The 49,402-nt window shown below is 42.8% G+C and carries 43 protein-coding genes; 12 read left to right on the top strand and 31 right to left on the bottom strand.

Annotated elements, in window-relative coordinates; translation table 11 throughout:
- Window positions 1-30: 30 nt before the first annotated feature.
- The 18 genes from AAEY93_RS15305 to rpsB form a co-directional block, all read right to left on the bottom strand.
- Window positions 31-864: a helix-turn-helix transcriptional regulator gene (locus AAEY93_RS15305; RefSeq protein WP_351078074.1), complete on the bottom strand. Its 834-nt coding sequence runs from the start codon at window positions 862-864 to the stop codon at window positions 31-33.
- Window positions 865-1,079: 215 nt separating this feature from the next.
- On the bottom strand, window positions 1,080-2,549 hold the full coding sequence (gene tilS / locus AAEY93_RS15310) for a tRNA lysidine(34) synthetase TilS (protein WP_351078077.1): 1,470 nt from the start codon (window positions 2,547-2,549) through the stop codon (window positions 1,080-1,082).
- A gap of 9 nt (window positions 2,550-2,558) precedes the next feature.
- Window positions 2,559-6,035: a DNA polymerase III subunit alpha gene (gene dnaE, locus AAEY93_RS15315; protein WP_351078080.1), complete on the bottom strand. Its 3,477-nt coding sequence runs from the start codon at window positions 6,033-6,035 to the stop codon at window positions 2,559-2,561.
- A 109-nt stretch (window positions 6,036-6,144) separates the two neighbouring features.
- Window positions 6,145-6,783 (bottom strand): ribonuclease HII, encoded by a 639-nt coding sequence (gene rnhB, locus AAEY93_RS15320; RefSeq protein WP_164839506.1) that lies wholly within the window; start codon window positions 6,781-6,783, stop codon window positions 6,145-6,147.
- A gap of 20 nt (window positions 6,784-6,803) precedes the next feature.
- The gene (gene lpxB / locus AAEY93_RS15325) at window positions 6,804-7,952 is read right to left on the bottom strand and encodes a lipid-A-disaccharide synthase (protein ID WP_124011889.1); all 1,149 of its coding nucleotides are present in this window, start codon (window positions 7,950-7,952) and stop codon (window positions 6,804-6,806) included.
- A gap of 9 nt (window positions 7,953-7,961) precedes the next feature.
- Window positions 7,962-8,732 carry an acyl-ACP--UDP-N-acetylglucosamine O-acyltransferase gene (lpxA, locus tag AAEY93_RS15330; RefSeq protein WP_101032269.1) on the bottom strand — a complete coding sequence of 257 codons (771 nt, stop codon included), beginning with the start codon at window positions 8,730-8,732 and terminating at the stop codon, window positions 7,962-7,964.
- The gene (fabZ, locus tag AAEY93_RS15335) at window positions 8,729-9,190 is read right to left on the bottom strand and encodes a 3-hydroxyacyl-ACP dehydratase FabZ (RefSeq protein WP_101032270.1); all 462 of its coding nucleotides are present in this window, start codon (window positions 9,188-9,190) and stop codon (window positions 8,729-8,731) included. Before fabZ ends, lpxA begins: the two co-directional genes overlap by 4 nt.
- A 31-nt stretch (window positions 9,191-9,221) precedes the next feature.
- Entirely contained in the window at window positions 9,222-10,247 is a 1,026-nt protein-coding gene (gene lpxD / locus AAEY93_RS15340; protein ID WP_124011890.1) for a UDP-3-O-(3-hydroxymyristoyl)glucosamine N-acyltransferase, read from the bottom strand.
- A gap of 5 nt (window positions 10,248-10,252) precedes the next feature.
- The gene (locus AAEY93_RS15345) at window positions 10,253-10,750 is read right to left on the bottom strand and encodes an OmpH/Skp family outer membrane protein (protein ID WP_124012135.1); all 498 of its coding nucleotides are present in this window, start codon (window positions 10,748-10,750) and stop codon (window positions 10,253-10,255) included.
- A gap of 65 nt (window positions 10,751-10,815) precedes the next feature.
- Window positions 10,816-13,299, bottom strand: a complete 2,484-nt coding sequence (bamA, locus tag AAEY93_RS15350) for an outer membrane protein assembly factor BamA (protein ID WP_351078087.1) — start codon at window positions 13,297-13,299, stop codon at window positions 10,816-10,818.
- Between the two features lie 31 nt (window positions 13,300-13,330).
- On the bottom strand, window positions 13,331-14,701 hold the full coding sequence (rseP, locus tag AAEY93_RS15355; RefSeq protein ID WP_351078090.1) for a sigma E protease regulator RseP: 1,371 nt from the start codon (window positions 14,699-14,701) through the stop codon (window positions 13,331-13,333).
- A gap of 12 nt (window positions 14,702-14,713) precedes the next feature.
- A complete protein-coding gene (gene ispC / locus AAEY93_RS15360) occupies window positions 14,714-15,904 on the bottom strand; it encodes a 1-deoxy-D-xylulose-5-phosphate reductoisomerase (protein ID WP_124011893.1) in 1,191 nt (396 codons plus the stop codon).
- Between the two features lie 5 nt (window positions 15,905-15,909).
- Window positions 15,910-16,767: a phosphatidate cytidylyltransferase gene (locus AAEY93_RS15365; protein ID WP_101032276.1), complete on the bottom strand. Its 858-nt coding sequence runs from the start codon at window positions 16,765-16,767 to the stop codon at window positions 15,910-15,912.
- 20 nt (window positions 16,768-16,787) lie between these two features.
- Window positions 16,788-17,612: a polyprenyl diphosphate synthase gene (gene uppS / locus AAEY93_RS15370; RefSeq protein WP_101032277.1), complete on the bottom strand. Its 825-nt coding sequence runs from the start codon at window positions 17,610-17,612 to the stop codon at window positions 16,788-16,790.
- A gap of 81 nt (window positions 17,613-17,693) precedes the next feature.
- Window positions 17,694-18,236: a ribosome recycling factor gene (gene frr, locus AAEY93_RS15375; RefSeq protein ID WP_283107434.1), complete on the bottom strand. Its 543-nt coding sequence runs from the start codon at window positions 18,234-18,236 to the stop codon at window positions 17,694-17,696.
- A 133-nt stretch (window positions 18,237-18,369) separates the two neighbouring features.
- A complete protein-coding gene (pyrH, locus tag AAEY93_RS15380; RefSeq protein WP_101032279.1) occupies window positions 18,370-19,107 on the bottom strand; it encodes a UMP kinase in 738 nt (245 codons plus the stop codon).
- A 68-nt stretch (window positions 19,108-19,175) separates the two neighbouring features.
- The gene (gene tsf / locus AAEY93_RS15385) at window positions 19,176-20,027 is read right to left on the bottom strand and encodes a translation elongation factor Ts (protein ID WP_101032280.1); all 852 of its coding nucleotides are present in this window, start codon (window positions 20,025-20,027) and stop codon (window positions 19,176-19,178) included.
- Between the two features lie 117 nt (window positions 20,028-20,144).
- Entirely contained in the window at window positions 20,145-20,873 is a 729-nt protein-coding gene (rpsB, locus tag AAEY93_RS15390) for a 30S ribosomal protein S2 (RefSeq protein ID WP_101032281.1), read from the bottom strand.
- Window positions 20,874-21,222: 349 nt separating this feature from the next.
- Here rpsB and map point away from each other — a divergent pair, with 349 nt between their 5' ends.
- The 4 genes from map to AAEY93_RS15410 all read left to right on the top strand — a co-directional run bounded on the left by map (window position 21,223) and on the right by AAEY93_RS15410 (window position 26,105).
- A complete protein-coding gene (gene map, locus AAEY93_RS15395) occupies window positions 21,223-22,020 on the top strand; it encodes a type I methionyl aminopeptidase (protein ID WP_124011894.1) in 798 nt (265 codons plus the stop codon).
- Between the two features lie 24 nt (window positions 22,021-22,044).
- Window positions 22,045-24,618 carry a bifunctional uridylyltransferase/uridylyl-removing protein GlnD gene (gene glnD / locus AAEY93_RS15400; RefSeq protein ID WP_351078098.1) on the top strand — a complete coding sequence of 858 codons (2,574 nt, stop codon included), beginning with the start codon at window positions 22,045-22,047 and terminating at the stop codon, window positions 24,616-24,618.
- 50 nt (window positions 24,619-24,668) lie between these two features.
- Entirely contained in the window at window positions 24,669-25,493 is an 825-nt protein-coding gene (gene dapD, locus AAEY93_RS15405; RefSeq protein WP_101032284.1) for a 2,3,4,5-tetrahydropyridine-2,6-dicarboxylate N-succinyltransferase, read from the top strand.
- Window positions 25,494-25,760: 267 nt separating this feature from the next.
- Window positions 25,761-26,105 (top strand): DUF3718 domain-containing protein, encoded by a 345-nt coding sequence (locus AAEY93_RS15410; RefSeq protein WP_124011896.1) that lies wholly within the window; start codon window positions 25,761-25,763, stop codon window positions 26,103-26,105.
- A 393-nt stretch (window positions 26,106-26,498) separates the two neighbouring features.
- On the opposite strand, the gene purU is transcribed toward AAEY93_RS15410, so the two are convergent.
- From purU to AAEY93_RS15435, 5 genes are all read right to left on the bottom strand, one after another.
- Window positions 26,499-27,350 (bottom strand): formyltetrahydrofolate deformylase, encoded by an 852-nt coding sequence (gene purU, locus AAEY93_RS15415; RefSeq protein ID WP_351078136.1) that lies wholly within the window; start codon window positions 27,348-27,350, stop codon window positions 26,499-26,501.
- Window positions 27,351-27,536: 186 nt separating this feature from the next.
- Window positions 27,537-29,015 carry a PTS transporter subunit EIIC gene (locus tag AAEY93_RS15420; RefSeq protein ID WP_351078102.1) on the bottom strand — a complete coding sequence of 493 codons (1,479 nt, stop codon included), beginning with the start codon at window positions 29,013-29,015 and terminating at the stop codon, window positions 27,537-27,539.
- Window positions 28,967-29,431 carry a flavodoxin gene (locus AAEY93_RS15425; RefSeq protein ID WP_124011899.1) on the bottom strand — a complete coding sequence of 155 codons (465 nt, stop codon included), beginning with the start codon at window positions 29,429-29,431 and terminating at the stop codon, window positions 28,967-28,969. Before AAEY93_RS15425 ends, AAEY93_RS15420 begins: the two co-directional genes overlap by 49 nt.
- A 329-nt stretch (window positions 29,432-29,760) precedes the next feature.
- On the bottom strand, window positions 29,761-30,642 hold the full coding sequence (gene truC / locus AAEY93_RS15430; RefSeq protein ID WP_124011900.1) for a tRNA pseudouridine(65) synthase TruC: 882 nt from the start codon (window positions 30,640-30,642) through the stop codon (window positions 29,761-29,763).
- Window positions 30,643-30,700: 58 nt separating this feature from the next.
- Entirely contained in the window at window positions 30,701-31,063 is a 363-nt protein-coding gene (locus AAEY93_RS15435; RefSeq protein ID WP_124011901.1) for a YqcC family protein, read from the bottom strand.
- Between the two features lie 48 nt (window positions 31,064-31,111).
- Here AAEY93_RS15435 and AAEY93_RS15440 point away from each other — a divergent pair, with 48 nt between their 5' ends.
- Entirely contained in the window at window positions 31,112-32,125 is a 1,014-nt protein-coding gene (locus tag AAEY93_RS15440) for a DUF3549 family protein (protein ID WP_101032290.1), read from the top strand.
- A complete protein-coding gene (locus tag AAEY93_RS15445) occupies window positions 32,122-32,508 on the top strand; it encodes a DUF3301 domain-containing protein (RefSeq protein WP_101032291.1) in 387 nt (128 codons plus the stop codon). Before AAEY93_RS15440 ends, AAEY93_RS15445 begins: the two co-directional genes overlap by 4 nt.
- A gap of 182 nt (window positions 32,509-32,690) precedes the next feature.
- On the opposite strand, the gene AAEY93_RS15450 is transcribed toward AAEY93_RS15445, so the two are convergent.
- From AAEY93_RS15450 to AAEY93_RS15470, 5 genes are all read right to left on the bottom strand, one after another.
- Window positions 32,691-33,398 (bottom strand): hypothetical protein, encoded by a 708-nt coding sequence (locus tag AAEY93_RS15450; protein WP_124011902.1) that lies wholly within the window; start codon window positions 33,396-33,398, stop codon window positions 32,691-32,693.
- A 1,296-nt stretch (window positions 33,399-34,694) separates the two neighbouring features.
- Entirely contained in the window at window positions 34,695-35,276 is a 582-nt protein-coding gene (locus AAEY93_RS15455) for a beta-class carbonic anhydrase (RefSeq protein WP_124011903.1), read from the bottom strand.
- A 185-nt stretch (window positions 35,277-35,461) separates the two neighbouring features.
- Complete coding sequence (msrA, locus tag AAEY93_RS15460; protein ID WP_124011904.1) at window positions 35,462-36,055, bottom strand: peptide-methionine (S)-S-oxide reductase MsrA; 594 nt, start codon at window positions 36,053-36,055, stop codon at window positions 35,462-35,464.
- A 1,126-nt stretch (window positions 36,056-37,181) separates the two neighbouring features.
- The gene (locus tag AAEY93_RS15465) at window positions 37,182-37,490 is read right to left on the bottom strand and encodes an Mpo1-like protein (RefSeq protein WP_351078110.1); all 309 of its coding nucleotides are present in this window, start codon (window positions 37,488-37,490) and stop codon (window positions 37,182-37,184) included.
- Window positions 37,491-37,556: 66 nt separating this feature from the next.
- Window positions 37,557-38,186, bottom strand: coding sequence for a GNAT family N-acetyltransferase (locus AAEY93_RS15470; protein ID WP_351078113.1), 630 nt, complete (start codon window positions 38,184-38,186; stop codon window positions 37,557-37,559).
- Between the two features lie 174 nt (window positions 38,187-38,360).
- Here AAEY93_RS15470 and AAEY93_RS15475 point away from each other — a divergent pair, with 174 nt between their 5' ends.
- Window positions 38,361-38,597 (top strand): DUF2789 domain-containing protein, encoded by a 237-nt coding sequence (locus AAEY93_RS15475; RefSeq protein ID WP_101032297.1) that lies wholly within the window; start codon window positions 38,361-38,363, stop codon window positions 38,595-38,597.
- Window positions 38,598-38,631: 34 nt separating this feature from the next.
- On the opposite strand, the gene AAEY93_RS15480 is transcribed toward AAEY93_RS15475, so the two are convergent.
- Window positions 38,632-39,015 carry a DUF3192 domain-containing protein gene (locus AAEY93_RS15480; RefSeq protein ID WP_101032298.1) on the bottom strand — a complete coding sequence of 128 codons (384 nt, stop codon included), beginning with the start codon at window positions 39,013-39,015 and terminating at the stop codon, window positions 38,632-38,634.
- A 157-nt stretch (window positions 39,016-39,172) separates the two neighbouring features.
- Between AAEY93_RS15480 and AAEY93_RS15485 the strand changes: the two genes are divergently transcribed.
- The gene (locus AAEY93_RS15485; protein WP_351078117.1) at window positions 39,173-39,541 is read left to right on the top strand and encodes a hypothetical protein; all 369 of its coding nucleotides are present in this window, start codon (window positions 39,173-39,175) and stop codon (window positions 39,539-39,541) included.
- Window positions 39,542-40,315, top strand: a complete 774-nt coding sequence (locus tag AAEY93_RS15490; protein ID WP_351078120.1) for a Zn-ribbon-containing protein — start codon at window positions 39,542-39,544, stop codon at window positions 40,313-40,315.
- A gap of 76 nt (window positions 40,316-40,391) precedes the next feature.
- On the opposite strand, the gene syd is transcribed toward AAEY93_RS15490, so the two are convergent.
- Entirely contained in the window at window positions 40,392-41,042 is a 651-nt protein-coding gene (syd, locus tag AAEY93_RS15495; RefSeq protein WP_351078123.1) for a SecY-interacting protein, read from the bottom strand.
- A 54-nt stretch (window positions 41,043-41,096) separates the two neighbouring features.
- On the opposite strand from syd, the gene queF reads away from it, so the two are divergent.
- The gene (gene queF, locus AAEY93_RS15500) at window positions 41,097-41,954 is read left to right on the top strand and encodes an NADPH-dependent 7-cyano-7-deazaguanine reductase QueF (RefSeq protein WP_351078126.1); all 858 of its coding nucleotides are present in this window, start codon (window positions 41,097-41,099) and stop codon (window positions 41,952-41,954) included.
- 101 nt (window positions 41,955-42,055) lie between these two features.
- Here the strand turns inward: queF and AAEY93_RS15505 are convergent, their stop codons facing one another.
- Complete coding sequence (locus tag AAEY93_RS15505; RefSeq protein WP_351078129.1) at window positions 42,056-42,964, bottom strand: 4'-phosphopantetheinyl transferase family protein; 909 nt, start codon at window positions 42,962-42,964, stop codon at window positions 42,056-42,058.
- A 753-nt stretch (window positions 42,965-43,717) separates the two neighbouring features.
- Between AAEY93_RS15505 and AAEY93_RS15510 the strand changes: the two genes are divergently transcribed.
- Both AAEY93_RS15510 and AAEY93_RS15515 read left to right on the top strand, forming a co-directional pair.
- Window positions 43,718-44,599 (top strand): COG3415 family protein, encoded by an 882-nt coding sequence (locus tag AAEY93_RS15510; RefSeq protein WP_351078132.1) that lies wholly within the window; start codon window positions 43,718-43,720, stop codon window positions 44,597-44,599.
- Window positions 44,583-49,402: beta-ketoacyl synthase N-terminal-like domain-containing protein (locus AAEY93_RS15515; RefSeq protein ID WP_351078134.1), on the top strand; the 4,820-nt coding region annotated here is incomplete at its 3' end. The genes AAEY93_RS15510 and AAEY93_RS15515, both read left to right, overlap by 17 nt.

The following is a 49,402-nucleotide window of genomic DNA, read 5'->3' on the forward strand; positions in this document are numbered from 1 at the left end:
TTAAGTGATTTATTACCTTGGCATGCCGATCTAAAAGCTTGATGATATCGGGCTCCACCGCTTAATTGACCGCTTACCGAGTACCAGTTGTTGTGCTTCTGGGGTGCCATCGAGCATTTTGGTATTGACTTGTAATTCATGCAGCAAGTATTGAGCTAAAGCAGCTCGAGTAGACATGACTAATTGGCCACCTTCCATTTGGTAGTCATTAGCCAGGACGGCTTGTTTTGCTGGGCTTAATCGGGGATCGGGTTGAAGGATCAAATTGACCTGTGTATGCCAGGCAAGATCTTGTTGTGGATCTATGGTTGAAGCATCTATTAACTCTGCTTCACCTCTAAAGCGACTTAATACTAGGTCTCTAAAGTTTTGTGATTTTTCGCAATAACCTCTTATGTGCCAACGAGAACCGGTATTCACGAAAGTATGAGGGTGAAATATTCTGCCGTCATTTTCAGGATTTGCAAGTGAAACATAATCAACTTCTATGCGTTGTTTATGTCGTATAGCAGATATCAATACTCGGATTATGTTATGTGAGACTTTTCTTGGCGGCAGGACTAAGCAAGATACATTATCGGCAAATGAGCTGTGAGTTGTAATATCTTTGGTGGCAAACCAATGTAAATAAATATTGATGTTAGGGGTGATGTAATAAGCAATAAAGGTATCGGCAGAGTAATAGGTGCCACTGATCTTGGTGGTGTTATTTGGGTAATGGCTTGTGTAAGTTTTTAAGTCAGTATTGGCTTGTTGTCGAGTAATTGAAAACTGCTGCTCAAGCGTTTTACAATTAATACAACCTTCCCACCATAAGATGAGTTCTATAAAATATTGCCTAACGTGTGACAAGTCCTTTGCCATGATCGATCCTATATAATTTACAGTACAACATGCAATTGTTAATTCATTGCACTTATAAGATCAACTTAAATTTTGCAAATATATGATCTAAGTAGATAATATTTAAGTTTCTACCGTCACCCCAGCATTCACTTTTATAGCGTACTCGCTCTTAGGCCTTGCCGTGAGCGAAGCGTTCGCTTTCACCTCTTGTTATCGCTTGTTATCGTTCTTTATCATTTTTTAGCGCTTTTTATCAAAAAACTAATCCCTTGTTCACCGGTTTGCGCTACATAACGTTTATCTATCCATAAGCCGATGGCGACGACTAACACTTCATCATAAAAAATCAGTGGGATTTGTTGGCGTCGCCAAGGTGGAATATTGCATTCTTGCCATAGCTTTTTTAACTCACGCGGCTTTTGACGTTGTGACGAGGCAAATTGCGGCTGGCACTTAATAGAGCCGACGCCGCCGTAGCGAAGGGTCACTTTGCTATTAGTTGGCGGCAAAACTAATAAAGGCTTATCAACCCTTGTTTGTTGGGTTAAATGATATTGATGCTGGCAGACATCCATCAGCATATCGGCCACATCGCCATTTAATAGGCTATTAAAATCAGCGCTGAGTTGGGTGGACGCTAATGGTTCAAGCTCACTATTGTTAAGCGCGTATGCCACGCCTGCAAACCGTTTAACTTGATAGTCGCCCCATTGGATCGACATATTGGCATCATCTTTTGCCGCTAGCAGTTGTGACAGTATCTGTTGTAATTGCGCTTGCGAAGGTAAACTGACGCCACAATGGATGAGATAACCGCGAAACAGTAATGCTTGCCATGCGCCACTTAATTGACCAAACCCAGTGAGCTTAAACCCAGTTGATTCGGTCATTAGTGCATTTGTATCGCTTGGCACTATTAGCCAGTCGGGTAAGCGATGACTCACTTCATCATCTATAACATCTTGCTGCTCAGCACATAATGCCGCACTTCTGGCTGCAGTAGCTGCAATACTGGGCCAGCGCTGCTTTAAGCGTGGAATAATATCGAGTCGTAAAAAGTTACGATCATAGCTGTCGTCTTGATTACTTTCATCTTCGATATGGATTAAACGGTATTGAAGTGCAAATTGCTCTATTTGATCACGGCTGATCTCTAATAACGGTCTGACTAACCAAGCTTGTTGGTATGCTTGTATCGCGCCCATTGCCGCCAACCCTTTTGGCCCTTGGCCGCGTTTTAACGCCAATAATAGGGTTTCGAGTTGATCGTCTTGGTGATGGGCGGTCAGTAAAATATCACCCGGATTGAGGTAGCGGTCAAAAGCGTGGTAACGGGCCTCGCGTGCTTGTGCTTCTAAGCTTTGTCTTGGGCCTTTATCAACCTTGACTCGCTCAATTTGCAGCGGTAATTGGTAATGCCCTGCTCGCGTTATACAGTGTTGTACCCAAGTGTCTGCATTGGCGCTGAGTCCATGATGCACATGAATAAGTAAGCAGGCTATGTGCGGGTATTTTTGCGCAAACGCACTGAGTCCATACGCTAATACTTCAGAATCAACCCCACCACTGTAAGCCAACACGACCTTAGGCGTATGTTCATGTTGCGATGCTGTCACGTGAACAAGCGGCATTAACGCTTGTTCAAGTAAATGGAGCAATTGTTCTACCGTCATTGGTTCTGAGGCCGAGAGTTTTACGGTCATGGTATGCGCCTAGTTAAATACGATTTTAACATTAGTCGAGCCGAGTAGACTTTCAAGCGCTAATATCAACTCGTCACTGGGATTGACTCGCCATTCATCACCTAAGGTAATTTTACCGCTGGCTTGGGGTTGCGCATAATCAATAGTCACAGGCACCACGCCATTTCGCCAAGGGGTTAAGGTTTGCTCAAAGGTTTCTAGCCATTCAGATGTCACTTGCGATGCGTCAACCTTGATTTCAACAGCTTTAGCAAAATGACTGCGTGCTTCGCCGATTTCGATAATGTTACGGGCATTCATGCGATTGCCACCAGAGAAGTCATCGAAACTGACATCGCCTTCACAAATTAAAATACGATCTTTTTCAATCAGCTGGCCAAATTTTTCAAACGGCTCGGTAAATAACATCACTTCTAAGCGGGCACTTTTATCATCTAAGGTGACCAGACCCATTTTAGACCCCCGCTTAGTGAGCAACACCCGCGTAGCGACCACTAACCCTGCCACTTTAACGGTTTTACCGCGCTCTGTTGGGTGAATATCTTTTAAGCGGCCGCTGGTGTATTGCTTAAGCTCTTTTAAATATTGATTTATCGGATGACCCGTTAGGTATAAGCCTAATGTTTCGCGCTCACCATCAAGCCAAATTTTATCAGGCCAAGGCGTGCACTCAACAAAGTTTTGTTTGCTGTCTTCAGGTTCGCTATTCAATAAACCGAACATGTCATTCTGGCCAATGGCTTCGGCTTTGGCATGTTGCGCCGCGGCGCTGATGGCTTGTGGCAAGGTCGCCATCATTGATGCGCGATGTGGGCCAAGGTGGTCTAATGCCCCCGCAAAGATCAGTTTTTCAATCACTCGCTTATTGAGTTTTTTCAAATCAATTCGAGCACAAAAATCAAAAAGATCGATGAACGGTCCACTTTTACGGGCTTCTAAAATAGAGTCTACGGGGCCTTCACCAACCCCTTTAATCGCGCCAATACCGTAAACAATATTCAGATCATCATCAACGGTAAACTTAAATAAGCCTTTGTTCACATCGGGTGGAATTAACGGCAAGCCCATTCGCTCACATTCATCCACTAAGGTCACAATTTTGTCGGTATTGTCCATGTCGGCAGACATTACCGCTGCCATAAATTGAGCGGGATAATGGGTTTTAAGCCACAAGGTTTGATAAGAGACTAACGCATAAGCAGCAGAGTGAGATTTGTTAAAACCGTAGCCAGCAAATTTTTCTACCAAGTCGAAGATTTTCATCGACAGGTCGCCGTCTATCCCGTTATTAATGGCCCCTTCTTTAAATGTGCCACGTTGCTTGGCCATTTCTTCAGGTTTTTTCTTACCCATTGCACGACGGAGCATATCCGCGCCGCCCAAGGTATAACCCGACAATACCTGAGCAATCTGCATCACCTGCTCTTGGTACAAAATAATACCGTAAGTCGGTGCTAGCAGCTCTTTTAAAGACTCATGCTGATAATCGGCATCTGGGTATGAGACTTCCTCACGTCCATGCTTACGTTCGATAAAGTTATCTACCATGCCTGACTGAAGAGGCCCTGGGCGGAACAAAGCCACCAGTGCGATCATATCCTCAAAACAGTCGGGTTTCAGACGCTTAATCAAGTCTTTCATGCCGCGAGATTCCAGCTGGAATACGGCCGTTGTTTCGTAACGCTGTAACAGTTTAAAACAGGCAGGATCATCCAATGGGATCGCGTCGATACGGATATTATCGAGGCCTTTTTGCTTTTGCACTCGGTTAACCATTTTGAGTGCCCAGTCGATAATCGTTAGGGTACGCAGCCCCAAGAAATCGAACTTAACCAGACCAGCCGTTTCTACATCGTTTTTATCAAATTGAGTCACCGGGTTTAAGCCTTCGGCATCGCAATATAATGGTGCGAAATCAGTAATTCGAGTGGGGGCAATAACCACCCCGCCCGCATGCTTACCGGCGTTACGAGTCACCCCTTCTAAGCGACGACACATGTCGATAAGCTCTTTTACATCTTCATCACCATCATAAGCTTCAGGAAGCGATGGCTCGACTTCAAAGGCTTTAGCCAGTGTCATTCCAGGCTCTGCTGGGATCATTTTGGTTAGACGTTCAACAAAACCGTATGGATGACCCAACACGCGGCCAACATCTCGAACAACCGCTTTGGCCGCCATAGTACCAAAGGTAATAATCTGCGATACCGCTTCTCGACCATATAACTCGGCAACGTGGTCAATGACCTCGTCACGACGATCCATACAAAAGTCGACATCAAAATCGGGCATCGAGACTCGTTCAGGGTTCAAAAAACGCTCGAACAGTAAGTCGTATTCCAGTGGATCTAAGTCAGTAATCTTTAGTGCATAAGCCACTAACGATCCGGCTCCAGAACCACGACCAGGTCCAACCGGAATGTCATTGTCTTTGCCCCATTGAATAAACTCCATCACAATAAGGAAGTAACCTGGAAAACCCATTTGGTTAATCACTTTCAGCTCAATTTCGAGACGTTCATCATACCCGCCACGGTTTTCGGCGCGAACGAGTGGATCGGCAAATAGAAATTCGAGACGTTCTTCTAGGCCTTTTTGTGACACATTAACCAAGAAATCTTCAATGGATAAGTCACCCGTAGGGAAATTGGGCAGAAAATATTCGTTTAATAGAATGGTGACATTGCAGCGTTTGGCAATTTCAACGCTATTTTGGATCGCCGACGGAATATCGGCAAACAGCGCGATCATCTCATCTTCGGTGCGCAGGTATTGTTGATCGCTATAGGTTTTGGGACGGCGTGGATCGACTAAGGTAAAACCATCATGAATAGCCACCCGAATTTCATGGGCCTCAAAATCGTCTTGCTTTAAAAAAACCACTTGGTTAGTGGCGACAACAGGCAAGCCTTTTGATGATGCTAACCCAACCGCCATGTGTAAATAGCGTTCTTCATCTGCACGGCCTGTGCGGATAAGCTCGATATAATAACGGTCTTCAAAATGCTGCTGATAAAATTCAATTAATGAGTCAACTTGGTTTTGATTGCCTTTTAATAATGCCTTACCCACGTCGCCATCTCTGGCACCGGAGATAATAATCAAGCCAGTGTTAAATTTAATCAGCCAGTCTTGGTCTATCACCACTCGATTTTGGACATGACCGCGAAGATAGGCCTCACTGATCAATTGCGTCAGATTTTGGTAGCCTTCATTGTTCATCGCGATAATGGTTAAGGCACAAAATTCTTTTTCAAAACCTGGGGTTTGCACCCAAAAGTCGGCACCAATAATAGGTTTAACACCGGCGCCATGACAAGCACTGTAGAACTTTACCAAACCACAAAAGTTGTTTTGATCGGTTAACGCTATCGCTGCCATACCCTGATTTTCAGCAGCAGCAATAATCGGTTTCACTTTGGCAACGCCATCTGACATTGAATAATCACTGTGGACGCGCAAATGAACAAAACGAGGATCGGACATAGATTAATTTTCTTCGAAAAAGATGAATGTAATAACACGAAAAAGCGGGATTTAGACTACCAAACTAAGCGACTTTCTCCAACGATTTAGTCGGTTAATCTGGGTATTATCAAAATGTATCCTGAAGCAAAATGCGCTGGGCGACAGGTTTAAAACTCTTACGATGTTCCGCTAACACGCCATACAAGGCTAATGCTTCAAAGTGCGCTTTGGTCGGATAACCTTTATGCTTAGCAAAACCATACTGTGGGTGCTGACTGTCTAAGGTGTCCATCTCTGCATCACGAGTGACTTTGGCAATAATGGATGCTGCACTGATGGCAGCCACTAATCCGTCACCTTTTATGATTGCATGACTGGCTATGCCAAAATCGGGCACCCGATTACCATCGACTAATACTCGTTCAGGTTGAAGGCTTAAGCCAGCAACGGCGCGCTGCATTGCCAGCATGGTGGCATGTAAAATATTTAACTGATCAATTTCAACAGGGCTTGCACGGCCGACACTGACACATAATGCATTTTCCATAATCACTTGATATAAAGCATTACGGCGTTTCTCACTCAGTTTTTTTGAATCATTGAGTCCAACAATGGGGTTACTTGGATCTAAGATCACAGCAGCCGTTACCACATCACCAACCAATGGACCACGTCCTACCTCGTCAACACCGGCAACCAGCCCTTGTGAAATGATGGCCACTTGCTCAGGGGTAATATTTTTTATCACAACCGGTAATGTCAACATGTTAGCTTATCCTAGTCAGGTTACTGCGTTTGCAATAATGCCACCACGGCATCGGCAGCTCGCTCGCTGGCGTTACACTTAAGTAATTGATGCAACTGTTCGAACTTTGTATTAAGTGGCGTAAAATCTTGGTTGAGTTGCTTGATCACCTCATCTGCAATCAACTGCGGCTGGCAATTAGCTTGCATACATTCTGGTACTATCGTTTCGTTTGCCAATAAGTTGGGCAGCGAATAGTTGGTGATACTCATCATACGGATGCCAATCGCGTAGGTAATGGGGCTAACACGATAAGCCACCACCATTGGGCGTTTAACCAACATAGCCTCTAGAGTCGCAGTGCCAGAAGCCAATAAAATACAATCAGCGGCAGCCATCACCTCACGAGATTGACCTTCGATAATGGTGACTTCTAAATCGGGAGCAAACTGCGCAAGCGCAGCAATAAATTGTTGCCGACGAGCATCATTAACCACTGGAGTGACAAATTTGATGTCTGGATAGGCTTGTTTTACGAGCTGAGCGGCTTTGACAAACGGTTCAGCTAATTGCTTTAGCTCACCGCCTCTGGAACCCGGCAGCACAGCTAGGTATTCAGCATTGGGATCTAATCCTAATAGCTGCCGTGCGGCCAGCTTATCACTGTGCATCGGAATATCGTCCGCAAGTGTATGGCCAACAAAGGTACAAGGCACTTGATGCTTGTCATAAAAGGCCTTTTCAAACGGCAATAACGACAACACCATATGCGTGGCTTTGGCGATTTTAAATATCCGTTTTGGTCGCCAAGCCCACACTGATGGACTGACGTAATGCACGGTTTTAATCCCTTTGGCTTTTAATTTAAGCTCTAGGCCAATATTAAAATCGGGCGCATCAATGCCAATAAAGCAGTCTGGGGCTAATTCAGTAATGTGTTTCACGAGACTTGAGCGAATATGAAGCAGTCGAGGTAAATGTGATAACACTTCGACTAAGCCCATGATCGACAGTTCTTCCATTGGGAATAGACTTTCAAACCCAAGAGCTTGCATACGAGGGCCACCAATGCCAATAAAACGCGCATCAGGATAGCGTTGCTTGAGTGAATGAACTAAACCGGCACCTAAAATATCGCCGGAGAGTTCTCCGGCGACAATGGCAAATACTTTTGGGGAAGAGTTGGTCATCGTTTCCGTCTATCGAATGATGCCGCGAGCGGAGTGATTTACAAAATCCACGAACGCTTTTACATTTACGTCCTTTTCAGCAGACTCAGCCAATTCGGCATTGGCTTCTTCAATGGTTAAGCTCTTACGAAATACTGCTTTATACGCATTAAAGATTGCCCGCTGGCTTTCTTTGGTAAAACCACGGCGTTTTAGGCCTTCTAAATTTAATCCACGAGGTACAGCAGGAGAACCTGCTGCCATCACAAATGGCGGTACGTCTTGTAAAATAAGTGACGCTCCAGCGGTAAAAGCATGGTCACCGATATGTACAAACTGGTGCACACCGGTCATGCCACCCAAAATAACCCAATCGCCAACGTGCACATGACCCGCAATTGACGCATTATTAGCCATAATAACGTTATCACCAACAACACAGTCATGGGCAATATGTACATACGCCATTAACAGGTTATTAGACCCTATGCGGGTTTCACCCTTATCTTGGGTGGTACCACGGTGAATAGTGACCGACTCACGAATAATGTTATTGTCACCGATAATTAAGCGCGTTTGTTCGCCGGCATACTTTTTGTCTTGACACTCTTCGCCAACCGAAGCGAATTGAAAAATACGATTACCTTTACCGATAACCGTTGGCCCCTTAACCACAACATGCGAATTTATCCATGTGTCGTCGCCGATTTCAACATTCTCACCAATATAGGTCCAAGGACCAATAGTGACATTGTTACCAATTTTGGCTGTTGGGTGAACAAATGCTAATTTATCTATCACTTCTTAATCTCTCTGCGTGCGCACATAATTTCAGCTGAACAAACCAGTTCACCATCAACCAAGGCTTGACCAATAAACACACCAATACCACGACGCTCTTTAATCATTTTAACGTGAAAATGTATTTGATCGCCCGGCTCAACAACACGTTTAAAACGTGCTTTATCAATACCGGCAAAATAATACAATACTTCTGGCGACGGCTCAGTGCTCATGGTTTTAAAAGCAAGTAAACCCGTTGCTTGTGCCATGGCTTCTAAAATAAGCACACCTGGCATAACGGGTTGTATAGGGAAATGTCCCTGAAAAAATGGCTCATTAATCGTGACATTCTTAATCGCATGTAATTGCTCACCCACGGTAAAATCCAATACACGATCAATCAACAAAAATGGATATCTATGAGGTAGATATTTAAGTATCTCTTTAATATCCATGGTGTTTAATTGATTTGACACACTACATTCCTTTAATAAGGCCGAATTACAATTATTCTGTGCCCTTAGCACTTTTCTCGAGGGTTTTCACGCGGTTAAATAGTTCATCTAATTGACGAAAGCGCACCGTGTTCCGACGCCACAGTTTGTTTTCCATTGCGACAGTCGCGGACGAATACACACCTTTATCGCGAATGATGCTAGTCACATTGGTTCCTCCGCTAACATGTACACCGTCAGCGATACTGAGATGTCCAGCAACAGCACTACCACCACCAATAATGCAGTATTTACCTATGGTAGAACTCCCTGCAATTATAGACCCACCTGCAATTGCGGTGTTTTGCCCAATGATGACATTATGTGCAATTTGAATTTGATTGTCGATGATCACACCATCGTGTATCTCGGTGTGCGACAGCGCGCCACGATCAACACTGGTGCATGCACCTATTTCGACATAATTACCTATGCGCACGCCACCTGTTTGGGGGATTTTAATCCAATTACCGCGCTCATTTGCATACCCAAATCCATCCGAACCAATAACAGAACCGGAATGAATGATGCAATTGTGGCCAATATGTACATTATGATAAACGGTAACATTCGCCCAAAGGCGTGAATCTGAACCAATAATACTGGCTTCACCTACGACGCAACCTGGACCAATCTGAACATTTTCACCCAAAATAACCTTGGCGCCAATCACCGCATTTGCACCGATAGCCACACCGTCACCTAAATTGGCTGATGCATCTATTTGGGCCGAAGGATGAATACCAGGCGTTTCTTTTGGGGTGGTATCAAGTAATTGCGCTACTCGAGCAAACCCCACGTAAGGATCGCTAACAATCAGGGCGTTACCATGATAACCACTTGCTTCTTTTTCGCTTAGCAATACCGCACTAGCTTGAGTTGCCTCAAGCTGAGCACGGTATTTACTATTGGCTAAAAAAGAGAGTTGACCTTGGATTGCATGTTCAAGGGTGGCTACACTAGTAATTTCCAGTGATCCATCACCTTTAACCGTTGCGCCCAATAATTGGCTAAGCTCTTTTAAAGTCACTTTCTGCATACTTATTATTTGCCTTTGCTTAAGGCTTCTACCACTTTGCTGCTAATGTCAGCTTCTGGCTTAACAAAAATAACTGCGCCACGTTGCAGCACCATGTCGTATTTTTCTTTATCAGCAATGGTATTAATGGCTTTTTGAACTAGAACTAATAGCTTGTTTTGCTCTTCACCTTGACGACGACGCATGTCTTCGTCTAATGCTTTGCCTTTTAATTGGAATTCAGATTTTAATGATTCCATTTTACGGACTAAATCAGTCTTTTGTGTGTCGCTCATTAAGGCGCCGTCACGTTGTTGCTTTTCGACCAAAGAACGCATTTCCTCCTGCATTTTTTGGACTTCAGCAACACGATCACCAAACTCAGCTTTTAATGATTTAGAAATTTGTTCGCGCTGTGGCAGCTGTTCAAACACCTCACCCATATCAACCACCGCGAGTTTTTCCGCTTGGGCTAGCATAGGGGTAGCAAATAATGCCAATGTAATTAATGCGCGATTTACCATCTTTTTCAAAGTAGACTCCTTGTTAAAATTGTCGTTATCAGCTAAACATGCCGAGTGTATTTGTTTTAGAACGTTTTGCCAATATTGAATGAGAAAATCTCTGTCTCATCATCTTCATACTCTTTGAGTGGCCAAGCTAAACTGAATACCATAGGACCCATTGGCGATAACCACTGTACGCTCATACCCCACGAGGCACGTATGCGCTCAGGATCACTATAATCTTCTAACTTAATAAACTGATCCGCTGGCAGAGTGCGATACGAATCATAATCGAACTCGGTATCCCATACGTTACCGGCATCGACGAAGAAACTGGTCCGCACTGAGTTAGTGTATGCTTCATCGAGGAACGGCGTCGGCACGATCATTTCAAAGCTGGCTGTCGCAATCGCATTACCACCAATCGAGCGACCTTGGCTCACCTGAATCGTATTAGGATCACCCGGCAAACTACAACCATCACCAGAAACGTCCGGAGCACATTGTTCACTACCACGATATAAATAGAACGAACGTGGACCGACTGAGTTCGACTTAAAGCCACGTAACGAGCTGCTACCACCAGAGTAATAGTTTTCCCAGAACGGTAAGATTTGATCGTTGTCGTTAAATTGACCATAACCGTTTGAATAACCTAAACGGGCGCGAGCCAAAAATACAAACCCATGTTGAGGTGTCAGCGGGAAGTAGAAATTGGTGTCAAAATCCGTTTTAAAGTACTGCAAATCAGAACCCGGTACGGTCATTTTACCGCTTAAACGTTGCGATGAACCGTCTGTCGGGAACGTACCACGGTTAAGTGTGCTGCGATACCAACCGGCATTCAATTCAAAGTTATCAAAGCTTAAGTCTGAGTTTGCATCATCCGTTTCACGATACACATTATAGAAACGCAATGCTTGTTCATAAGCCGATATTTCTGAAATAGTATTATGACGATAACCAATACCACCGTTTAAACGGTTGGATTCATTAATCGGAAATCCTGAGTTTAATGCAACACCATAAGATTGATTCTTATAGCGCTCAAGGTTAGCCTCGTTGGCATCAAATTCGTTCCAATACACACTGCCGCCTAAACTCACACCATCTTTAGTAAAGTATGGATTGGTGAAAGACAAGTTAGCACTGCGCGAGTATTTATTAGTATTGATACTAATACCCGCTTGGTTACCTGTACCAAGGAAGTTATTTTGTTCAACCCCAAACTGCAAGCTCACACCTGATTCAGTACCATAACCCACACCGGCGTTAAACGAACCTGATGGCTGCTCTTTTACTGCGATGGCCACATCGACTAAATCGTCACTGCCTGGCACTTGAATTGTTTCGGCATCAACGGTTTCAAAATAACCTAAACGGTTAAGGCGAAGTTTAGACTGCTCAATCTGAGCAGAATTCAACCACGCCCCTTCCATTTGACGTAATTCGCGACGCAGTACTTCGTCTTTGGTTACCGTGTTACCGGTAAAGTTAATTGAGCGAACATAAACACGCTTACCTGGCTTGATATTGATGTTGAGTACCACTTCTTTGGATTCATCATCAATTTCAGGATAGGTTTTCACTTCAGGATAAGCATAACCAAAACGGCCAAGATATTTACTGTACATTTCTTCGGTGAATGTTACATCGGCACCGTTGTACATATTGCCTGCTTTGATTGGCAAAATAGCTTTCATTAACTCTTCGCGGCCCATAAGGTCACCAATTAAGTTAACTTCTTTTACCTTGTACGTTTCGCCTTCATCCACATTAATAGTGATGTACAAACCTTTACGGTCCGGTGTCATCGCCACTTGTGTTGAGGTGACTTCAAAACGAATATAGCCTTGATTATGGTAATAGGTTTTGATTGTTTCTAAGTCAGCTTGTAACTTTTGCTTTTGGTAGCGACGCTCACCAAATAAATCCCACCATGCCACATAGTCTTTAAGCTCAATCATGCTGATGAGCTCAGAGTCAGAAAACACTGTGTTACCTACCACGTTAATTTGGCGAATTTCAGCCGCTAAACCTTCGGTAAACTTAAATTTAAGCTCAACACGGTTACGAGGTAAGTTGATGATTTGCGCTTCAACTTTGGCGCCGTATTTGCCCACACCGTAATAGAAATCTTGCAAGCCTTTTTCAATGCCTGACAACATGGTTCTATCAAGTGATTCGCCCGCTTTAACACCAGAACCGTCAAGACTTTCTTGTAACTGTTCGTCTTTGATATCTTTATTACCTTCAAACGAGATAATACTGATAGTAGGACGCTCTTTAACCGTGACAAAAAGTATACCGTCTTCATGACTGACACTGATGTTTTCAAAATTGGTTGAACCGTAAAGGCTCTTAATCGCTTGCTGTAATTTAACTTCATCTACCGTGTCACCTACTTTCACAGGTAAACTCAATAGTGCTGCACCGAGAGCAACTCGTTGCAGACCTTCTACTTGGATGTCGGTCACTTCAAAAGGTTGGAAAGACTCTGCCCAACCATTCCCTGAAAAAGACGCGCCGACGAATAACATCGAGGCAAAAATTTTATTAAATCTCATAGAGCACTTCTAATTATTAGTCTGTCCTTGCTCAGAGTCGGGCAAAATCGTTGAATAAGGCTACACCCATCAACATTAGCAGCAAAGCTGCGCCAAACCTGAAACCTATTTCCTGCACCTTTTCGGGTACAGGCTTACCAGTAATCACTTCTATAAAGTAATACAGCAAGTGTCCACCATCGAGCACTGGCAGAGGCATTAAGTTAATAATGCCTAAGTTAACGCTGATGAGCGCAATAAAACCTAGAAAGTACACTAAGCCGTAACTTGCACTGGCGCCTGCGCCTTGTGCAATCGAAATAGGACCACTAAGATTTTTCACCGATACATCGCCGGTAAATAATTTCCCGATCATCTTAAAGCTGACGACAACGAGTTGCCACGTTTTGTCAGCTGCAGCAATAACCGAATCTACTATGCCATACTCAAGCTCAAAGCGCATATTATCAGGCCATTGGTCTTGAGTTGGGCTAATTCCAACAATCCCGATAGTCTCACCGTCAGAATTTTGTTGTGCTTTTGGCACAACATTAACATTGATGAGTTCACCTTGACGTATCAATGTCATATTAATATTTTTGTTAGCAGAGCTTTGTACCACATCAACAAACGTATTCCAATCGCTGTATGGCGTGTCATTAATGTTGACTAATTTATCGCCAACTTTAATACCTGCTTGCTCTGCCGCACTGTTTTTACTGACTGCGGCAATGGTTGGATCGATCCCAGGGCGAAAAATACCCAAACCTAATGAGGTTATAGGAGATTCTTTTTCGGGATCAAATGCCCACTGGCGGGTATCAAGTTTTACGGTGCGAGCCGGCATATCCATGCCTGATAATTCAGATAGTGGCGCCAAGGTTAACTCAATACTGTCGTCACCAATATGACCGACTAAGGCTAAGTTAACCTCTTGCCAAGTGCGTACCTTGCGTCCTGATACTGCCATAATCTGTTGCGGCTCAACCAAGCGAATAACACTGGCAGGGCTATCTAACTTGGTACTGTCAATGACCGGTTTTATCGACGGAGTACCAATAAGGTACATGACATATAGGGCCAAAATAGCAAAAATAAAGTTAGCAATGGGGCCTGCTGACACAATCGCAATACGCTGCCACACTGTTTTACGGTTAAACGCTTGATCAAGTAGATGTTCAGGCACCTCTTCAACGCGCTCATCGAGCATTTTGACATAGCCACCGAGTGGGATCATGGCGACAACATATTCAGTGCCATCTTTACCCACTTTGCGCCAAATCGCTTTGCCAAAACCAATAGAGAAGCGCTCGACTTTAACACCACAGCGACGGGCAACCCAAAAGTGGCCATATTCGTGTGCGGTAATCAAAATACCTAAAGCGACAATAAAAGAACCTAAGCTCCAAAAAAAATCTATCATTATTCCTCTGAACTAATTAAGTGCTTTAATGGCAGACATTGCTGTCGTGCGTGTTTGTGCATCTAACTGTAAAATATCGTCAATACTGGCTAAGCGAGTTTGTTGTACCTGGTCTAAACAACGTGCGTTTATAGTTGCAATATCAGTAAAACGGATCTGACCCTTTAAGAAAGCATCAACGGCAACTTCGTTAGCAGCATTTAATACTGTGGTGGCTTCTTGCCCTTGTTCACAGGCTTGCATGGCTAAACGCAAACAGGGAAAACGACTGAAGTCAGGTTCACAAAAGCTTAATTGTCCGACTTTGAAAAAGTCTAAAGGTTCAACGCCAGCGTCAATTCTTTGCGGATAGCTCATAGAATGAGCAATGGGTGTACGCATATCGGGGTTACCCATTTGCGCAATAACAGAGCCATCTCGGTACTGCACCATTGAATGAATCACGCTTTGCGGGTGAATGACCACTTTGAGTTGTTCAGCCTGCGTGTTAAATAGCCAGCGGGCTTCGATAAACTCTAAACCTTTATTCATCATAGTGGCTGAATCAACAGAGATTTTAGGTCCCATAGACCAATTAGGGTGATTACACGCCTGAGCAGGCGTCATCGCACTCAGGGTGGTTAAATCAGTGTTTAAAAACGGCCCACCAGAACCGGTTAATAAAATATGTGAGATGCCATTGGCAGTCAGATCGCAATAGCCTAACTGGGCTTGTACATTAGTCGGTAAACATTGAAAAATCGCATTATGCTCGCTGTCGACAGGTAAAACGGTTGCTCCCGATGCTCTAGCCGTGTGCATAAATAACTCACCCGACATCACTAATGCTTCTTTGTTGGCTAACAACACCCGTTTACCCGCTTTAACGGCATCAAATGTCGGCACTAAACCAGCAGCACCAACAATGGCCGCCATAACGGTATCAGTGCGACTGTCTGTCACTAACGCGTTCAGAGCCTCAGCCCCTGTCGTCACTTGAGTAATGCAGTTTTTAGGTAATAATGCTTTCAGCTGCATAGCAGCGCTCTCGGCCACCATATGAGCATATTCAGGCTGATGGGTGATGCACAAGGCCAGCATTTTATTAACACTGGCATTGGCCACTAATCCATGGACATGAAAATCGGTAGGGTTATTTACAATCACGCTTAAAGTGCTTGCACCTATTGAGCCTGTTGCCCCTAAAATCACTATATTCTGCATTGGTATTACATCCACAGGGTGATATAGATAAAGGTAAATACTGGCAGTGCTGCGGTTAAACTGTCGATACGATCCAAAACACCACCGTGACCAGGTAAAATAGAGCCTGAATCTTTAATGTTAGCAGCACGTTTAAACATGCTTTCAGACAAATCGCCAAAAGCAGATGCCAGCGCAGTGACTAACGTGACCACAATGAGCAAGCCTAACTCTTGTTCTGGCGCGACATACATAATACCCGCAACCACAACCATAGTGGTAATTAAGCCACCCACTAAGCCCTCAAGTGTTTTAGCTGGGCTCACACTCGGCATCAATTTATGCTTACCTAACTTACGGCCAGCAAAATAAGCCCCCGTATCCGTAGCCCAAACCACTAGCATGACAAGAAACACTAATGCACCACCATAATAGGGGTGAACGTTGCTGCTTAATGATTTAAGCGCGATCAAAGAGGCAAAACACGGTATGAGTGTTAACTGGCCAAACATGGATTTCAACATTGGGCTGTCTTTCCATATTTTGGCACTTTTAGGAAAACTAAACACCAATACGCTGCTGACTATCCACCAAAATACACCGATAGTGATAATGGCAAGGTACATAGGGTGTAATTGCCCTTTAAACCACAACACATCAATGGGTACAGCTAAATTAAGCGCTATGAGTAAAAGACCGAGTGTCGCGGTAAAAGACCACTGGGTGACATTACAGCTTGGGTCAATAAAACTGCCCCACTCTTTTGCTGCAATTAAAAACACTGGCACTAACACCCAAGCAAACACATTTGCTGATAGTAAAAATATAGCCCCGAGTACAATTGGGATTAACCACAATGCTGTTATTATTCGTTGTTTTAGCAAGAAACTAATCCTCTTAAGATTTATATTGCGCGTATCTCTTCAATTTGACTCCCGGTCAAACCAAAACGGCGCTGCCGACGGGCAAAAATGGCAATGGCATTTCGAAATGCTTGCTCATCAAAGTCAGGCCATAGAGTGTCAGTAAACACAAACTCGGCATAGGCGGCCTGCCATAATACAAAATTACTAATGCGGTAGTCACCGCCAGTTCGGATCATTAAATCAACTTCGCTCTGACTTTGCATGCACAAATGTTCATTTAATGCTTCTTCAGTCATCTGACTGCTGCTGATTTCACCACTTTCAACTTTTTCGGCTAATTTTTGTGCTGCTTGCAAGATATCCCAACGTCCGCCATAGTTCGCCGCCACATTTAATATCAAACCGGTATTGGCAGCCGTTTTGTCTTGAGCCGACGCAATTTGCTTTTGCAAGCGAGGCGAAAAGCGACTGATATCACCAATAATATTGAGCTTAACTTGGTTTTTGTCGAGTAATTTTAATTCACGTTGTAACACTGTAAAAAACAGTTCCATTAGCAAACTGACTTCTTTATCTGGTCGGCGCCAATTTTCACTGGAAAATGCAAACAAGGTTAATGATTCAATACCAAGTTGACTTGCAGTACTTACCGCACGACGCACCGCTTTAACACCCGCTTTATGACCAAAAACCCGCGCTTTACCCTGCAGTTGTGCCCAGCGGCCATTGCCGTCCATAATAATCGCAACATGCTTAGGCAGAGATTGTTTTACCGCATCAGATAATTGTCCTGGCAGCAATTGCGAAGTCATTAACTCCGAATCGGCTTTAGGGTCTGATTCAAACTCAACTGTAGAAGACATCTACGACAATCCTTTATAAAAACAAACGCCGTGTAGTATACCCTTACACGGCGTGTTAACTCTAGCGTCTAAATTGACAGATTATACTTCCATCAACTCTTTTTCTTTCGTTGCTAGAATTTGATCAATATTTTTGATAGATGAATCAGTGTGCTTTTGCACTTCATCTTCACTACGACGAACATCATCTTCAGTACAGTCTTTGGCTTTTTCAAGCTTCTTGACTTCACTGATCGCATCACGACGCACGTTACGAATAGCAATACGGCCGTTTTCTGCTTCGTTACGGACCACTTTGATGAAGTCTTTACGACGTTCTTCAGTTAACGAAGGTAACGGAATACGTAGCGTTGCACCGGCAGTCATCGGGTTTAAGCCCAAATCAGAGCTCATGATTGCTTTTTCTACCGATTGAACTATCGATCTATCGAACACGTTTACAGTTAATGTACGAGAGTCTTCTACACCCACGTTAGCCACTTGATTAAGGGGTGACGTAGAGCCATAGCAAGAAACCTGAATAGAATCTAATAAACTTGGGTGTGCACGACCGGTGCGAACTTTCGCCATTTGGTTTTTAGTAGACTCAACGCATTTACTCATACGCTCACGCGCATCTAACATAATAGTATCAATCACAATAATTTCCTTTTTGTCACAAATTCATCTGTGTCTGAGCATTAGCCTAAGAATGACACATGCAATAAAACGGCTCAAACATTTAAATTATATAATGTAATATTTTTTGTGTCTGTGATTAAGCAGGTTTTTTACTGCTAATAATCGTACCTTCTTGTTCACCCATAATCACCCGGCGAAGTGCACCTGGCTTATTCATATTGAAGACAAGAATAGGCATATTATGATCACGCGCCATAGTAAATGCAGCAAGATCCATTACTTTTAATTCTGATTCAAGGACTTCCGCAAAAGTAAGCGTTTCATATTTAACCGCTTCAGGGTTTTTCATCGGGTCTGCAGAGTATACACCATCTACTTTAGTACCTTTTAGTACCACTTCAGCTTCAATCTCAATACCACGTAGACATGCTGCAGAATCCGTTGTACAAAATGGATTACCGGTACCCGCGGCAAAAATCACCACTCGACCAGACTTTAATAAACTAATTGCTTCTGTCCAGGTGTAGTCATCGCATACACCTTTGAGCGGGATAGCAGACATAAGGCGGGCATTAACATATGCACGGTGCAAGGCATCACGCATGGCTAAGCCATTCATTACGGTTGCTAACATACCCATGTGATCGCCCACTACGCGGTTCATGCCTGCTTTTGCTAAGCCTTCGCCACGAAATAGATTACCACCACCAATAACCACACCAACTTGAATTCCAAGTTCAACAAGCTCTTTCACTTCTTGTGCCATACGATCAAGTACTTTTGGGTCAATGCCGAAGCCTTCTTCACCCATTAATGCTTCACCGCTTAATTTAAGCAGAATGCGTCTAAACGCCGGTTTTGGATTGGTGCTCATAATTTTCATCCTGATCATAACAAAACCGCAGCGGTTGCTGCGGTCTTAGGGTATTTAGATAAAAGCGATTACGCTTTTTTAGTCGCTGCAATTTGTGCAGCTACTTCAGCAGCAAAATCTTCTGCTTTTTTCTCGATACCTTCACCCACTTCTAAACGAACGAAATTGGTTATTTTAGCGCCTTTCGATTTAAGAATTTCGCCAACCGTTTTCTTAGGTTCCATGATGAAAGCTTGACCAGTAAGAGATATCTCACCAGTGAACTTCTTCATACGACCGAAAACCATCTTCTCAGCGATTTCAGCAGGCTTGCCTTCATTCATCGCGATTTCGATTTGAAGCGCTTGCTCTTTTGCTACAAGTTCAGCAGGAACATCTTCAGGGTTAACGAAATCTGGCTTAGAAGCAGCAACGTGCATTGCGATGTGCTTTAGCGTTTCTTCATCAGCTTCGCCGGCTACAACAACACCAATACGATCACCGTGACGGTAAGATGCTAGGTTTGCACCTTCGATATACTCAACGCGACGAACGTTGATGTTTTCACCGATTTTAGTTACTAGCGCAACACGCGTTTCTTCAAACTGTGTTTTTAAGTCTTCGATAGTAACTTTAGATGCAGCAGCAACGTCTAACACTGAGTTAGCGAATGCTAGGAAGTTTGAATCTTTTGCAACGAAATCAGTTTGGCAGTTAACTTCTAATAGTGCAGCGAAACCGTCGCCATTCTTGATTAGAATTGTACCGTCAGCAGCGATGTTACCTGATTTTTTAGCAGCCTTCGCGGCGCCGCTTTTACGCATGTTATCAATTGCTAGTTCGATGTCACCGTCAGTTTCAGTCAGTGCATTCTTACAGTCCATCATGCCAGCGCCAGTGCGGTCACGAAGTTCTTTAACTTGGGCAGCAGTAATTGCCATTGTTAAATCCTCTAATTTAATTCGACTAATATTGCATTTATAAAACAGGGGCCGATTGGCCCCTGCTCACCAATTATCTTATTGGCAAATAAGGGGGATGGAAACCATCACGCCTTATTAAACAGCTTCTACGAAACCGTCTTGCTCTGCTTGTACCGCTAAATCTTGACCACGGCCAGCATTAGCCGCTTCAGCAACAGTAGAAGTGTACAAACGGATAGCACGCATCGCATCGTCGTTACCTGGAACGACATAGTTAACACCATCTGGTGCAGAGTTAGTATCAACAACTGCAACAACTGGGATACCTAGGTTGTTTGCTTCTTTAATAGCGATATGCTCATGGTCAGCACCGATAACGAATAATACGTCAGGTAAACCGCCCATGTTCTTGATTCCGCCTAAAGACTTTTCTAACTTGTCTAATTCGCGAGTACGCATTAGCGCTTCTTTCTTAGTTAACTTGTCGAAAGTACCGTCTACAGACTGACTTTCTAGCTCTTTAAGACGCTTGATTGACTGACGAACAGTTTTCCAGTTAGTTAACATGCCGCCTAACCAACGGTGATCAACATAGTACTGATCACAAGAAAGTGCAGATGCTTTGATAGCTTCGCCGGCAGCGCGCTTAGTACCTACGAATAATACTTTACCTTTCTTAGAAGCAATGTTGCTAATGAAAGCTAAAGCTTCGTTGAACATTGGCACGGTATGCTCAAGGTTGATGATGTGTACACCATTACGAGCGCCGAAGATGAAAGGCTTCATCTTAGGATTCCAGTAACGAGTTTGGTGACCGAAGTGAACACCAGCTTGTAGCATGTCGCGCATTGAAACAGTAGTCATTGTATATACCTTAATGTAAGGGGTTAGACCTCCACGCATCCCATGTCTCGACTTTCTAACTTCCGTTAAGAATGAGAAAGCACCCCGAAAAATGTGTCGATACGTGTGTGATTTAGTATTTAAGTTAATTGCCATGTATAATGACCGCAATATTTTACGATTTGCCGAACAAGATGTATATCTAGCTTAAAAAAGCCGCGATTGACATCATATTAACTCGAACCGTACAACAACGATTTTACACATAACGGCGCGCTTTATACCATAAACGGCATGTAAATACAACTTTTTGCCGTAAAACCTTGGATAAAACATGCCTATTTTGACCGTCAAAGGATAGAGAGTTTTCATGAGTATTGTGATCAAAAATGCAGACGAAATAATAAAGATGCGTGCAGCGGGTAAATTAGCGGCGCAAGTATTAGAAATAGTGGCCCCACATGTTAAGGCAGGAGTGACCACAAATGAATTAAATGAGATTTGTGCTCAATATACCGAAGAACAAGGGGCTATTTCTGCGCCATTGAATTACCACGGATTTCCGAAGTCTATTTGTACCTCGGTTAACGAAGTCGTCTGCCACGGTATCCCTTGTGAATACGTCTTAAAAGATGGCGATATGATCAACCTTGATATTACTGTCATCAAAGACGGTTATCATGGTGATAGCTCAAAAATGTTTTTAATCGGCGAAGTGTCAGCAAAAGACAAACGTTTGAGTCGCATTGCCCAAGAAAGCTTGTATTTAGCCATTCGTAAAGTACGACCTGGTTTAAAATTAGGTGAAATTGGCACAACCATCGAAAAATTCATTAAGACAAGCAAAACAGGGCTTGATAAGTACTCCATCGTACAAGATTATTGTGGTCACGGTATTGGCACAGGGTTCCACGAAGAACCTCAAGTTGTTCATTATAAGAATAATGATAAAATCGTGCTAAGACCGGGTATGTGCTTTACGATCGAGCCAATGATCAATGCTGGTCGTCATACTACAGTATTGGATAAAAATGATAATTGGACGGTCACGACCTCTGATGGTAAGAATTCAGCACAGTGGGAACATACACTGTTAGTGACCCAAACCGGTGTAGAAGTGTTAACTTTGCGTGAAGAAGAAGACTTCCCACGGATCATTAACCACTAAAGACTTAAATTAGTAAGGACATCAATGAATACTGCGCTGGCCGCCAAAAACGCATTAATTGACTTAAACCAGCGCTTAGTTGAGCAATACACAGCAAAACATCCTATTGTTGATATTGTTAAACACCGTTGTCAATTTGTTGATGCTTTACTGACGCAAGCTTGGCAAGATTTCTCATTAAATAATGGTCATCTTGCCCTCGTTGCCGTTGGCGGCTATGGCCGTGGTGAGCTGCATCCACATTCAGACATTGACTTACTGTTTTTAGTTGACGATGAACAACTATCGCCAGAGATTGAAAACCAGCTGAGTCAACTTATTACTTATCTTTGGGATACTGGGCTTGAGATAGGCCACAGTGTTCGCACTATCTCGCAAACCATTGAGCAAGGCAAAGCAGACATCACCATTGCGACCAATCTGATCGAAGCCAGATTACTCACCGGCAGTGAATTCCTATTTGACGTGTTATATGACGCCGTCCGTCAACAAGACTTTTGGCCCTCTTATGACTTTTATAACGCCAAGAAAGATGAACAAACCGCGCGCCACAGTAAAGCCAGTGCCTTTGATTTAGAACCTAACATTAAAACCTGCCCTGGCGGATTACGCGATATTCAGACCATAGCATGGGTCGCGATGCGCCATTTTGATGCTGCTAAATTAGAAGATTTAGTCGAGCACGATTTTCTAGCGCCAGCCGAATTAGCTGAATTACTGGAATGCCAAAATTTTCTCTGGGAAATCCGTTTTGCACTCCACATCACCGCTAATCGTAACGAAAACCGTTTATTGTTCGATTTACAACGACAAATCGCCAGTTTATTAGGTTACGAAGATGCAACCCAATTAGCCGTCGAGCAGATGATGAAACGCTACTATCGCACGGTGCGCCGCGTGATGGAGCTTAATCAGATGCTGCTGCAATTGTTTAAGCGCGCCACATTAGGTCACACTCAAGCGTTAGAAATACAGCCCATTAGTGAGGTTTATCAACGTCGAGGTCGTTATATCGAAGTGTTGGATGACGATTTGTTTAGCTGTCATAACGAAGAAATATTACGTTTATTTCTACTGGTGGCTAAAAATTCCAATATCCAAGAAATCTATGCGCCCACGTTAAGATTATTGCGTAATACTCGTAGATCACTAACATCACCCTTACAGGAAAACCCCGCGTGTCGAAAAGTGTTTATGGAGATCCTAAAACATCCACGAGGTATTGCTGCATTTTCATTAATGCACCAACACGGTATTTTATCGTCTTACTTACCGGCTTGGCGCAAGATTGAAGGCCAGATGCAATTTGATTTATTTCATGCCTATACCGTTGATGAACACACCCATAGATTACTGCTCAATATTGACCGATTTTCACACGTTGAACAAAAAGATGAATTCCCACTGGGCGCCATCTTAATTAATCAATTACCGAAAAGAGGTTTATTGGTACTCGGGGCAATTTTTCATGATATTGCCAAAGGCCGTGGCGGCGATCACAGCAAATTAGGCTCAAAAGATGCCATCGATTTCTGTAAATTACATGGCATGAATGACCATGACGGACGTTTAGTGGCATGGTTAGTTGAAAATCACCTCGTGATGTCGATCACAGCTCAACGCAGAGATATTTCCGATCCAGAAGTGGTTGCACTGTTTGCTGAAAAAGTCCGCGACGCAGCGCATTTAAGTTATTTATATTGCCTCACTGTCGCCGACATCTGTGCCACCAATGAGAAAACGTGGAATAATTGGAAAGGATCATTGCTGCGCGATTTGTATTTTTCAACCCAAAGAGTATTAGCTCGGGGTAAAGAAAAACCAGTCGATGTTAAAGCGCGAGTTAAAGAGATCCAAGCCAAAGCTAAAAAAGAACTTATTCGTCGTGGCCTAAAAGAAAAAGACATGGATGCACTCTGGACACGTTTCAAAGCAGAATACTTTTTACGCCATCAACCGACTCAAGTGGCTTGGCACGCAGAAGCCATTTTAAAACATCATCACGACGAGCCATTAGTGTTAATGTCAAAGCATACCACTCGAGGTGGTACAGAACTCTTTGTCTACAGCAAAGATAAACCCAAACTTTTTGCCACCGTGATGACGGTTTTAGACAATAAAAATATCAATGTTCATGACGCTAACATCATGACATCAAAAGATGATTATGCACTCGACACCTTTGTGATTTTAGAACAAGATGGCGAACCGATTATCCAATTATCGCGCATTCAAAGTATCCGTAAAGCACTCGAAAAAGCCTTGGCTACTGAAAACCCAAAACTGCCGAAGTTTAGAAAATTAGCCCGGATCATGAAACCTTTTAATGTTGCCACTCATGTGAGTTTCTTACCCAGTGCTCGCCATGGTACAAGTATGATGGAATTAATCACCTTAGACACGCCTGGCCTATTGGCCAAAGTCGGTGACATTCTCTATCGTTGTAATGTGACACTATTGGCGGCTAAAATTACCACTATTGGTGAACGTGCAGAAGACTTTTTTATTTTACAAAACCAAAGTGCTTCAGCCCTAGATGAGCAACAACAACAGCAATTGTCTGCTGCGCTAACACTTGCACTAAAATCATCTAACTAATTTTTAACCTTACTATTATGCTACTAATCATTTAATACCGGGAGAAAACAATGGAGGCTTTACGCCAACGCATTGAAACAGCATTCGAAACACGTCAAAACATCTCACCATCTAACGTAGAACCAAGTGTTCGCGCCGATGTTGAAACCGTGATCAATATGCTCGATAAAGGCCAAGTTCGTGTTGCAGAAAAAATTGCTGGTGAATGGCATGTCCACCAATGGCTCAAAAAAGCCGTACTACTGTCTTTTCGCATCTTTGATAACAGCGTGATTGACGGTGGTGACACCAAGTATTTCGACAAAGTCCCGCAGAAATTTGCCGATTATGACGAAGCTCGTTTTAAAGCAGAAGGGATCCGTGTTGTGCCACCCGCAACCGTTCGTAAAGGCTCATTTATCGGTAAAAATACTGTATTAATGCCATCTTACGTTAACTTAGGCGCTTATGTTGATGAAGGCACTATGGTTGATACATGGGCAACGGTTGGTTCCTGCGCACAGATTGGTAAAAACGTTCACTTATCTGGTGGGGTTGGGATCGGTGGTGTATTAGAGCCGTTACAAGCTGGCCCAACCATCATTGAAGACAACTGCTTTATTGGCGCTCGCAGCGAAATCGTTGAGGGTGTGGTGGTTGAAGAAGGTAGCGTGATTTCAATGGGCGTTTACATTGGTCAAAGCACCCGAATTTTTGATCGCGAAACCGGCCAAGTGCATTATGGTCGCATTCCAGCAGGATCGGTTGTGGTATCAGGTAACTTGCCATCGGCTTGTGGCACTTACAGCTTATATGCGGCGATTATTGTTAAAAAGGTCGATGCGAAAACCCGTGGTAAAGTCGGGATCAATGAACTATTACGGATCGTTGATTAATTGATCTTTGATGAAATAATAAGGCTCAATGAATTATTGAGCCTTTTCATACAATTAGCTTTTATTCACTAGAAAAAACATGATAATAAAAAATAAGCCCTTTTCTTTCAACTAGTTATGTGGCGACACTCTGAATGCGACACGATTTGTTACTCCCAGTTACATTTTGTCGAACTGAGGGGGGTTTGTTACACAAAGTGACACCAATTACACTTCATTTCTAGGTGAAAATGGCCTTTACTTTAAAGGTTAGGTAAAGGAGTCACTATGAAAACTATTATCGTACTTACAGCCTTATCCTTATCACTTTGGTCAATGAACAGCCAAGCTGCTATGGATCCCAATGTAGAAAACACCTTAATTGCCGTCTGTAAAGCTGGCGCTAGCAATAAGGTATTCCAATTTAATGACACAATGAAAAGCTATCGTATCAATAAGGCTAGGATCTTTCCTCGCCTCGTTTGTAACGGCGAAAGTTTTCATCAATTTACCCTTAGTCGCAATGCCGATAAAACAGCCCGTTTAATTGCGCCCTATGCCGAAGCTCATGTCAGCATTCGTGACTTAGCTTATCTAGGTGAGACCCAGCCTTTATATGATGTTCGCTATTAACAATAATACTTGTAATAACCCTTAACCACCTAACAATGAAGACAATCCGTATTAACCCATATACACCTAAGCCAATATTTACCCCTATAAATCACCAAGCTAAATTCATAATCTATAGCGCCGCAGGGATGCGGCTCTAGGCGCTAAAATGCATCTAAAAATGAGTCTATCAACATTAATAAGCGTTAAATGACCATTAATAAGAGAGTTGCAATGCCTCCCCCCTGAAGCCTAGTCAAACATCGAGTACCGTCATTGCAACGCAATGAATTTTTAGTCTATTTTTAAATACTAATCCTAAAAAGCGATTGTTTGAGTCTGTAAATCATCTTGGTTAAAAATGTTATTGCTGCAATGCTATGATTTAGATGCTGTGCTTTAAAACACTTTATTTTAAAATACTACGGTCTTATTACCGTACACCACAACTTGCTCGTTGAGAACTAATTGCAATGCTTTGCTTAATACACTTTTTTCAACATCACGGCCATTATGAGCTAACTCTTCAGCGCTAAAGCTGTGGTCAACCGAAATCACATCTTGTTTAATAATAGGCCCTTCATCAAGATTGTTGTTCACAAAATGAGCGGTGGCACCGATGATTTTAACACCGCGATCCCAGGCTTGTTTGTAAGGTGATGCACCAATAAAAGCCGGCAGAAACGAATGATGAATATTAATAATTTTATCTGGAAATGCTGACACAAACTCAGGCGTTAGCACTCGCATATATTTAGCTAACACTAAAAAGTCGGTATCATAAGGTTTAATCACCGCTAACATCGCCTGCTCATGTTCCTGGCGATTTAAGCCTTCATGGCTAACATAATGAAATGGAATATTAAACTTTTCAGTTAATTGTTGCAGCACATCATAATTACCCACTACAGCAGCAATCTCAACATCTAAGCCGCCGTAATAAGACTTCATTAAAATATCACCTAAACAATGCGCTTCTTTGGTCACCATGATAACAATGCGCTTTTTACCCGTATCGACTAGCCTCATGCGATTTTGAGCAGGCAAGACATCACGTAATTCAGTTAATAGGCGCTCATCATCAAACAGGCCTTCAAGCTCTGCGCGCATAAAAAAGCGACCTTGAGTATGGTCAACGAATTCGGTGTTTTTAATAATATTTAATTGATGAGCGAAACATACGTTGGTGATTTTGGCAATTAACCCCTGAGCATCAGCACAATCGGTTATCAACACTTTTCGCTGTAATTTGGCTGGATTAATCATGGTTTTATCTTGATGGCTCACGCGTACAACTCCTGTTAAATGACGGCCTAACAGTGTGCCATTGAAATACAAATTTGGGGGATGTTTTTAATGGGAATGACTCATAAAAGATAAAAAAGGTTTGTTTAAAAACAAAAACCTCAAAAATGCACTACAAGTGAATCAAAAATGCTACAACCATCCGAGCTAACGTCGAGAGTCTAGATATTTTTGCAGTAATTTACGCAGTGTTTCAGCCTTGGTGCCATAGACCACTTGCACGCCTTTGCCCATGACCACCACGCCTTTAGCCCCTAAACGCATTAATCTCGCTTTATCGATTAAATCAGCTTGATTAACACTAATACGTAAGCGGGTTAAACACGCATTAATCTCAACAATATTCTCGCGACCGCCTAAGGCTGAAATCATCGCGCGTAAACTCTCTTTTGGCTCTACAGGGTGATGACTTGGCTCTATTCGCCCTGGTGTTTTTAAATTAAAGGCTAAAATACTGGCCCTGAAGATAGCGTAATAGATTAATGCTGTCAGCGGCCCAAGTAACCAGAACCAATGGGTATTGGCAGAGCGAGAAAACAATAAACTAAAATCGACTAAGCCATGGGAAAACACAATGCTGTGATGTACTTCGAGTAAAATACACACGCTATAAGCAATACCGGTCAGTAATGCATGCACAATAAACAGAATGGGCGCGACAAACATAAAGGCGAATTCTATTGGCTCGGTCACTCCAGTCAACCAACTTGCCGTAGCCGCAGATAACATAATCCCTGCAACCCGATTGCGCTGAGGTTTATCTGCGCAACGCCAAATAGCTAGCGCTGCAGCAGGTAAGCCCCACATTTTAATTAAGTAACCTCCGGCGAGATTTCCCGCCAACGGATCACCGGCTAAATAACGAGCCACCTCACCTTTTACCACGGTGCCTTGGTTAATGTACTGTCCTACTTCAAGATAAAATGGCGCATTCCAAATATGATGTAATCCGAGTGGAATTAATAAACGTTCAACGGTGCCGTAAACACCAAACGCAATGGCGGGATCTTGGTATACAGACCAATCAGAAAGATTTTCAATAAAATGCGACAAAGGCGGCCAGACATGGACCAGTAAATAGGCCAGCACCATAGACAGAGGAATAACAATTATGGGTGCACTACGACGACCTTCAAAAAATGAAAAAATAGCCGGTAATTTAACATGTTGACTGATTCTAACCGCTAGGCAAGTGATCGCCCCAACTAACATTCCACCCGCAATACCGGTATCAATAGTTTGCATGCCCCACAGTGGCCGTGAGACTAAACCATATATGTCGGTCAGGGCACCCATGGTGGATAAAAACACCCCAAAACCAAACACGGCAGAAAATGCGGCAATGCCTTGATCTCGACAAAATCCGATGGCCACCGCGACACTAAATAATAAAGGCATCATAGTAAATACCAGATTACCTACTGCAAACAACACAGTATTTAATTCTGGCGGAATAAAGGACAATGGATTGACAGTTAAGCCTAGCATTACCCCTGCTGCAGGCAAGATCGCAATCGGGATCAATAGCGCCTGGCTTAGGCGCTGGGCAAACTTAAACCACTGCTGGGTAATAAAATTTACACTACGTTTTCCGATGTGACGGCGTTGTGCCAACTGGCTATCCATTTTTTAGCTTCTGTTTCTGGTTCCATCGTTTCACAGGCATCAATCTCTAATCGTTCAGTAAGCGGTGTGGCTCCTAGCTCTGTTAACAATTGATCAAATTGCTTAATAGCCCCGCAAAAAGTGTCATAACTTGAATCACCTAATCCTATTAGGCTGTATTGCAATAATGGTAAATACGGTGCACTGGATTTAAGCTCGTTAAACCAAGGAAAAATATCTTCAGGTACCTCCCCTTCGCCAGTGGTTGAAGACACGATAATCAATAGCTCATCTTGAGGAGGTACAAAACCAGATAATTCATTAGGTTGCCAAAGTTTAGTGGTAAAACCTAACGTTGCAATTGCCTTAGTCACTGTTTCAGCTGTAAATTGTGCACTACCATAAACGGTACCAAAAACAACGTTGACCTTTTTCATGGTATACTTTCCCCTTAAATGAAATGCGATATAAAATACCTTGAGTCTTAATAACTTACCTTACTGTATTCTTTTGGTCTCTCGCAAGTGTCTTTTATAGTATGTTGTTTAATTGGACCGCCCAACGCAGGTTGGTTTAATATAAAGCAACGCAGTAACGGAACCAAGACGATGCGACAACTGAGCAGAAAGCGAAAATTAAAACTCCAACACAAATTCGCCCACATTCGCCGCAACTATTATTTCCACATGGAGCAAAAGCAACACGAGAGCTTACCGCCCATCGCGGAATTTGAAAAACTCAAAGCCTTGCTGGCTGATCGAATGAATTAGCTTAATAAGATACTTGGTATCGATGATAATTGATCATCACCCCAGCCAAACTCGCTGAAAATATCTAACCACTCAGACTCTAGTTCCGTCTCTATGTGCATTGCTTGCTGCGTTACAGGATGCACAAACTGTAAGCTTTTGGCTATCAGCCATAGGCGATTAACATGGAAGTGCTCACGAAAAAACTTATTTTGCTTGCCATCGCCATGGGTGGTATCACCGACTATTGGATGACGTAAGTGCGCCATATGGCGACGTAACTGATGCTTTCGCCCTGTGTGGGGACTGAGTCTTACCAATCCGTAACGACTAGTTGGATAGCGACCTGAACTAAAAGGTATTTCGGTATTCAATAATGGTTGATAATCCGTCACCGCTTCTTGTGCCGCTTTATTGGGATCAACATGCTTATCGCCCAAATCATCAAACTCTTGTTTAAGGGCATAATCTAAGATACCAGACTCATGCATGTTGCCACGAACGATGGCTAAGTATTGCTTCTTAATACTGTGATCGGCAAATTGTTCACACAACAGCCGGGCCACCTCACTGGATTTAGCAAACAGCAACACTCCAGATGTAGGTCGATCAAGGCGGTGCACCGGAAAAACATGGCACCCCACCAAATCACGGGTCATCTGCATCGCAAAAAAGCGCTCTCTACGGGCTAAATAACTGCGATGAACTAATAAACCCGCCGGTTTATGTATCGCTACAATATGCTCGTCTTCAAATAATATATCGATATGAGGAGGCGGTAAGTCGTCATCGTGTTCGGTGTCTGCAGCAGAGGCATCATCAATGTCGTCTGAGCTTCTTTGATCACATAAGTCATCATTATCCAATGAGTATTCAACATCGTTATCTTTTGAGATCATGTTTATCACTTTCTTATTTTGTATTGGCCAAATGTGATGACGTTTATGGGTAGTTCGCTTAACGCTGACTTAGCAAGGCGTCAAATTGTTGTAGCTGGGTAATCATAACACTACCATGGGGCTTACTTTGCCACACATGTTCAGCCATTGGAGCCAAGGCCATATTGGTTGGCAAAGGTTGTCGCAGCACAATAAGCTCAGTCATTTTGGGAATGAAAATAAACTGCAGCCATTGCTCAAATGCCATTACATCGCAGCAAAATGGCGCCGTGCTGGTCATAGCAGATACAGATGGTGAAATATCAGACCAAAGCTGAAAATCCTTAAGCAATTGTTCTAATTTAATTAAATGATTTTTACTGGTTAAATAAAGCATAAAAGTGAACAACAACATCAAGGCTAAGTCGGAATATGATATCATTTAGTCAATTGAATACCCATCCAACTTCTTTGATTTAGTGACAACACCATGACCGAAATAACCACCTTAAGCCAGTTTCTAACGACCGCAAATACTCAATTCCAAATATATGATTTAGGTCGCCGGGTGCAACATATCGATATGGTCGCCTTTCAGCAAATTGACTCTTTACTGGCGCCATATCCTTATCCCATTCAAGGTCATGCGCAGTTTGCTATCGTATTTTGGCAACAACAGCAATTACCTTATATTTGGTTTGTAAAATTACCGTTAGATGAGCAAGGCCTATTATCACCGGCGCCGCGGACTCAGTTTATTAAGATGATCTTAGAAGCGCTAGGGCGTAATCCAACCCAAGAATTAACGGATGAGCAGCAAGAGCAATTAGCCAATCATCCTTTTAGCTTTAAGCCTAATCAGCACAAATTGGCATTATTTAATGCATTAGTCAGGCTTCAACTTGGCCAAGCTGCATCGAGCCAATATGAATTTGCCGCACAATATTTGTCTGGTCAAGCAGCACAAGACACTTGGCCACAACTGGGTTTACAAGGTTTAGCCGATATTTGCGTTCGCGCACATCAATTTAACCATCTTAATGACATGATTAACGCACTTGATCATGCTCCAATGGAAGTGCAAGCCGCACTTTGCCAATGCTTAGAACACATTAATATTGGTAAACGCCTTGCAGAGCATTTATTTAACCAATTAGAACAAGCTGAAGATCATATAAAAGTTATGTATTTAGCGGCATTGGCGTCTGATGTTCAATACAGTATGACAGCGATTAATCAGTTAAATGACCAACGAGGGTTAGACAACAACACGCTAATAACCATTGCGGCACGTAATTGGTTAGCCTTAAAAGATGATGCCATTCGTAAACACTATTTGGAAGCGCTAGCAAAACAGCCACAGCCCTTCTTTAATCAAGTTTTTGCTGATATCGTGGCAATACCTAGCTTGCGTCAAGGATTATTAGCCGACTTAAGGCATCCAGACAGAAGCGTTCAATTAGCAACCGCTATTGGCGGATTATTTAGAGCAACCAGCCTATGATGAGTGATTTTTTATTAATTGTTGCTTTAGTCGTGGTAGCGGCTTTTTTTTGGCAGCTAAGACAAATGGCAGAGTTAAGCAGGACCCTTACAGAACAAGCCTGTAAAAAACAAAATGTACAATTGCTCGCTATTGCAATGGTGTCAGCCCGTCCAAGCATCGGTGGCAGTACCGGTATCTGTTGGAAAGCAACATTTATGTTCGAATTTAGTACCGATGGCCTCAACCAATATCAAGGCCATATTTTAATGCATGGTAATCGTGTAAAAAAAATCGAATGGCCCATTTTTCCAGAACCAGAATGGATGGATGCCCCTATGGCCAGTGGTAAATTTGGCGGATGCGGCAGCAGTAAAAGTTGCGGTTCAGGCAAATGCAACTAGTGAGTCAAATGAGTAAGGTTCATTTAAGCATTATAAGGGCACGTCAAGCCGCTTTTACCGAGTAAGCTCACCTCTTCCCGAGTTGAGGTTCATTTATCGCTATTTTGCCATTCATGAGCAAAATAGCGTTTTTATTGTCGACCCGATTTACCGACAAAGGAAATGCATTATCGATCTCGCCATTAGGCTTTAGGCTTATCAATCACTTTATAATCGAGATAAGTCACCGTTTGGATGCTATCAAGAGATTTAAAAATTGCCGCAGTACCGTTAATGATGGTTGATGTATGTTCAGGCATCACTAAACCTTCAAAAACACCAAATACCAACTCTAATTCAAATTTAGTCAGCGTGACGGTAAATGCCGGATTCAACTCATCGGTATTGCTGATCAAAATTTTTCTTAACTGCTTAGACGCTTTATCTAAATAAAGCACGCCAGTTAGGGCTTCATTATCGAGTTCTTCAATATTGGGTACAAATTTAAACACTAGGTTGGAGTCATCATCACCAACAAATACAAGTGTGGTTACATCAATAAGATCAGAAAATGCCACTTCATGACTGTTTTCATCTTTGTCTTGATTAAGATCTTGTTGATGTTGTTGATATTTGTCTACACGTTTTTTATCCGGTGTTTCACCATTTTCAGACACTAACGTCCATCGTTGTGTTTCAGGCTGTGAAGCATCAAATTGCTCTATCCGTGTTAAGTCAGGCATCACCGTATGCTGTGCGTATTGCCAACGTACATTTGAGTCATCGGTATTATGATTAATATCGCTTAATGCCTGCTCAACCCATTGTTGCTCCTCTGGAGTCACCTCGGCATTAGCGCTATAGCAAATAAAACCAAGACTCATCGCCATCACTAATTTAAACAGCTTCATGTTTTCTCCTTAATCAAACCCAATATCAACCTAACGTCATGCTTAAGTTCAAACATCGTAGTGTTTACAATTTGACAACATAACAACGATAAGTTCCAGTCATCACGGAAAAAAAGCAAAAGAAAGGCCGCGACAGTAACTGCCGCGGCCTCTTGATCTCTTGTTAAGCTTTCCAGCTATAAATGTGCTCCCTGCACCATCCATACGTATCGCTTGCTTCCTGCTCTATCCTTGTTCAATCCTTGATGTTCCATGTACAATAAAGTACTTTCCCTCTTACTCGATTATCCTTTTACCGAGCCTGCTCCATCCTAAGCGTGTCCTTATATCATCCATGAAATTCTTACTCTATCCTGTCGCAAATCATTTGCGTACAATCTGGCATCCATTGCACACTATCATCCTGATAATGTTATAAAACCCGCTTAATCCGCTATTGCGTCCATTGAGCAAGCCTAACGTTTCATCCTGAAACTTAATACCGTCCATTATATCCATATACTCATGGTCTTCCACGACCGCTTTACTACCTTGTAATGTCCCTTCCCTAGGAACGAGATAAATAATAATTCATTTACCTAGACGTAAACAGGTACCTGTAAATGATTAAAATATTTCACAGACAACATAAATTAAAATAACGAATAGAATCAATAGATTAAATTTCTCATAGACATATGGGCTATCAATTAGGTGGTTCGGCTCACACACTTTGTGAGATATATCTCACAAGGCGGCAGGCAAAAAAGGTAAACATCTAGTTAACGATTACTATTAACTAAACATCCTAAACCAGCAAACAGCTCAAACCCTGGCTTAAATCCGCTATTTTGCTTAACCTTAATCCATATAACCGAAGGAGAGTTGGTATTGATGAGTGCGGCAAACCAGCAAATCACGAGAGCAACCGTAATACGCTAATAACGGGTATACCATTCCACTTCAAGATGCTCGTTTCAGAGCTGTCGTAGGGTAACGGATCAAGGCAGTGATTGAAGATGATGGTGACTCCCTTTTAATATCACTATTCCTAGATCTTAAGTCCTAGATCCTAGAATCGAAGCGTCCTCGAAGGACAGCGTCCGCCCTAGAATCTAACACAAGGATAATTTCGCGGGCCTATTTTCGACAAGTCATGCTTGGACAAAAATAAATTAAACGAAGATCCTCACTCGAGAAATGTTGCTGAGAAAAATATGCTTAACGCTGCAAATCATCGACAGCTAAAAGCGGTGTGGCTGCAGTGAAAGCCGCACCGTTTTTTTAATCATCCGAGTGAATTTGCTTTGTTAGGTTCTAACTTGCCTTTCCCGCTTCTGTTGCTTCAGGAACCTCAACAAGACTCCCCGTTTTACAATCATAAATATAACCATAAATAGGGATATCACTTGGCACCATTGAATTATTTCTAATTCTTTCTACATCAGATAACACGCTTTTAGCTTGATCACTAATAGTCAGCCACTCAATAAACTTGCCGTCTGTAGTGCCACCACCAGCATGACTATCATGCCAGCCTGATCCGTCAACACTTGATGTTTTTAGACTTGCAGACAACAAATCAGCCATTATCTCATTATTAAATGTTTCCATTCCGCAATCTGTATGATGAATAACAAACCATTCTTTTGTGCCAAGTAATTTGTAAGAAATGACTAATGAACGGATAGCATCATCACTTGCTCTGCCGCCTGCGTTACGAATTACATGGGCATCACCTTCGGCAAGACCTGCATATTTAGCAGGATCTAAACGTGCGTCCATACATGTCAGGATGGCAAACTGCCTGCCAGGAGGCATTGGCAAATTGCCTTTATCCCCAAAACCAGCTACATAATCAGCATTTGCTGATGTTATTTCTTGTACTATTTTACTCACCTTTGTTCTCCTTTGTGGTGAAGCGTATTTTATTGTGCGTCCACTACATCGCAATTATGAATGTCGCGGTTATTATCTCAATTCTGGGGTAATTACACAGAATCTGTTACAGACTGATATAAGCAATGACATAAACTAACCAACTATCAATCGACCCCATAGGTGTTTGACTAACATCAATCAGATTAATGTGTCGCTTTATCTCCCCAAATGTCTGTTAACCTTTGGTCTCGACCACAATTCCAGCGATAAGCATGATACCGAATGGGACTGTTCTTATAGTAATCCTGATGGTAACTTTCATCGCCCTTAATTGGGTAAAAAATAGAAGCATTTAAGATTGGCGTAATAACGTTATTATTGGGAAATTGCTTTTCAATGTCCCTTTTAGACTGTTGGGCAATTTCCCTTTCTTTATCGTTTGCCACGAAAATCGCGCTTAAATAGCTTGTACCTTTATCACAAAATTGCCCCTTTGCATCAAAGGGATCTATGTTAACCCAGTAATAATCTAACAACTCTTTGTAACTCACCTTGCTAGGATCATAGGTTATTTGAACCGCTTCAAAATGACCGTCATGGTTGCCATTGTATGTGGGGTCTTTTAAGATTCCGCCTGTGAATCCTGAGATCACATCGGTTACGCCATCAAGTTTTTCAAAGTCTGATTCCATACACCAGAAACATCCTCCGGCCAAAATGGTTTTATCTGCAGTGGCATTAGCAGCATAAAACAATAAACTTGCTGCTAATATTATTAACACTAGTGTGTTTTTCATAATACCCTCCATTATTTTTCCGAGTTTATTGATGTGTTTGTATCTAAGATATTTACATTACGAAGTTAATGATTTAGAGGTTCACTATGCCCGAGAGTCGTGATGATTACCTCGGATTTGTTGTCTATTTTTACATAATAGATAGTTTTACTGCTAAATCAGCGTTGTTAACGCAATAGGTTAATCATTGAATTATTATTTAGGCTAAGGGTCACGCGCGTCAGAATGCTCAAGATGACGAATTCAGGGTATCAATATAGAAATAGGCATACTCACTGTATGAATTAGGTCATAGGGCAAACATAAGACTCCACAAGGATAGATAAATATTCATCGTAATGAGTGCGCTATTAAGCTGCATGCCTATATGATGACATCCTAAATCAGTTTACACTTTGGGACTTATTATGAATCTTAGATTTGTTATTTACACAACCTTATTCACAGGATCCAAATGCCATAAACTTTTCGCCAAAAAGCAAAAAGGCACAACCTTAAGTTATAAGGTTGTGCCCATTAAACGCTTTTGTCAGCAATCCGGCTGAAAGTTTGCTCCCTGCACCATCCATGTAATCATGCTTCCTGCAGTCCTTTTCCCTGTTCTCATTTCCTTGTCTATTTGTGTATAACAAAAGACTCATGAGTGTCATTCCATTGAACAGCCGGTCCATTGGCTGAGCGTTAAATCCATATCAATCCGTTGAATCATCCATACTGCTTCATGCAGTCCTGTCCCTTTACCCTTGTGTCGACTTTTTACTGTCTACACTCTTCCTTGATCCGGCTATCCATCTGCCGAGTTTATGCCCTAATCCGTGAGCATGTCCTTCCTAGTCTCATCCTTGAAATTCTTAAGCATCATTCGTTTTATTTCTCATCCTAAGAAAAGCAACTCATGACTCGCTTTCGATAACAATATTCTAACCACATAAAACGCCATGAAAAAGACACACGACATTTAACAAACAAATTAGCAACATCTAAAAAAGCATAAAAAGTTATAAGAAGCTGATTTTGTAGGGTTAAAAATAATTGATGACGTTAAACACTGACAACTTAAAATAGGATCCCCTACAGACTTGTAGGATATGGCTTACAGAAGTGTGAGCAAGTTATTACTATCGGATTATTTACGCCATAAACGCATTAACATTTGACCAAACATGACCCAATCACCCCACAAGCTGTATAACGGGTAAGTGAATGTAGCTGGCCGATTTTTTTCAAACATAAAATGCCCTAACCATGCAAAACCATACCCAACTACAGGCACCCACAACAGCTGCCACCAATGCTGGTTAATCAAGGTATTAACAACAATCACCAAAATAATGCTACTGCCAATGTAATGCAGTCTTCGACAAACAGGATCTTGATGTTGCGACAGATAAAATGGGTAAAACTCTGCAAATGAAGAATAACGTTTAGGTTGCATTACTCACTCCTTTTTAATCACCAGCTAATCATATGCTCTGTTAATATTAGATTATGTAGTCTTGAGTTATACCTTGTTGTAAAATAATATTTCACCCTCGACATTGCCAACGTTAACGGTGGCAATACTAGTAAACCCTTGTTGTACTAATGCTTTATGATGTGAAGGATTACTGACAAATACCCCGACCCCATCGAGCCTACGTTGTTCATCACACCAACTCAATACCGCTTGAATGAGTTTGGCACCATAACCTTTATGCTGCTCATTAGGTGATAAGGCAATAAATTGTAAAATTCCGCATTTTTGAGAAGGAAGATGTTCTAAAATACAGGTTTCTTTTTGCATTAATCCCTGAGTTGATTTCCAGCCAGTCCCTAACATCATTTTGAAACGCCAATGCCAATAACGTCCCTCGCCCAGCGGCACTTGTTGAGTAATAACACACGCAACACCGATTAAACGGTCACCGTCAAATAGGCCAATCAAAGGTTGTTCTTGTTGCCATAATTCATTTAATTCTTCACGAATAGCGGCACGAAGTTTTTGTTCATATTGTTGAGTATCTTGTTGGCCGAGTACCTCGATAAAATAAGGGTCATCATGATAAGCATTATAGAGAATGGAAGCTGCAACCCGTATGTCTTCAGCGGTTAAATACACTGCACGTAGGGTTTCCAAGGTGTTATTGACCATTATTATTCCTTGTTGATTAACTCTCTGAACTTAATTTAACAAGTTTGAAACAATCTACAAGTTTTGTTTATGCGTTTGACCTACAAAACGGTTATATACGACAGTTGTTTGCATTTTTTCTCATCAAGATTGATACTGAATTTATCGACTTAACCATTACAAGGAATGCATCAAATGGACACAACATTAAATGATCTAAGTCACTTATTTAAGCAATTAGGTTTGCCTCATCATCAAGAGGGGATCGATGACTTTGTTATCCAAAATAAACTTGATAAGCACACATTAATCACTGATGCTAATTGCTGGAACCCAGGTCAAAAAGCATTTTTAAAAGAGGCATTATTAGAAGACGCCCAATGGTCAGAAGTGATTGACCAATTGGACGTGATGATGCGAGCTGAAGCGTAATTGATTGTTAATGTCAGATGACGTGACTCAATGACTAAATTTGTTTATAGGCGGCGTCACCCCAGCCCACTAAAACGTCGTCTCGGAACACAATTGGCGTGCATTCGTCTTTAGTTGTTTTACCATCTCCTTCAGCCCATTGGGTGCGATAGAACAACACTTTGATAGACTGATCGGCGCGGTCTTGAGTCGGCTTAGCATAAGCTTCGCTGAAATCTGCTATGCCCATCAGGGTTGTCACTTGATCACTGCTCATTCCCATAGACAATTTGGTGATTAGTTGACGATTTTCATCCTGTTGCTCTTGCCAATAGTCAGCACTTTTACCCGATTCATGACCACCAACACTGATCACACAACCACTTAACATCAGTGATGTTGCGCCAATTAATCCTGCTGCGATAAGTTTTAATTTCATGTTGCGTCCTTTTTGTTAAAATATAATCCGAATTGTATTTACATAGTCTTTAAGCCAAAATCGTGCCACAATTAATACATTGATTTATATGGGTTTATTTTTAATACCACATAAGTTAGTTAATCTCACTATAAAACATTAAGGAATTTCACCAACAATGAGTCCAATTGAACAGGTGCTTGCAGCAGCTAAATCGATTGCCAACAATGGACATACTCCCAGTTTAGCGCTGATAAAAAGTCGCTTAGGTAATCGAATTTCAATGCCAATCCTGATCCAAGGTTTACAACAATTTAAAGCGTTACCTAAATCTGAATGGCAGCACATAGCAGAATTAACGGACATACTATCAATGGCAGATGTGCCAACTGATGAGCAACCCGATCCTATCGCTCAAGTCACCCAACAGGTTATCGCCATGCAACAACAGATTAATCAGCTGAGCCAACGAGTCGCTGAGTTAGAACGCCAATTAGCAAACCAGGTCGTCCAAAGCAATATAATTAATAATAAGGTCGACCAATAAATGTTTGTCTTCGAACTGCGTTTTGAATGTTTTGCCGACACCACCATTGAGGCTGCAGAAAAAGCCATTAATGCGTTTCTTGAAGCTCTTCGGGCTAATGGACAAATTCTTGGACGTGAATTTGCGGTCGCCTTTAATGACGGCGAATTTAGGGCTCGTTTGTTATTACCCGAAAAAATCAGTCTGGCTAATCGCTTTAATAGCCCTTGGGTAAAAGTGACATTAGCAGGCTTGACAGCAGCCAAACTATTGGCGCCTAGAGAAAAATTCATCGGCCAAGACATCAACTCTGAAGCCAGTAATACCGACGCCCCGTCATGGCAGGTGTTGTATACCAGTTATGTGCATATGTGTTCACCGCTTCGCAATGGCGATAATCTGCTGCCAATACCTTTATATCAACTGCCAGCAACTTTTAATGGCGATCATAAACGCATCATAAAATGGCAAACAGAATGGCAAGCGTGTGATGAACTGCAAATGGCAGCCGCCACAAAAGCTGAGTTTGCAGCATTAGATGAAATAACTCGGACAGACAGTGACCTATTTAGACGCGGTTGGGATTTACGTGGCAGGATAGAATATTTAACTCAAATACCAACTTACTATTATCTTTATCGGGTGGGTGGCGAGTCATTAGAAAGCGAAATGAACAGGGAGTGTCCTCGTTGTGGCTCACAGGCTTGGAAGCTGGAACAACCGCTTTTAGATCTATTCCATTTTCGCTGTGAACCCTGCCGCATAGTGTCGAATTTATCTTGGGATCATCAATAAGCAGATTAAAACACTCAGTAACCACATCATACAAAGACTGAACGATGTGTTTTGCTGCCATTTCAAAGTGTATATATTATTGTTTACCGCGTAACGATTGCCACATGGTTTTGATCCGCTGCCAGATACCCGGATGATCGGCAACAATCTCAGTGTCTTCGATCGGTTTAACCGGCGGTTTTATCAGCGGAGATAGTTGCTGCAGAAATTCAGTTAATGATGGCGCAATTTGAGTGCTTTGTTTCTGGCCTGGTATTTCGATCCATACACTGCCATCATCATTGTTTACCGTTAGCATTTGATCATCATCACCTGTTACACCAATAAACCAAGTAGATGGTTGTTTAAGCTTTTGTTTCATGATCAAATGGCCAATTACATTTTGTTGCAAATTCTCAAAGTCGGCTTGATTCCACGCTTGAATTAATTCACCGTCGCCAAACGAGGCCGTAAACGGTAATGGCGCTGAAAAATATTGGCCATAAAATGCATGAATATCTTGGTGTAACTGAATATTTAATGCATGCTCCACATTGCTAAAATCAGCTGCATTATCCCGTTTAACAGGCTGCCAGAACACTATTTCATCGCGATTTGCATCAAACGTTCCTTGAATACATATTGAGTCTTCGCCCAAAGGATAATAGCGCGGAAATTCAGATAAAGTATCTTGATAAGATTTAAGATAGTTTTTTATAAAGCAATCTAATGCAGATGAACAAGACACTTAAGCCACTCGTAGTTTATAATAAAACCATATTTTGACACGGAATCCGATTAGATGACACACAATCACGACCCTTATAGTGATGCAGCAGCATTAAAAGGCTTAACATTAGGCCAAGCAACTGCTTATCAAGCTGAGTATGACGCGTCACTGCTGCAAGGGGTTCCACGTAAACTTAACCGAGATGCTATTGAATTAAGTGGTCAACTCCCTTTTCACGGTACCGATATTTGGACCGGATATGAATTGTCTTGGCTTAATGCTAAAGGCAAGCCTGTTGTTGCCATTTTGGAAGTTCAGTTAGATATCAACAGTGTCAATTTGATTGAATCTAAATCTTTTAAACTGTACTTAAATAGTTTTAACCAAACTAAGTTTGACAGTGTCGAAGCCGTACAAGAAACCTTAAGCCGCGATTTAGCCGCTTGTGCCCAAGGTGAGCTGACCGTAAAAGTCATCGAACCTAAGCATTTTAATCTTGAACGTATTATTGATTTACCGGGTACTTGTATTGATGACTTGGATATTGAAGTCGACGAATACGCATTTAATCCAGATCATTTAATCGGTGGTACAGATCCTGACAAAAACGTGGCGGAAACACTAAATTCAAATTTATTAAAGTCTAATTGTTTAATCACCTCACAGCCTGACTGGGGCAGTGTGATGATCCGTTATCAAGGCCCTAAAATTGATCGTGAAAAACTGCTGCGCTATTTAATCTCTTTCCGCCAGCACAATGAATTTCACGAGCAATGCGTTGAGCGTATCTTTGTCGACTTAAAAAAATACTGCCAGTGCACTAAGTTAACCGTTTATGCGCGTTATACCCGTCGCGGTGGCTTAGACATCAACCCATATCGCAGTGACTTTGAAAACCCACCAGAATCAAACCGCCTTGCGAGACAATAATCGCCGTAGCGGTTATCAGTATTCGCTAAAAACCAATCTCACTGAGGTTGGTTTTTTTGTATGTGATGAGTGAATGATAATAGAGTTAAGCGTTTTTAGCTTTATGGCAATATATCAGCGAGGCTTAATTGATAACATAATGGTGTATCAAAAATCGCAAGCGGGTTGGGTATAGTTGTCGCCATCAATTGATTCGCCAAACCTAAGGTAACGGCAAAACGGTATGTTTGATCAAGTCGTCCCATCACAGTCTGCCAAGTTATCTTTGTCGCAACATCTTGAGGATTAGTAAAATGCAGCTTAACGGCTTGGCATAATGCTATTAATTGACTCTGATTATCAAGCATTTGTTTATCAACTGAGAGTAAATCAATACTGCGCGGTGTTGCCTGACTAAAATCAACCGCAAACGATTTAAGCGACAATGCCAGCCCCAAGCCGCGTGCTTTTATGTAAGACTCTTTCACCGCCCATAAATCAAAAAAACGTTGCCGCTGCAATGATGGTGGTAATTGCAACAAGGCATCAGTTTCAGCTTGGGTGAAATAATGATTTAAAATAGGCACAAAATCTGTATTGCCTCGCTCACGTTCAACATCAACCCCAAAACTCACATCGGAGTCGGCTTTAAACGCTTGTCCACCAGTAACCACGCCAATCATCAACCACTCGCCGCTGTGGCTTATATTAAAATGTAACCCAGTTTGAGCCAATAAATCATCGCTAAGCGCTGGTTTACCTTTGTCACCATAACGAAAACGCCACTCGTGGGGTTTTCGCTCACTATGCAGTGATAATACCGCCCTAAGCGCGATACGAACTTGCAACGCATTATGACGCGCCGACACGCTTTTATAGCGGCCAACCTTGGCGACTTCGTCAGCGGTTAACCAACATAAGGCTAAACCTGCATCATAATCTGCAGTTGAAAACCCACCATCAAGTCGCACAAAGTAAATATGCGGCTTAGCAAGCGAGTCTAATTGGGATATCGAAAAAGTGGCAGGCATTAAAGCAAACAAAACTCAGTTAAATGGCGATACGGCTAAATTACCTTAATAAGCCCTCTTCAGCGAGGAATTTGTCAATAATCGCGATGATTCTCAATTGACGCGAAAAATAGTATTAGCATTAACATAATGCTAATTTCCATGGGTAACCCCCAGACTTCACGCCTAAGGTGAATGCTAATAATCTCATACGAAGATTATGTGCTTACCCACATTCTAAGCAGTCTGTCCTCCGAGTAAAATCATTGTTAGTAGAGGATAGCTAATAATTCATTACGAATAAATTATTGATCTACTTTACAATATACCAATAAACCTAATCAATTTTATGAGCAAATAAAGGGTGATATTAATCCATCCGTTATAATACAAAAAGTCAGCGTTGAGTTAGCATGTTAAACCACAATAGAACATTGAACCACCAACAAGCGATTCGATTAATAACGATATATAACAGTAGTATAAGCATGGACTATATTGTTCTACCTACATAATGGATAATAGAATTTCACAAGGCACCCGTTTCAAATTACGAGCTTTGTCTCTATAAAGAGGGCTTTTAAGCGACACGTTGCGTGTTTTTAGTCTCGGGTGATTGTATCGAAGTGAAACCTCAGGTAATCTGCTTTGTGCTAAAAAAAGCATAAATGGATATTTAGACTAATTTTTATCTTCTTTAAGTATGACTTAAGTAAGTATGGGTAAGTTTAAATGCGCTAAAGTCCCAATAGATTATTTGGAATGCCTGTCTAGATGACAAAAAAGATAACTACACATCCAGAGTTGAGTCTATTTGAGGGTAAGCCTCGTCAAAAAACGGTTAATCACCGTAACGCGACGACAACGCCGGAGATGCGTCAATTTATTCAGCAATCCGATTACAGCGTCAGCCAATTATCCAAAATCCTCAATATCAGCGAAGCCACCGTGCGTAAGTGGCGTAAACGTGACTCAATTGATAACACCCCAAACACCCCGCACAAACTCAACACGACACTATCCCCAATGGAAGAGTACGTGATGCTGGGCCTGCGTTATCAATTAAAGATGCCCTTAGACAGGTTATTAAAAGTCACCCAACAATTTATCAACCCCAATGTCTCTCGCTCCGGCCTTGCCCGCTGCTTAAAACGCTTTGGGGTGTCAAAACTCGACGAATTTGATAGCCCTTTTGTGCCAGAAAAATTCTTCAATCAGCTGCCGATCACTCAGGGCGCAAATATTCAAACCTATACCGTTAACCCGCAGACTTTAGCTGACACCTTGGCCCTACCGAGTCCAGATCCGGACAACGTAGTGCAAGTGGTGTCGTTAAGTATTCCGCCTCAACTAACAGAACAACATGCCTATTCCGTTCTGCTTGGGGTCGATTTTAAGTCTGACTGGGTTTACCTCGATATTTACCAAGACAGCCATACCCAGGCGAGTAATCGCTATATTACGCATGTCTTAAAGCACGGACCGTTTCATTTACGTAAGTTATTGGTTCGCAACTATCACACTTTTCTTGCTCGATTTCCTGGAGCAGGTCAACCAGCCGCAGTATCCACCAGCACCACTCATGCCGCTGGATCCCAACACCAGATAACTGAACCTCAGTTATCAAACGGAGACTCATATGAGCCAATCCAGTAATATAGATAAGCGTTTAAACAAACGCTTAAAAGACATGCCAGTCGCCATTGTCGGCATGGCCAGTATTTTTGCAAACTCACGCTATTTAAACAAATTTTGGGATTTAATCAACGAAAAAATTGATGCCATTATCGACGTTCCAGAAACCCATTGGAATGCTGAAGATTACTACAATGCCGATAAATCAATGGCCGATAAAACTTACTGTAAACGCGGTGGTTTTTTACCTGAAGTCGATTTCAATCCAATGGAATTTGGCCTGCCACCTAACATCCTCGAACTAACAGACACCTCGCAACTATTATCGTTAGTGGTCGCCAAAGAAGTGCTAGCTGATGCAGGTATTGATGCACAGTACGATACCGATCGCATCGGTATTACACTAGGCGTCGGCGGTGGTCAAAAGCTCAATCATAGCCTAAGTGGTCGTTTGCAATACCCTATACTCAAAAAAGTATTTAAAAATAGCGGTCTAAGCGACGAAGACACCGATATGTTGATCAAAAAGTTTCAGGATCAATATATTCACTGGGAAGAGAACTCATTTCCAGGATCCCTCGGCAATGTGATTGCTGGTCGTATCGCTAACCGCTTTGATTTAGGCGGCATGAATTGTGTTGTTGACGCCGCTTGTGCGGGATCGTTGGCGGCTATGCGTATGGCCATCACTGAGTTAGTTGAAGGTCGCAGTGACATGATGCTCACCGGTGGCGTGTGTACCGACAACTCTCCATCAATGTACATGAGCTTTTCAAAAACACCGGCATTTACCACTAATGACACCATTCAACCTTTCGATATTGATTCAAAAGGCATGATGATTGGTGAAGGTATTGGCATGATGGCGCTTAAACGCCTTGATGATGCTGAACGCGATGGTGACCGCATTTATGCTGTTATCAAAGGCGTTGGCTCGTCATCAGATGGTAAATTTAAAAGTATTTATGCACCACGTCCAGAAGGCCAAGCTAAAGCATTAAGACGTGCTTATGATGATGCCGGTTTTGCACCGAACACTGTTGGCTTAATTGAAGCCCACGGTACCGGTACTGCAGCTGGCGATGTGGCAGAATTTAATGGCCTGAAATCGGTGTTTACTGAAGATAATGATACCCAACAGCACATTGCCCTTGGGTCGGTTAAATCACAAGTAGGTCACACTAAATCGACAGCAGGAACCGCTGGGGTCATTAAAGTCGCGCTGGCGCTGCATCATAAAGTCTTGCCTCCGACCATTAACGTCAGTAAGCCGAATCCAAAATTAAACATTCAGGACTCGCCATTTTATTTAAACACTGAAACCCGTCCATGGTTGCCAAGAGCAGACAATACGCCGCGTCGCGCCGGTATTAGTGCCTTTGGTTTTGGCGGCACTAACTTCCACATTGTGTTGGAAGAGTATCGTCAAGAACATGTTCGAGGTGATAAGTATCGTCAACGTTCAGTGCCACAAACGCTGTTAATCCATGGGCAAAACAAAGCCGCATTACAGGCTCAATTAACGGCACTTCAAGCTGAAGTTAATGGCGTTGATACCACACAGCAAAATCGTCAAGAAATTGTGTTAGCCGACTTAGGCAAACGATTTGCCTTAAATACCATCGCCCCGAATGCGGCACGCATAGGCTTAGTCATTGCTTCATTAGCAGACTTAACCGTTCAGCTAACGCAAGCGCAAGCGCAGTTAAGCTCAAATACTGCCGACAGCTGGCAATTACCTTCAGGCACAAGTTATCGCGCGCAAGCATTGATCCATCCTGAATCGGCAAGCCATAAAGTGGCGGCATTATTTGCCGGACAAGGGGCGCAGTATCTAAACATGGGCGCAGATTTAGCCTGTTTGTATCCAGAAATGCGTCAACAACTGATGCAGGCCGATAAGGTATTTGCCCAACATAAGCAAACACAATTGTCGCAAGTTATGTACCCAAATCCTGCTTTTGAAGCCGACGATATTGCCGCACAACACGCAGCATTAACCAATACAGCTAATGCCCAAAGTGCTATTGGTGCGGTCAGCATGGGCCAATATGCATTATTGACTCAAGCAGGTTTTACCGCCGACATGGTTGCTGGTCATAGTTTTGGTGAATTGTCAGCATTATGTGCTGCAGGCGTTATTAGCCAAGCTGATTATTATCAATTGGCCTTTGCTCGTGGCCAAGCAATGGCTGCCACGCCTAAAGATCAAGACGCTGGGGTAATGTACGCGATTATTGTTCCGGCTCAATCGGTTGAGCAATGCACAGAACAAGTTGAACAGTGCATCAGTGCATTCGAAGGCGTCAAGGTGGCTAATTACAATGCACCGACCCAACTTGTTATTGCAGGGCCAACAGCATCATGCACCTTAGCGGCACAAGCTATCAGCACCGAGCTGGGCTTTAAAGCGATTGCCCTGCCCGTTTCTGGCGCGTTCCACACCCCATTGGTGGCACATGCTCAGCAACCCTTTGCAGCCGCAATCGGCAAGGTCAAATTTGCCAAGCCCAAATTGAGTCTTTATGCCAACGGCACCGGCAAAGCACATCCTAATGATCCTAAAGCAATCAAGGCGGCATTGACTGATCATATGCTGCAATCGGTTCGTTTTAGCGAGCAATTAACAGCAATGTATGACGCTGGCGCACGGGTATTTGTTGAGTTTGGTCCGAAAAATATTCTCCAAAAACTGGTTGAGGCAACATTAGGCAATAAAGCTGAGCCTGTGAGTGTGGTTAGCTTAAATCCTAATCCAAAGGGCAGCAGTGATACCCAACTGCGTCAAGCTGCTTGCCAGCTTGCAGTGTTAGGTGTGACGTTAACTGAAGTTGACCCATATCAAGCGCCTATCGCTGAGCTTGCAAAAGTCTCACCGATGAACGTCAAGTTAACCGCCAGTAATTATATTAGTCCCAACACCCAAGCCAAAATGAACAAGTCACTGCAAACTGGCACAGTTACCAGCCAGACAGTGGAAGTGCCAGTCGAGAAAGTAGTGGAAAAAATTGTGGAAAAAGAAGTCATTAAAACTGAATATATTGAAGTGCCAGCAGCATCCGCACCAGCTCAAGCACCAGCACCAGCATCTGCAGTAGCTGCACCTTTAGCTGCAGTAGCTGCACCTTTAGCTGCAGCTGCACCTTTAGCTGCAGTAGCTGCACCTTTAGCTGCAGCAGCTCCTGTAGCTGCAGCAGCTCCTGTAGCTGCAGCAGCTCCTGTAGCTAAAGCTCAACCGGTTCGCTCAAATGTGTCAGCGTCGGCCGATAGTATCGGTGCATTTTTTGCTGCGCAGCAACAAACAGCTGAATTACATCAGCAGTTTTTAGCTATCCCACAGCAATATGGCGACACGTTTGCTCACCTGATGACAGCCCAAGCACAAATGGCGTCATCGGGATTCGCCATTCCAGAAAGCTTGCAACGTTCGATGGAACTATTCCACCAACATCAAGCACAAACATTGCAAAGTCATACTCAATTCTTAACACTGCAAGCACAAGCAAGCCAAGCTGCATTAGCCATGTTGCAAGGGCAAACGCCAGCGGCTATGCCTGCATCAGTATCTGCTGCATCAGTACAGCCTGCTTTTGTGCAGTCAAACCACATAGATCAAGCAGCAATACCTTCGCCAGTGGTAGCACCTGTTGCTCCAGCTTCAGCTCAGGTTCAAACAGCTCAAACAGCTCAAGCGGTTCAATCTCAACCGACAGCCAGTATACCTTTTCAAGCTCCTGTCGCTCAGCAAGCTAGCGCTGCCACAGTTTCAGCACCCATAGCAGGACTAACACAGCAACAAGTGTTAGATACCATGCTCAATGTGGTTGCCGACAAAACCGGTTACCCAACGGAAATGCTTGAACTTGGTATGGACATGGAAGCCGATTTAGGTATCGACTCAATCAAGCGTGTAGAAATTCTCGGCACAGTGCAAGAAGAGCTTCCAGGCTTACCTGAACTGAGCCCAGAAGATTTAGCTGAATGTCGTACCTTAGGTGAAATCGTTAGCTACATGCAGACCAAATTGCCTGCTGCTAACGCGGTTGCTGTCGCGTCAACGGGATCAACCTCGGTAGAAACTGCTGCACCGGCATCAACTGACTTAACAGCTGAAAACGTCCAGCGTACTATGCTCAATGTGGTTGCCGACAAAACTGGTTACCCAACCGAAATGCTTGAACTTGGCATGGACATGGAAGCCGATTTAGGTATCGACTCCATCAAGCGGGTGGAAATTTTAGGCACAGTACAAGATGAACTTCCAGGTTTACCAGAACTGAGCCCAGAAGATTTAGCCGAATGCCGCACCTTGGGCGAAATCGTTAGCTACATGCAAACCAAACTGCCTGTAGCGTCTTCGTTGCCAACAGCTGCGACGGCAACCACTAACTCAAGTGGCTTAAGCGCTGAAAGCGTCCAACGCACTATGCTCAGCGTCGTCGCCGACAAAACCGGTTACCCAACTGAAATGCTTGAACTTGGCATGGACATGGAAGCAGACCTTGGTATCGACTCCATTAAGCGCGTCGAAATTCTAGGCACAGTACAAGATGAGCTACCAGGCTTACCTGAGCTGAACCCAGAAGATTTAGCCGAGTGTCGCACCTTGGGCGAAATCGTCAGCTATATGCAAACCAAACTGCCTGCGGCCAGCACAGTCGCTCCAGTAGCAACGGTATTTTCACCAGCACCTGCAACAACGGGCTTGAGTGCTGATACTGTATTAAGCACCATGATGTCAGTGGTTGCCGACAAAACCGGTTACCCTGCTGAAATGCTTGAACTGAGTATGGACATGGAAGCCGATTTAGGTATCGATTCAAT

It is taken from the genome of Shewanella sp. CAL98-MNA-CIBAN-0140 (assembly GCF_040309905.1).
Classification (GTDB): Bacteria; Pseudomonadota; Gammaproteobacteria; order Enterobacterales; family Shewanellaceae; genus Shewanella; species Shewanella psychromarinicola.

Coding starts and splice junctions, on each gene's coding strand:
- AAEY93_RS15305 (WP_351078074.1), bottom strand. CDS start 864: ATGGCAAAGGACTTGTCACACGTTAGGCAATATTTTATAGAACTCATC.
- tilS (WP_351078077.1), bottom strand. CDS start 2,549: ATGACCGTAAAACTCTCGGCCTCAGAACCAATGACGGTAGAACAATTG.
- dnaE (WP_351078080.1), bottom strand. CDS start 6,035: ATGTCCGATCCTCGTTTTGTTCATTTGCGCGTCCACAGTGATTATTCA.
- rnhB (WP_164839506.1), bottom strand. CDS start 6,783: ATGTTGACATTACCGGTTGTGATAAAAAATATTACCCCTGAGCAAGTG.
- lpxB (WP_124011889.1), bottom strand. CDS start 7,952: ATGACCAACTCTTCCCCAAAAGTATTTGCCATTGTCGCCGGAGAACTC.
- lpxD (WP_124011890.1), bottom strand. CDS start 10,247: ATGCAGAAAGTGACTTTAAAAGAGCTTAGCCAATTATTGGGCGCAACG.
- AAEY93_RS15345 (WP_124012135.1), bottom strand. CDS start 10,750: ATGGTAAATCGCGCATTAATTACATTGGCATTATTTGCTACCCCTATG.
- bamA (WP_351078087.1), bottom strand. CDS start 13,299: ATGAGATTTAATAAAATTTTTGCCTCGATGTTATTCGTCGGCGCGTCT.
- rseP (WP_351078090.1), bottom strand. CDS start 14,701: ATGATAGATTTTTTTTGGAGCTTAGGTTCTTTTATTGTCGCTTTAGGT.
- ispC (WP_124011893.1), bottom strand. CDS start 15,904: ATGCAGAATATAGTGATTTTAGGGGCAACAGGCTCAATAGGTGCAAGC.
- uppS (WP_101032277.1), bottom strand. CDS start 17,612: ATGTCTTCTACAGTTGAGTTTGAATCAGACCCTAAAGCCGATTCGGAG.
- frr (WP_283107434.1), bottom strand. CDS start 18,236: ATGTTAGATGCGCGTGAGCGTATGAGTAAATGCGTTGAGTCTACTAAA.
- pyrH (WP_101032279.1), bottom strand. CDS start 19,107: ATGAGCACCAATCCAAAACCGGCGTTTAGACGCATTCTGCTTAAATTA.
- tsf (WP_101032280.1), bottom strand. CDS start 20,027: ATGGCAATTACTGCTGCCCAAGTTAAAGAACTTCGTGACCGCACTGGC.
- rpsB (WP_101032281.1), bottom strand. CDS start 20,873: ATGACTACTGTTTCAATGCGCGACATGCTACAAGCTGGTGTTCACTTC.
- map (WP_124011894.1), top strand. CDS start 21,223: ATGAGTATTGTGATCAAAAATGCAGACGAAATAATAAAGATGCGTGCA.
- glnD (WP_351078098.1), top strand. CDS start 22,045: ATGAATACTGCGCTGGCCGCCAAAAACGCATTAATTGACTTAAACCAG.
- dapD (WP_101032284.1), top strand. CDS start 24,669: ATGGAGGCTTTACGCCAACGCATTGAAACAGCATTCGAAACACGTCAA.
- AAEY93_RS15410 (WP_124011896.1), top strand. CDS start 25,761: ATGAAAACTATTATCGTACTTACAGCCTTATCCTTATCACTTTGGTCA.
- purU (WP_351078136.1), bottom strand. CDS start 27,350: ATGATTAATCCAGCCAAATTACAGCGAAAAGTGTTGATAACCGATTGT.
- AAEY93_RS15420 (WP_351078102.1), bottom strand. CDS start 29,015: ATGGATAGCCAGTTGGCACAACGCCGTCACATCGGAAAACGTAGTGTA.
- AAEY93_RS15425 (WP_124011899.1), bottom strand. CDS start 29,431: ATGAAAAAGGTCAACGTTGTTTTTGGTACCGTTTATGGTAGTGCACAA.
- truC (WP_124011900.1), bottom strand. CDS start 30,642: ATGATCTCAAAAGATAACGATGTTGAATACTCATTGGATAATGATGAC.
- AAEY93_RS15435 (WP_124011901.1), bottom strand. CDS start 31,063: ATGATATCATATTCCGACTTAGCCTTGATGTTGTTGTTCACTTTTATG.
- AAEY93_RS15440 (WP_101032290.1), top strand. CDS start 31,112: ATGACCGAAATAACCACCTTAAGCCAGTTTCTAACGACCGCAAATACT.
- AAEY93_RS15445 (WP_101032291.1), top strand. CDS start 32,122: ATGATGAGTGATTTTTTATTAATTGTTGCTTTAGTCGTGGTAGCGGCT.
- AAEY93_RS15450 (WP_124011902.1), bottom strand. CDS start 33,398: ATGAAGCTGTTTAAATTAGTGATGGCGATGAGTCTTGGTTTTATTTGC.
- msrA (WP_124011904.1), bottom strand. CDS start 36,055: ATGAAAAACACACTAGTGTTAATAATATTAGCAGCAAGTTTATTGTTT.
- AAEY93_RS15465 (WP_351078110.1), bottom strand. CDS start 37,490: ATGCAACCTAAACGTTATTCTTCATTTGCAGAGTTTTACCCATTTTAT.
- AAEY93_RS15470 (WP_351078113.1), bottom strand. CDS start 38,186: ATGGTCAATAACACCTTGGAAACCCTACGTGCAGTGTATTTAACCGCT.
- AAEY93_RS15475 (WP_101032297.1), top strand. CDS start 38,361: ATGGACACAACATTAAATGATCTAAGTCACTTATTTAAGCAATTAGGT.
- AAEY93_RS15480 (WP_101032298.1), bottom strand. CDS start 39,015: ATGAAATTAAAACTTATCGCAGCAGGATTAATTGGCGCAACATCACTG.
- AAEY93_RS15485 (WP_351078117.1), top strand. CDS start 39,173: ATGAGTCCAATTGAACAGGTGCTTGCAGCAGCTAAATCGATTGCCAAC.
- AAEY93_RS15490 (WP_351078120.1), top strand. CDS start 39,542: ATGTTTGTCTTCGAACTGCGTTTTGAATGTTTTGCCGACACCACCATT.
- queF (WP_351078126.1), top strand. CDS start 41,097: ATGACACACAATCACGACCCTTATAGTGATGCAGCAGCATTAAAAGGC.
- AAEY93_RS15505 (WP_351078129.1), bottom strand. CDS start 42,964: ATGCCTGCCACTTTTTCGATATCCCAATTAGACTCGCTTGCTAAGCCG.
- AAEY93_RS15510 (WP_351078132.1), top strand. CDS start 43,718: ATGACAAAAAAGATAACTACACATCCAGAGTTGAGTCTATTTGAGGGT.